Source organism: Aeromonas cavernicola (assembly GCF_002795305.1).
GTDB classification, from domain to species: domain Bacteria; phylum Pseudomonadota; class Gammaproteobacteria; order Enterobacterales; family Aeromonadaceae; genus Aeromonas; species Aeromonas cavernicola.
Genome location: NZ_PGGC01000005.1, coordinates 112,770 through 166,779 on the forward strand (window position 1 = coordinate 112,770; position 54,010 = coordinate 166,779).

49 protein-coding genes and 4 pseudogenes (1 of these 53 running past the window's edge) are annotated in these 54,010 nt (G+C 57.2%); 28 read left to right on the plus strand and 25 right to left on the minus strand.

The features are described 5' to 3' along the window. The 7 genes and pseudogenes from CUC53_RS01145 to CUC53_RS01175 all read left to right on the plus strand — a co-directional run. On the plus strand, positions 1-147 hold the end of the coding sequence (locus CUC53_RS01145; RefSeq protein WP_100292457.1) for a heme lyase CcmF/NrfE family subunit. It extends 1,809 nt beyond the left edge of the window; 147 of the gene's 1,956 nt are visible here — the last part of the coding sequence; the start codon falls outside the window, past its left edge; the stop codon is at positions 145-147. Further along, positions 144-674, plus strand: coding sequence for a DsbE family thiol:disulfide interchange protein (locus tag CUC53_RS01150; RefSeq protein WP_100292458.1), 531 nt, complete (start codon positions 144-146; stop codon positions 672-674). The genes CUC53_RS01145 and CUC53_RS01150 overlap by 4 nt, the downstream gene beginning before the upstream one ends. 24 nt (positions 675-698) lie before the next feature. Beyond that, positions 699-1,166 carry a cytochrome c-type biogenesis protein gene (locus CUC53_RS01155; protein ID WP_420808035.1) on the plus strand — a complete coding sequence of 156 codons (468 nt, stop codon included), beginning with the start codon at positions 699-701 and terminating at the stop codon, positions 1,164-1,166. Beyond that, positions 1,163-2,032, plus strand: a pseudogene (ccmI, locus tag CUC53_RS01160) (c-type cytochrome biogenesis protein CcmI); the annotation flags it as partial. The gene CUC53_RS01155 and the pseudogene ccmI, both read left to right, overlap by 4 nt. Before the next feature lie 63 nt (positions 2,033-2,095). Beyond that, positions 2,096-2,437, plus strand: a pseudogene (locus CUC53_RS19530) (c-type cytochrome biogenesis protein CcmI/CycH); the annotation flags it as partial. A gap of 81 nt (positions 2,438-2,518) precedes the next feature. After that, positions 2,519-3,325: an MlaA family lipoprotein gene (locus tag CUC53_RS01165; protein WP_167386647.1), complete on the plus strand. Its 807-nt coding sequence runs from the start codon at positions 2,519-2,521 to the stop codon at positions 3,323-3,325. A 427-nt stretch (positions 3,326-3,752) separates the two neighbouring features. Then, entirely contained in the window at positions 3,753-4,457 is a 705-nt protein-coding gene (locus CUC53_RS01175; RefSeq protein WP_100292461.1) for a MaoC family dehydratase, read from the plus strand. Between the two features lie 71 nt (positions 4,458-4,528). Here the strand turns inward: CUC53_RS01175 and CUC53_RS01180 are convergent, their stop codons facing one another. Both CUC53_RS01180 and CUC53_RS01185 read right to left on the minus strand, forming a co-directional pair. Further along, on the minus strand, positions 4,529-5,524 hold the full coding sequence (locus tag CUC53_RS01180; RefSeq protein ID WP_100292462.1) for a DUF481 domain-containing protein: 996 nt from the start codon (positions 5,522-5,524) through the stop codon (positions 4,529-4,531). Between the two features lie 218 nt (positions 5,525-5,742). Then, positions 5,743-6,738: a DUF481 domain-containing protein gene (locus tag CUC53_RS01185; protein ID WP_236757836.1), complete on the minus strand. Its 996-nt coding sequence runs from the start codon at positions 6,736-6,738 to the stop codon at positions 5,743-5,745. Between the two features lie 243 nt (positions 6,739-6,981). On the opposite strand from CUC53_RS01185, the gene CUC53_RS01190 reads away from it, so the two are divergent. From CUC53_RS01190 to CUC53_RS01265, 15 genes are all read left to right on the plus strand, one after another. Beyond that, on the plus strand, positions 6,982-7,764 hold the full coding sequence (locus tag CUC53_RS01190) for an IclR family transcriptional regulator (protein ID WP_236757837.1): 783 nt from the start codon (positions 6,982-6,984) through the stop codon (positions 7,762-7,764). 464 nt (positions 7,765-8,228) lie between these two features. Next, a complete protein-coding gene (locus CUC53_RS01200; RefSeq protein ID WP_100292465.1) occupies positions 8,229-8,537 on the plus strand; it encodes a non-heme iron oxygenase ferredoxin subunit in 309 nt (102 codons plus the stop codon). A gap of 14 nt (positions 8,538-8,551) precedes the next feature. After that, the gene (locus CUC53_RS01205) at positions 8,552-8,851 is read left to right on the plus strand and encodes a recombinase-like helix-turn-helix domain-containing protein (RefSeq protein ID WP_100292466.1); all 300 of its coding nucleotides are present in this window, start codon (positions 8,552-8,554) and stop codon (positions 8,849-8,851) included. A 30-nt stretch (positions 8,852-8,881) separates the two neighbouring features. Next, the gene (locus CUC53_RS01210) at positions 8,882-9,916 is read left to right on the plus strand and encodes an aromatic ring-hydroxylating dioxygenase subunit alpha (RefSeq protein WP_100292467.1); all 1,035 of its coding nucleotides are present in this window, start codon (positions 8,882-8,884) and stop codon (positions 9,914-9,916) included. After that, on the plus strand, positions 9,909-10,667 hold the full coding sequence (locus CUC53_RS01215; RefSeq protein WP_100292468.1) for an SDR family oxidoreductase: 759 nt from the start codon (positions 9,909-9,911) through the stop codon (positions 10,665-10,667). Before CUC53_RS01210 ends, CUC53_RS01215 begins: the two co-directional genes overlap by 8 nt. Before the next feature lie 74 nt (positions 10,668-10,741). Then, positions 10,742-11,674: a VOC family protein gene (locus CUC53_RS01220; protein WP_100292469.1), complete on the plus strand. Its 933-nt coding sequence runs from the start codon at positions 10,742-10,744 to the stop codon at positions 11,672-11,674. Between the two features lie 3 nt (positions 11,675-11,677). Then, positions 11,678-12,898: an NAD(P)/FAD-dependent oxidoreductase gene (locus CUC53_RS01225; RefSeq protein WP_100292470.1), complete on the plus strand. Its 1,221-nt coding sequence runs from the start codon at positions 11,678-11,680 to the stop codon at positions 12,896-12,898. 23 nt (positions 12,899-12,921) lie between these two features. Continuing rightward, a complete protein-coding gene (locus CUC53_RS01230) occupies positions 12,922-14,178 on the plus strand; it encodes an MFS transporter (protein WP_100292471.1) in 1,257 nt (418 codons plus the stop codon). 111 nt (positions 14,179-14,289) lie between these two features. Next, positions 14,290-14,811, plus strand: coding sequence for a cupin domain-containing protein (locus CUC53_RS01235; RefSeq protein WP_100292472.1), 522 nt, complete (start codon positions 14,290-14,292; stop codon positions 14,809-14,811). Positions 14,812-14,813: 2 nt separating this feature from the next. Then, positions 14,814-15,674, plus strand: coding sequence for an alpha/beta fold hydrolase (locus CUC53_RS01240; RefSeq protein ID WP_100292473.1), 861 nt, complete (start codon positions 14,814-14,816; stop codon positions 15,672-15,674). A gap of 52 nt (positions 15,675-15,726) precedes the next feature. Beyond that, positions 15,727-16,521, plus strand: a complete 795-nt coding sequence (locus CUC53_RS01245) for an SDR family oxidoreductase (protein ID WP_100292474.1) — start codon at positions 15,727-15,729, stop codon at positions 16,519-16,521. Positions 16,522-16,529: 8 nt separating this feature from the next. Next, positions 16,530-17,321 (plus strand): aspartate dehydrogenase, encoded by a 792-nt coding sequence (locus CUC53_RS01250; RefSeq protein ID WP_100292475.1) that lies wholly within the window; start codon positions 16,530-16,532, stop codon positions 17,319-17,321. 11 nt (positions 17,322-17,332) lie between these two features. Further along, positions 17,333-18,799, plus strand: coding sequence for an aldehyde dehydrogenase (locus CUC53_RS01255; RefSeq protein WP_100292476.1), 1,467 nt, complete (start codon positions 17,333-17,335; stop codon positions 18,797-18,799). A gap of 42 nt (positions 18,800-18,841) precedes the next feature. Beyond that, positions 18,842-20,482, plus strand: a complete 1,641-nt coding sequence (locus CUC53_RS01260; protein WP_100292477.1) for a thiamine pyrophosphate-binding protein — start codon at positions 18,842-18,844, stop codon at positions 20,480-20,482. A gap of 228 nt (positions 20,483-20,710) precedes the next feature. Continuing rightward, on the plus strand, positions 20,711-21,622 hold the full coding sequence (locus CUC53_RS01265) for a LysR substrate-binding domain-containing protein (RefSeq protein ID WP_100292478.1): 912 nt from the start codon (positions 20,711-20,713) through the stop codon (positions 21,620-21,622). 79 nt (positions 21,623-21,701) lie between these two features. On the opposite strand, the gene CUC53_RS01270 is transcribed toward CUC53_RS01265, so the two are convergent. The 6 genes from CUC53_RS01270 to CUC53_RS01295 form a co-directional block, all read right to left on the minus strand. After that, positions 21,702-22,943, minus strand: a complete 1,242-nt coding sequence (locus CUC53_RS01270; protein ID WP_100292479.1) for a cytosine permease — start codon at positions 22,941-22,943, stop codon at positions 21,702-21,704. Between the two features lie 15 nt (positions 22,944-22,958). Beyond that, complete coding sequence (locus CUC53_RS01275) at positions 22,959-23,354, minus strand: allophanate hydrolase-related protein (protein WP_100292480.1); 396 nt, start codon at positions 23,352-23,354, stop codon at positions 22,959-22,961. Between the two features lie 71 nt (positions 23,355-23,425). Continuing rightward, a complete protein-coding gene (locus CUC53_RS01280; protein ID WP_100292481.1) occupies positions 23,426-24,382 on the minus strand; it encodes a carbamate kinase in 957 nt (318 codons plus the stop codon). 4 nt (positions 24,383-24,386) lie between these two features. Next, positions 24,387-25,799 carry a YlbE family protein gene (locus tag CUC53_RS01285; protein WP_100292482.1) on the minus strand — a complete coding sequence of 471 codons (1,413 nt, stop codon included), beginning with the start codon at positions 25,797-25,799 and terminating at the stop codon, positions 24,387-24,389. Between the two features lie 8 nt (positions 25,800-25,807). Then, positions 25,808-27,355 (minus strand): acyl-CoA synthetase FdrA, encoded by a 1,548-nt coding sequence (gene fdrA, locus CUC53_RS01290; RefSeq protein WP_100292483.1) that lies wholly within the window; start codon positions 27,353-27,355, stop codon positions 25,808-25,810. 99 nt (positions 27,356-27,454) lie between these two features. Next, complete coding sequence (locus CUC53_RS01295; protein ID WP_100292484.1) at positions 27,455-28,120, minus strand: cysteine hydrolase family protein; 666 nt, start codon at positions 28,118-28,120, stop codon at positions 27,455-27,457. Between the two features lie 1,079 nt (positions 28,121-29,199). On the opposite strand from CUC53_RS01295, the gene CUC53_RS01300 reads away from it, so the two are divergent. Continuing rightward, complete coding sequence (locus tag CUC53_RS01300) at positions 29,200-30,018, plus strand: hypothetical protein (RefSeq protein ID WP_100292485.1); 819 nt, start codon at positions 29,200-29,202, stop codon at positions 30,016-30,018. A 250-nt stretch (positions 30,019-30,268) separates the two neighbouring features. On the opposite strand, the gene CUC53_RS01305 is transcribed toward CUC53_RS01300, so the two are convergent. The 10 genes from CUC53_RS01305 to CUC53_RS01350 all read right to left on the minus strand — a co-directional run bounded on the left by CUC53_RS01305 (position 30,269) and on the right by CUC53_RS01350 (position 40,921). Then, a complete protein-coding gene (locus CUC53_RS01305) occupies positions 30,269-31,138 on the minus strand; it encodes a sulfite exporter TauE/SafE family protein (RefSeq protein WP_100292486.1) in 870 nt (289 codons plus the stop codon). 13 nt (positions 31,139-31,151) lie between these two features. Further along, positions 31,152-31,919 (minus strand): SDR family NAD(P)-dependent oxidoreductase, encoded by a 768-nt coding sequence (locus CUC53_RS01310; RefSeq protein WP_100292487.1) that lies wholly within the window; start codon positions 31,917-31,919, stop codon positions 31,152-31,154. A gap of 27 nt (positions 31,920-31,946) precedes the next feature. After that, positions 31,947-32,636, minus strand: coding sequence for a porin OmpL (ompL, locus tag CUC53_RS01315; protein WP_100292488.1), 690 nt, complete (start codon positions 32,634-32,636; stop codon positions 31,947-31,949). A gap of 108 nt (positions 32,637-32,744) precedes the next feature. Then, on the minus strand, positions 32,745-33,611 hold the full coding sequence (locus tag CUC53_RS01320) for an NAD(P)-dependent oxidoreductase (RefSeq protein WP_100292489.1): 867 nt from the start codon (positions 33,609-33,611) through the stop codon (positions 32,745-32,747). Next, positions 33,608-34,495 carry an SMP-30/gluconolactonase/LRE family protein gene (locus tag CUC53_RS01325; protein ID WP_100292490.1) on the minus strand — a complete coding sequence of 296 codons (888 nt, stop codon included), beginning with the start codon at positions 34,493-34,495 and terminating at the stop codon, positions 33,608-33,610. The genes CUC53_RS01320 and CUC53_RS01325 overlap by 4 nt, the downstream gene beginning before the upstream one ends. Continuing rightward, entirely contained in the window at positions 34,488-35,384 is an 897-nt protein-coding gene (locus CUC53_RS01330; RefSeq protein ID WP_100292491.1) for an aldose 1-epimerase, read from the minus strand. Before CUC53_RS01330 ends, CUC53_RS01325 begins: the two co-directional genes overlap by 8 nt. Then, positions 35,384-36,172, minus strand: a complete 789-nt coding sequence (locus CUC53_RS01335; RefSeq protein WP_100292492.1) for an HpcH/HpaI aldolase family protein — start codon at positions 36,170-36,172, stop codon at positions 35,384-35,386. The genes CUC53_RS01330 and CUC53_RS01335 overlap by 1 nt, the downstream gene beginning before the upstream one ends. Before the next feature lie 11 nt (positions 36,173-36,183). After that, a complete protein-coding gene (araD, locus tag CUC53_RS01340; RefSeq protein WP_100292493.1) occupies positions 36,184-37,938 on the minus strand; it encodes an L-arabinonate dehydratase in 1,755 nt (584 codons plus the stop codon). 141 nt (positions 37,939-38,079) lie between these two features. Beyond that, positions 38,080-39,468: a glycoside-pentoside-hexuronide (GPH):cation symporter gene (locus tag CUC53_RS01345; protein ID WP_100292494.1), complete on the minus strand. Its 1,389-nt coding sequence runs from the start codon at positions 39,466-39,468 to the stop codon at positions 38,080-38,082. A gap of 67 nt (positions 39,469-39,535) precedes the next feature. After that, positions 39,536-40,921: a glycoside-pentoside-hexuronide (GPH):cation symporter gene (locus CUC53_RS01350; RefSeq protein WP_236757838.1), complete on the minus strand. Its 1,386-nt coding sequence runs from the start codon at positions 40,919-40,921 to the stop codon at positions 39,536-39,538. 300 nt (positions 40,922-41,221) lie between these two features. On the opposite strand from CUC53_RS01350, the gene CUC53_RS01355 reads away from it, so the two are divergent. Next, complete coding sequence (locus tag CUC53_RS01355; RefSeq protein ID WP_100292496.1) at positions 41,222-43,243, plus strand: alpha-glucosidase; 2,022 nt, start codon at positions 41,222-41,224, stop codon at positions 43,241-43,243. Positions 43,244-43,358: 115 nt separating this feature from the next. Further along, positions 43,359-43,784, plus strand: a complete 426-nt coding sequence (locus tag CUC53_RS01360; RefSeq protein ID WP_100292497.1) for a GNAT family N-acetyltransferase — start codon at positions 43,359-43,361, stop codon at positions 43,782-43,784. A 278-nt stretch (positions 43,785-44,062) separates the two neighbouring features. Here CUC53_RS01360 and CUC53_RS01365 read toward each other — a convergent pair whose 3' ends face one another. Further along, positions 44,063-45,094, minus strand: coding sequence for a LacI family DNA-binding transcriptional regulator (locus CUC53_RS01365; RefSeq protein WP_100292498.1), 1,032 nt, complete (start codon positions 45,092-45,094; stop codon positions 44,063-44,065). Positions 45,095-45,376: 282 nt separating this feature from the next. Here CUC53_RS01365 and CUC53_RS01370 point away from each other — a divergent pair, with 282 nt between their 5' ends. Further along, positions 45,377-45,844 (plus strand): GNAT family N-acetyltransferase, encoded by a 468-nt coding sequence (locus CUC53_RS01370; RefSeq protein WP_100292499.1) that lies wholly within the window; start codon positions 45,377-45,379, stop codon positions 45,842-45,844. A gap of 33 nt (positions 45,845-45,877) precedes the next feature. Here the strand turns inward: CUC53_RS01370 and CUC53_RS01375 are convergent, their stop codons facing one another. The 5 genes from CUC53_RS01375 to CUC53_RS01395 all read right to left on the minus strand — a co-directional run bounded on the left by CUC53_RS01375 (position 45,878) and on the right by CUC53_RS01395 (position 50,671). Continuing rightward, positions 45,878-47,668, minus strand: a complete 1,791-nt coding sequence (locus CUC53_RS01375) for a bifunctional molybdopterin-guanine dinucleotide biosynthesis adaptor protein MobB/molybdopterin molybdotransferase MoeA (protein ID WP_236757839.1) — start codon at positions 47,666-47,668, stop codon at positions 45,878-45,880. Further along, on the minus strand, positions 47,668-48,303 hold the full coding sequence (gene mobA / locus CUC53_RS01380; RefSeq protein WP_100292500.1) for a molybdenum cofactor guanylyltransferase MobA: 636 nt from the start codon (positions 48,301-48,303) through the stop codon (positions 47,668-47,670). Before mobA ends, CUC53_RS01375 begins: the two co-directional genes overlap by 1 nt. Continuing rightward, on the minus strand, positions 48,275-48,973 hold the full coding sequence (locus CUC53_RS01385) for an energy-coupling factor ABC transporter ATP-binding protein (RefSeq protein ID WP_100292501.1): 699 nt from the start codon (positions 48,971-48,973) through the stop codon (positions 48,275-48,277). The genes mobA and CUC53_RS01385 overlap by 29 nt, the downstream gene beginning before the upstream one ends. 37 nt (positions 48,974-49,010) lie before the next feature. After that, positions 49,011-49,712: an ABC transporter permease gene (locus tag CUC53_RS01390; protein WP_100292502.1), complete on the minus strand. Its 702-nt coding sequence runs from the start codon at positions 49,710-49,712 to the stop codon at positions 49,011-49,013. A gap of 80 nt (positions 49,713-49,792) precedes the next feature. Beyond that, on the minus strand, positions 49,793-50,671 hold the full coding sequence (locus CUC53_RS01395; RefSeq protein ID WP_100292503.1) for an ABC transporter substrate-binding protein: 879 nt from the start codon (positions 50,669-50,671) through the stop codon (positions 49,793-49,795). 295 nt (positions 50,672-50,966) lie between these two features. Here CUC53_RS01395 and CUC53_RS01400 point away from each other — a divergent pair, with 295 nt between their 5' ends. Beyond that, entirely contained in the window at positions 50,967-52,322 is a 1,356-nt protein-coding gene (locus tag CUC53_RS01400) for a sigma-54-dependent transcriptional regulator (protein WP_100292504.1), read from the plus strand. Between the two features lie 84 nt (positions 52,323-52,406). After that, a pseudogene (locus CUC53_RS01405) lies at positions 52,407-53,744 on the plus strand (cache domain-containing protein); the annotation flags it as partial. Between the two features lie 3 nt (positions 53,745-53,747). Here the strand turns inward: CUC53_RS01405 and CUC53_RS19535 are convergent. Beyond that, a pseudogene (locus tag CUC53_RS19535) lies at positions 53,748-53,939 on the minus strand (histidine kinase); the annotation flags it as partial. Positions 53,940-54,010 lie beyond the last annotated feature (71 nt).

Sequence of the window (54,010 nt, forward strand, 5' to 3'; positions counted from 1 at the left end):
AACGGTGCTTGGGCGGTGCGTATTTACTACAAGCCTTTCGTCCGTTGGATCTGGTTTGGTGGTGTTTTTATGGCGATAGGTGGCGTGCTTGCCATGCTCGATAAACGCTATCGTTTTGGCCGCCGTGATGAGGAGGTCACAGCATGACGCGCAAGACTTGGCTATTCCTGATCCCTTTTGTGGTCTTTTTATTGGGTGCGGTATTTCTGTTTCGCGGGCTCTACTCCGATCCGACCAAGCTGGAATCTGTCATGGTAGGTAAAGAAGTGCCGGTGTTCGCCCTGCAAGATATCTATGACATGGGCAAGCAGCACGATCGCAGTATGCTCACCGGTCGTCCCATGCTGCTCAACGTCTGGGCAACGTGGTGCCCCACCTGCTATAGCGAGCATACCTATCTCAAGCAGTTAGCGGGGCAGGGGATCTATATCGTCGGCATGAATTACAAGGATGAGCGGGATAAAGCCATAAAATGGCTGGCCGATTTGGGCAACCCCTATCAAGTCAATCTTTATGATCCTGACGGCATGTTAGGGCTCGATCTCGGGGTATATGGCGCACCAGAGACCTTTTTTATCGACAGTAAAGGGATCATTCGCTATCGCCATGTGGGGGATGTCAATCCCGACGTCTGGGCTTCGACCCTCAAACCTATCTTCGACGCTATGCAGTAAGGGGGAGTGATGATGAGAGTCGTGATGACCGTCCTGATATTGATGCTGGCCGCGATGGTGCAAGGGCCCGCCATGGCGGCTATCGATGTGTATAACTTCGACAGCGACAATCAGGAGCAGATGTTTCGTGAACTGACCCGCGAGCTACGCTGCCCTAAATGCCAGAACCAAGATATTGCCGATTCCAATGCGGGGCTTGCCAAGGATCTGCGTGACAAGACCTATCAGATGGTGCGTGAAGGCAAGGATAAAGAGGAGATCGTCGACTACATGGTGGCCCGTTACGGTAACTTTATCCTCTATAACCCACCGCTGATGGCCTCGACCCTGATCCTTTGGTTAGGACCTCTGCTGGTGATTGTCATCGGCGGTGTCGTGGTGGTAATGCGAAGCCGCCGCTCCCCAGTGGCTGTGAGACAAAACATTGACTCCCTAAGTGCAGAGGAGCAGCAGCGCTTGGCTGCGCTGCTCAAAGAGGAAGAGAAACAATGACCGCCTTTTGGATGGTGATCGCGGCCCTGTTGGTGCTGGTGAGTTTGGCGTTGGTACTACCGCTGTGGCGTGGCCAAGGTAAACAGAATATCAGCCGGTCGGCGCTGAACAAGCAGCTCTACCGTCAGCGGGTGTTGGAGATTGGTGAAGAGCGTGAGCAAGGGATCTTAGCCGAAGAGCAAGAGTCGTTGGTGGAGCTTCAACGTAGCCTGCTAGATGATATTCCCGATGTGGAGCAGACTGCTCGCAGTGGTAAAAGTTTGATCTGGATCCCCGGTGTGCTGGTGTTGCTGGTGGTCAGTCTGGGCCTTTATTACAAACTCGGTGCATGGCAGGAAGTCAGCCGCTGGCAAGAGGCCAATAGCCGTTTGAGTGAACTCAGTAATCGCATTTTGGTTGAGCGGGATGCCAAGGTGAGCGAGCAGGATTTACTGGATTTTACGCTGGCGTTACGGACCCGATTAAAAGACGAGCCAGACGACTATCGTGGTTGGTTACTGTTAGGGCGGCTCACTCTCGATGGTAATGATCCTGAGATGGCGAGTGAAGCGTTGGAGCGAGCCTACGGCTTGGCACCACAAAAGTCTTTAGTAGCCGTCCCTTACGCTCAAGCGCTAATGATGACAGGTGAAGAGGCGCAGGCCAACGCGCTATTACAGGCCACCTTGGCCGACGAGCCTGACAATATTGAAGCGCACTCTGTGTACGCCTTTATGGCCTTGCAACAAGAGGATTTTCAAACCGCACTTGCACGCTGGCAGGCTATGTTGCCGCTGCTGGAGAAAGGGACGCCCCGTTATGTGATGGTTGAGCGCTCCATGGAGTACGCCCGTGCTCAGCTCAAACAGCGTGGGATCGCCATGACCGCAAGTAATGGGAATGGGACGACTGTGGGTACAGAGCGGGCCTCATCCCGCTCAGCCACGACCGGCGCATACCCAATTCAGGTCAGCCTAGCTGCTGGGATTGCGTTGCCGCCGGATGCTCATTTATTCGTGTTTGCGGTGGTGCCTAATGGGCCGCCGATGCCGATTGCGGTAAAACGTATCGCTGGGCCGACATTCCCCATGACGCTCACCCTAGGCGATGAAGATGCCATGATGGAAGGGAGTCAATTGTCTGCATATCCCGAGTTGCAATTTAAGGCGCGTCTCTCCCGTGGTGGCAATGTCATGGATAAAACGGGGGCGTTTGAAGGCATCTCAGTGACAATTAAGACGATAGAGCCCCCCTCTGTGCCGATTGACATCCGCATCGATCAGCCCCTCTAATACCCTGTCAGTGCGGCTACCATGATGGTGGCCGCACAACCTATACTTCTGATTGTTCACAATTTAAAGCTAGGACTTTCTATGTATCTGCGTTCTGGGGCCCTGTTGACAGCCCTTATGTTAGCGGGATGTGCCGGTGGGCCACCCAAAACCGGGCCCGCGGGTCTGGACATCACGCCCAGCGTTGAACAACCCAAAGCGACGAGCACGGCAGCGGACCCTCGCGATCCGTTCCAAGGTGCTAACCGAGCCATGTGGGCGGTTAACTACGATGTGTTAGAGCCCTATGTCGCCCGCCCTGTGGTGCACGGTTATGCTCGTTATATTCCGCAGGGAATGAAGGATGGCATTGAGAATCTGGTTGAGAACTTCAACGAGCCTAGCAGCATGGTCAATCATCTATTGGTGGGTGATTTAAAAGGGGCAGGCACCAATTTGGGCCGCTTTACCCTCAACAGCACCCTGGGTTTATTGGGCATATTTGATGTGGCCAAACATGCTGGCCTTGAGCGCAGTCAGTTGGAGATGGATACCGTGCTTGGCAAGGCGGACATCGGTGAGGGTGCCTATTTGATGGTGCCTGTCTATGGCCCGACGACCACCCGAGAGCTGGTGGGTGATACGGTTGATACCCTCTATTTTCCCTATGCCTTGCTGACCCTGCCATTTCGAGTGGCACATTGGGCACTTGACGGTGTCAACAGCCGCGCCAAGCTGATTGATCAAGAGCGCATTATCGACAATGCGCTGGATCCTTATGCCCTGACTAAAGATTTTTATCTGCAGTTTAATCAAGGCAAGGTGACAGGGCGTAAGCCGGAGCTCAAGGCTGAGCAACCTCAGCCTGACGATGGTGAGCTTGATCAATATATGGATGAGATAGACTAGTAAGCCACTCTTCCCCCAGCGGGTAGGCTATTTATCCCAGATAAATTAGCCTACCACCTCAGGTTCGCCCTTCTCGACCTCATGGCGATTCGCGTTGTCCGCCAGCTTGGTGAATGACGACTTACCATGTCATTACCCTCAGTGACCGGGTGGTAACGAAATCAAGGTATACCCACTTAAACAACGAGTTAATGCTAGTCCTCGCTCTTCTCATCCCCGCTTTCACGCATTGTTACACCGCGATTTTGGGGAGCGCTTTTCCCGTTATAACGGCCTGCATGAGTGTTAAACAAGGCGTCGGTTATTGGTCAGTTTTGTTGCAAGAACAGTTGTACGCCGAGATTTTTTTGCATTTTCATCTGAAACTTTAATAAAATGGTACTGGTTAGACCTCTTTACAACCATTTAATAGCATGGAGATCGGTAAATGAAAGTTGTCGATTTTCTGAAGCGCAAGCGCGAAATCTTGGCGCAGCATCCGTTCGAACTTAAGGATTGGCTGTCACCAGCGATCCGTGATTACTGGCGGGAGTTTCAGCAAAAGGCACATTTGCCCCCCCTGTTTGGACGTGTACTCGATCTATCCTCTGAGCAGCAGAGCGCGCATGAAGTGGCGGCTCAGCAAATGGTGAATGGGCAACCTAATCTCGCGCACTCACTCAGTGGCGAAGCGGCACGATTGTTCACGGAGCTGCAATCTCGGTTAGGTGAAGAGATCCACGTTGGCGAGTGGTTGCATATTAGCCAGCCATTGATAGACCAATTCGCGGCAGTGACTGGCGATCAGCAGTGGATTCATACTGATCCAGATAGGGCAGCGAATGAATCCCCATTTAAGGCCACGATAGCCCATGGTTTTTTAACCTTGGCCTTGCTGCCACAGTTAACCGGCTCGGTCGAGGGGGCAGCCGCCGAGTTTCCAACCGCGCGCATGGTCGTGAATTTTGGCTTGGATAAGGTGCGTTTTCCTTATCCGATAAAGGTAGATAGCCATATTCGGGCAAGAACAAAACTGGTGCGAGTGACCCCGATCAAAGAGGGCTTGGAGCTCCTCAAAGAGATCAAAGTCGAGATTGAAGGGGTGCGTCGCCCAGGCTGTGTGATTGAGTCGGTGACTCGCATTTACTTCTAATTCATCTGCTCCTGGCATGAAACAGGCTCACTTCGTGTGAGCCTGTTTCATGATGAGGTATTGATGAGGGGTTAGAAGCTGGCACCCACACTGAGGTAATGGCGCCACTCTTTGTCAGCAAGGGGGATGTGGGTTCCTGCTATGTCTAACCAAATATCTTCCCACTCCAACTCACTAGACCAAGAAAGGCGCAGGTGATCGTTAAAGTAGTAGCGTATTCCTACACTGCCTATCAGAGCCTGCTGGCGAGTCACATAAGGGGATGGTTGGGCGATAAAGCGGGAGTAGTCTCCTTTACTAAAGAGCTCAATTTTCTCCTGCCATAGTGAGAAAGGCTGGCGATAGTCCAAGCCTAGATTGAACAGGGGATAGTCAATGATCCGCTCCTTGAACAGGCCCGCAGCAATACTCTCCCAATAGCCATCTCTGAAGTAGGCGCGCTCTAAACCAGCTTGGGCGATCACTTCTAATCGATGTTGTCGATCACTCCAAAAGCGATAGCCGAGGCCCGAGGTATAACTCAGATCCAAGTATTCTGGCTCAAGCATGTCATAGCCGAGATCAAGTCCCGAGCGAAGAAACCAATGATCATCGAAGAAGAAGTCCAGTGTAGGCACGAGCCGATATTGATGGCTGTTGGTCAGGTTGTTGGCAGTTTCATAGATATATTCACCGCTCAGGCTATAACGCCAGTTGAGATTGGCAATTTCAGTCGTTGCTTTTAAGTTGACGTTATTGGTCTTTTTTTCGTTATGTTTGAGCTTACTATTCAAATCAGTACTGCCGGTCCAGAGCCACCCTTTATCATCATCGGTGCTAAGCGCCAGCAGCCGAATCCCACCTTTGCTGGTGGGGATGGGCTTGTCTTGTCCCGCTAGACGCCAGCGTTTAACGGCTTTGCGCTGCACGGTAACGGGGTTGCCATAAGGCAGGATAATCCTAAGAGTGGTGTCAGTGACCTCCTCGATTGTGCCACTTAACCTATCGCCATTGTGCATCCAGAGAATATCGGCCAATACGGCTGGGCTGAATGCCATGACGAGTAATATCCAGAGGAGGTATTTCATTGCATATCCTTGCAACAGCATCATTGCCAAGTGGCATATCATAACTCACTGGTGGGCTTAGCAATAATGTCCTTTCTGCTGCTAAACCCAGTGGCATTGCGAGTGGGTGATGAGATAGCGCAGAGTCCCCAGCAGAGTGAACCGTGACAGGGGCGAGCAGTGGTGTAAGGAAGGGTGGGGAGGAGGCGTGGTAAAGGGCAGCCCCCACTGAGAGAGCGTTAGAAGCTAGCACCTAAGCTGAGGTAATGGCGCCACTCCCGATTATCGATGGAAATATCCGAGTCATTAATATTGAGGTGCATATCTTCCCAGTCTAAATCGCTCGATAACGAGAGTCGGACATGATGATTAAAGTAGTAGCGAAGCCCAATACTCCCTTTCATTAAGCGTTCTCGTGTTAGGTAGGAAGAGGGCTGGGCGATAAAGCGCTTGTACCCCCCTTTGCTAAATATCTCGATGTTTTCCTGCCACACTCTCAGCGGTTGGCGATAGTCCCAACCCACATTGAGCAAGGGGTAATTGATGATTCGCTCATCAAAAATCTTGATATTCGTGGTATCCCAGTAGCCCTCTTCGAAATAAGAACGGGCTAAGCCGGCTTGGATCATTAATTCCAAACGATGACGTTTGTCATTCCAAAAGCGGTAGCCAGGGCCGATGGCATAGTCTAAGTCCATGTATCTTGAAGCCAGCATTTTGTAATTCACATCAATCCCCGAGCGAAGAAACCAATGTTGATCGAAGAAAAAGTCCAGCATTGGTTTTAACTGATACTCATGGCTGTTGGTGAGGTTGTTGGCGGTTTCATAGATGTACTCACCATCTAGGCTGTAACGCCACTCGAGGCTAGAAACCTCAACGTTACCCTTGATGTTGACGTTATTGGTCTTGGTTTGGGTGTGTTTTAGTTTGACATTGAGATCGCTACTTCCTGTCCAGATCCAGGCATGCAGATCATCGGGTGCGAATGTCAGGAATTTCATCCCCGTCTTGACGGTGGGTTTGGGTTTATCTTCATTGGTCAGCCGCCACCGCTTAAGCGCAGAGCGCTTAACCGTAATTGTACTGCCATAAGGCAGGGTAATCCGAACCTGTGAATCACTGACGTTTTCTATGGTGCCAGTGAGTCGATCGCCATTGTGCATCCACAGCACATCGGCGGTGACGATCGGACTCATTACCAGCAGATACCCTAGCCATAGGTACTGTTTCATCGCACATCCTTGCAGAACATAGCAGCCATTTAACCACTGACTCTTTCCATATTAGCTCTGTCTAGGACGTGAGCTGGGGCGCCATCATGAAACAGATCCACCTCATCGTAGCCTCACTGTGGGGGGAGATTGAGCTTGGCGGGCACAATGATGGCGCGCCATTGATTGACGATCCGGCGTGGTCATGGTCAAATTTTCCCTTCATTAACAATGTGTCGGACACGACAGGGGGAAGATATGGAGATGGACGAGAGGTACATAGTCCCCGGCTTAGTGAGAGGGTTGAAGGCCTTGCAAGCCTTCAGTGACGAGCGCCGGGAGTTAAGTGTTTCTGAACTTGCCGACGCCATCGAGGTCAATCGCTCCAGTGCTTTTCGTATTATTTACACCCTAGAAAGCTGTGGTTTTTTGTATAAAGCCGAAGGCGCGCGCCGCTATCGCCTGAACTCGAAAGTGCTGGACTTAGGGTTTACCTATTTATCTGGGTTGGATTTACTGGAACCATCGCGGCCCATTATCCAGCGCTTGCGTGACGAGGTCACCATTGCTTGCCATCTGGTGATCCGCCAAGGGACAGAGATCGTCTTTGTCGACCGTTATCAGGCAACCGGTCCTTTCACCAGCACGGTAGGGGTCGGTACTCGATGGCCTGCTCATGCCACCGTGACCGGGCAGCTGCTGTTATCTGACTTATCTGATGAGGCTATTGTTGAGCTATACCGCGATTATCAGTGGGCAACCTACACCGAGGGAACCCCGCACAGTACCGCGTCATTACTGGCTTGTATTGCAGAGGTGCGCGGGCGACCAGCGCTGATCAGTTGGGGCTATTTTAATCCGGTTATGGCTGCCTGTTCGGCCCCGATCTACCGATTAAGTGACAACAGCATGATTGCGTCGATTTCGGTAAGTTGTCCCTTAAGTAGTTTCCCCCGTGCTGAGTTTGAAGGACGGATCCAAGATAAAGTCATTCAGGCGGGCCACGATTTATCGCGAACGCTCAGTTTGAATAACGCCTATCCCTGATCAACCGTGAATCCAGTGTTATGCCATGCGTCATTGCATGGCCTCCTGCTTATCTTCCCCTCTTAATTGCCCTTGGTCATAGCAAGATGTTGGTGGCCGATTGTTATCGCCCCTCGCCTTGCCATCTTGCTCACCGGTTACAAAATCGCTGCTCACGGGCCTCGGGGCTGGTGTCCGCGTCCATTCATTCACCATCGCGAAGCGGTGGCTTTGTGCTCCCCTAATAACCCCATTCATCATTATTTTCCTTTTAATTCAAATGCATACTTTTCTTTTTGTGGTTACCAAGGTGACGGGGTGTCCTGCCTCTGCATTCATGCAGAAGGTGGGCTGATGGCCTTGTTAGGGCTGGCGGGCATTACAAATTTAACAAAAACAAAACATCTCATTGACACCACTTAAACCTAACGTTTATTTTGTTCGCATATGAAATGATGTTTTAAATGCGAACTTTGGAGCGTGGTATGAGTTGGGTGTCAGTTTGTAAAGTGAATGCCATCTCGGATGAGAGCCCAGTGGCAATCAAGGTGGGAGAGAAAGAGATCGGGATCTTTATGGTTGAGGGGCAACTCCATGCCATTGAGGATATTTGCCCCCACGCTTATGCCCTGCTCACGGAAGGATTCATCGAAGGACGCACGATCGAGTGCCCGCTGCATGAGGCCATCTTCGATATTCCCACCGGCAAACTGCAAAGCGGCCCAGGTTGCCGCGATCTGACCACCTATGAGGTACGCATCGAAGGTGATGACGTACTGCTGCACCTAGCTTGACGAGGAAGCACTTCATGGAACATTTCAATCCCAAACTGGCCGCTTGGTTGAGTAAGGCGCCCAGTACCGAGGCGGGGCTCAACAATATTCAGATCCCCGGCAAGAGCACCAATCTGGTGTGGCAGAACCGTTACCGCGAGCCGACCCGCTATGAGTTGGAACTGGTCAGCCAACTGGAGAGGGCGTTTGCCGAGGGCATCACCGAATTAGCGTCCCTTGTCGCTGCGCTTAATCAATGGGGATTGCGCAACGAAGCCGGTGAAGCGTGGAGCTGCGCCAGTTTTCAAGATGAGATGGCCCGCCTCGGTTACTGAGTCGGCAGCACAGAGATCGAGGAGAGCGTCATGAAGCAACAGAGTGCAGTAGAGCAGCATCTAAATCGGGGCCTGAAGGATCTGTGGTATCCGGTGGTGGCCAGTTGGGAGGTGGGCACCAGCCCAGTGGGCATCACCCGGCTGGGGGAAAATATCGTGTTATGGCGCGATACAAACGGCCAGGTCAACGCGCTGGAAGACCGCTGCCCGCATCGGGGGGCTCGCCTCTCCTTGGGGTGGAATTTAGGAGATCGGGTGGCCTGCTGGTATCACGGGGTCGAGGTCAATGGCGCGGGGGTGGTGACCGATGTGCCGGCGGTCGATGCCTGCCCCATGACCGGCAGCAAGTGTCTGCGCTCGTATCCTGTGGTTGAAAAACAGGGAGCCATCTTCCTGTGGTTTGGGCTGGATGCCAACAGCGAGCCGGCTGAGCTGATGTTGCCTGAGCAGCTAGAAAGTGAGGAGTGGAGCAGCTTCTTGTGTCAGGCCGATTGGGCGGTCAACTACCGCTATGCGGTGGATAACGTGATGGACCCGATGCACGGCAGCTATCTGCACGGCACCTCCCACTCGATGGCGGAGGGGGACAAGAGCGCCGACATGCGGGCTCGTAACACGGAGCAGGGCTTTATTTTCGAAAAGACCGGACAAAGTGGCGTCAACTTCGACTGGGTGGAGTTTGGCAGCAGTGGCGCCTTCTGGCTGCGCTTGTCGATCCCCTATCGGCAGCAGTTTGGCCCAGGTGGTGAGTTTTGGATCGTTGGCTTCGCCACCCCCATTGATGAGCACCATACCCGAGTATTTTTCTGGCGGGCCCGCAAGGTCAGCGGTTGGCAGCGCGATGTGTGGCGCTTTCTTTATCGCAATCATCTGGAAAAGCTGCATTGGGATGTGCTGGAGCAAGACCGGATTGTGCTGGAGCAGATGGCGCCCAATGCCCGTGACCATGAGTTTTTGTATCAGCACGACGTGGGTCTGTCTCGGCTGCGCCGACTGATGAAGAAGATGGCTGAACAGCAGTTAGCGCAGCTGCAGGTCAAAGAAGAGGCCCTGAGTGATGCATAAGTTGCTAGCGGGCAAGCGCCTGTTGATCACTGGGGCTGCCAGAGGGCTCGGGCTGGCATTTGCTGACGCCGCATGCGCGGCGGGGGCCAAGGTGGTGATGGCGGATATTCTGGTCGAGCAGGTACTAGCCGAAGCTGCATCGTTAGCCGCGCAGGGTCAGATGGCCCATGGGGTGGCGCTCGATTTAGCCGACCCTGACTCGATAACCCACTGCGCAAATGAGGCGGCCCGCCTGTTGGGTGGGCTGGATGGCTTGGTCAACTGCGGCGCGATTGCCACCGGTATTGGTGGGGTCGATATGCTGGAGTTGGATATGGCGGTGTGGGATCGGGTGATGCAGGTCAATGTGCGCGGCAGTTGGCTGATGACGCGGGCGGTGGTGCCTCATCTTAAAGCGGCGGGGGCGGGCAAGGTGGTGAATATCGCCTCCGACACCGCGCTGTGGGGGGCCCCCCGCTTAATGGCCTATGTCGCCAGTAAAGGGGCTTTGCTTGCCATGACCCGGTCCATGGCCCGTGAACTGGGTGAATACAACATCTGTGTCAACGCCGTGAGCCCTGGCCTGACCTTGGTGGAGGCGACTGCCTATGTGCCTGCGGCCCGCCATCAACACTATATCGACGGGCGCGCCATTAATCGGCCGCAACTACCGGAGGATGTGAACGGCACTGTGCTCTATCTGCTGTCGGATCTTGCCTCCTTTGTCACGGGTCAGAATCTGCCGGTGAATGGCGGGTTTGTCTGCAACTGACCCGCCCGATCCTGGGCAGTCGCTTATCCACCCGCCGACTAAACGGTCGAGCCTAATTACAAGAGAATATGAACATGAAGATAACAGGAATTGAGGCCCTGAAATTCGGGGTGGTTGAGCGAGCCAAGGCCACCGCGTTTTTGGCCGACTTTGGGCTCAGTCGGGCTGCTAGTGATATCGCTGGGGCGGATCTGTTTCTCACCTTGAATCACAGTCGTGTCTATCTGTTTGATGTCGATGATCCACGCTTGCCGGCGCCCTTTGAACCGGGCTCGACTTTGCGTGAAGTGGTGTGGGGGGTGGCCAGTGCCGCCTGTTTAAGCCAACTGGCAGAGCGTCTGGCGGACGATCCTTCACTGAGCCGCGAGGCCGATTGCCTCCGTTGCCAAGACCCTAACGGCATGACGCTGCGCTTTCAACTGGGGGGGCTGCGCTCGGTTGAGCTAGCGGTGGCGCCGATTAACCAGCACGGTGATATTCGTCGGGTCAATGAGGCGAGTCCCGTCTATGAGCGGGGGGAACCGATCGGGATTGGGCATGTGGTGTTTTTCACCCCAGATTTAGCGACCACCGAGGCCTTTTATCGGGATCGACTCGGCTTTCATCTCTCCGACAGCTATCAGGGCAAGGGCGCCTTCATGCGCTGCGCCGGCCAAGGGCACCACCATGATCTGTTCTTGTTGCATGTGCCGGGTAAATCCGCAGGGCTCAATCATGTGGCCTTTACGGTGCGTGACATTCATGAAGTGATTGGCGCAGGGATGGCGATGAATCGTCATGGCTGGTCCACCTTTATTGGCCCGGGCCGTCACCCCATTTCGTCGGCGTACTTCTGGTATGTCAACAGCCCACTGGGCGGGGCATTCGAGTACTACACCAATGACGATTACCTGACCGAGGCGTGGCAGCCTCGCACCATGGAGCACAGCTTGGCACTCTTTACGGAGTGGGCTGTCGAGGGGGGGCTCGATGGCCACACTCGGCGGCAGATCAAGCAGGAGGCCTGAGCCATGCATCCAGACATTCGCCGTATCGTGATCATTGGTGCCGGACAAGCAAGCGCTTGGGCAGCTCATACGCTGCGCCAACAAGGGTATATGGGGCGCCTGTCGGTGATCTCTGCCGAAGCGCAGGTGTTTTATGAGCGGCCGCCGCTCTCCAAACAGGTGCTGGCAGGCACCATGGCGCCGGCAGCGCTGCAGCTCTTTTCAGAGGAGGCGATCGCCGAGTTAGCTATTGATTGGCACAAGCCGGTGTTGGCCACCGCCATCGACCCGCAGCAACGGCAAGTGCACTTGGCCAACGGGGTGTGTCTGGCCTACGACAAATTGCTGATCGCCACCGGCAGTCGGGCCCGTGTGCCGGTCTCTGATTGGTTGGGGTTGGCGCAGGTAGTGACGCTGCGCACCCTTGACGATGCCGCTCGGTTGCGTGAGCGGCTGCTGCCTGGCCAGCGTTTGGCCATTTTGGGCGGCGGCTGGATTGGCCTTGAGGTGGCGGCGACGGCGCGATCACTGGGGGTAGCTGTCAGTTTGTTTGAACAGGGGAATCGCTTGTGCGCGCGCAGCGTGCGCCCTGAGCTCTCGGCGTTTCTGCTGCAACTGCATCAAGAGCAGGGAGTTGACGTGCAGCTGGCGTGTGGCGCCATCGACTTGGTGGCCACGGATTCTGGCGTAGTACAGCTGTGGCGAGCCGACCAGTGCATCGGCGAAGTGGACACCGTGGTGGTCGGGGCGGGGGCCGAGATTGCCTGCGAACTTGGCCGAGATGCTGGCTTGGCGGTTAATCACGGGCTGCTAGTCGATGAGTTTGGCCGCACCTCACACCCCGATATTTATGCCGCAGGGGATGTGGCCGTTCACCCTGAACTCGGCGTGTGTGTGCAGTCATGGGCGAATGCCCAGCATCAGGCCATCAGTGCGGCCAAGTCGATGTTGGGTGAACCTTGCGAGTATCGGGACCCGCTCTGGATCTGGTCGGATCAATACCAGTGCAATATTCAGATGTTAGGCACGCCAGCCAATCAGGCCAGTCGCTTGGTGGAACGCATTGTTAGCGAGCAGCAGCGGGCTTTTATCTACCTGGATGAAGAGAACCGGTTGACGTCCATGGTGACGATCAACGATGCCAAGCTGATGAAGCTTGGCAAGCGCTGGCTCAAGAGCGGCACTGTGTTGCCTGCGGCGCAATTGGCCGATCCTGCCGCCAACATGATGGCATTGAAACCCTAACAGGACGATAAGGTTAAACACCTATGGAAAGCATAAAAGAAACCCTGGTGATGGCGGAGCAGCCGGCCACTGCCAGCCTGCTCAAGCAGTGGTCGATCTCCGTCGTGCTGATGGTTTGTGTGGTGCTGGCCTTCTTTGACAAGATCAGCATTGCGGTGCTGTTCTCTGACCCCACCTTTCAAGATGCGATGGGTATCGGGGCTGACAAAACCCGGCTGGGCTGGCTGATGAGCAGCTTCTTGCTGGCTTATGGCCTCTCGTCGGTCTGCTTAAGTTTCATTGGCGACATCATCAACCCGCGCACCTGTTTACTGGTGAGTGTGGCGGCGTGGGGGATGCTGATGGCCATGATGGGGATGGCGACCAGCTATGAGCAGTTGCTGGTACTGCGGGTGCTACTGGGCATTGCCGAAGGGCCACTTTTTGCACTGGCGTACAGCATCGTCAAGCAGTGTTACAGCTCAGGCCAACAGGCACGGGCCAGCACCATGTTTCTGCTGGGCACCCCGATTGGCGCAGCGCTTGGGTTTCCGATCACCGCATTTATTCTCAAGGCCCATGGCTGGCAGATGACCTTTTTCGTCATGGCGGCGTTGACGCTCATCACCTTGATGGTGATCCACTGGGGCCTGAAAGGGGTGTCACTGCGCAGCGGGACCGCCCAAGGGGCGCCAAAGAAGCGGGTGACTTGGCTGCAACACTTTCGCAATAGCCAGCGGCTGCTCACATCCCCCTCTTTTTGGGCGCTTTGCCTGTTTAACACCGCCTTGCTGACCTATCTCTGGGGCCTCAACGGTTGGTTACCGAGCTATTTGATTGAGGCCAAAGGGGTCAATCTTGCCTCTTTTGGTGCCATGTCATCCCTGCCATTTATCGCCATGCTGTTCGGGGAGGTGGCGGGAGCGTTTCTCTCGGACAAAACCGGCAAGCGGGCGGCGCAGGTATTTGGTGGGCTGTTCGTCGCGGGGGGGGCGCTCTATCTGGTCTTGCAGATCCACGATCCGGTGTTCGCCATCTTAGCCCTGTCGGTCAGCGCCATGAGCTGGGGGTTTGGGGTCTCGGCAGTCTTTGCCTTATTGGCCAGCATCACCCCAGCTGAGGTGAGCGCGACCGCGGGTGGCATTTTCAATGGCTTTGGTAACTTCGCGGGGGCGGCTGCTCCGGTGCTGATGGGGTACATCGTGGCCCAAAGCGGCGACTTCAATCTGGGCCTGATGTTCTTAGTGTGGGTCGCGCTGATCGGCTCTTTGCTATTGCTAGCGCTCGTCAAAAAATATTGATCTGAACCCTGACCATTTTGCTTATTCCGCGCGGCGCGGAAGGGCTGGCTATTAGCCGAATTTGAGTCACAACCACTGAAGTGACAACCACTGAAGAGAAGAGGAAAACTGATGAACGCGACACTTGCGACCTGGGTAAAACCGACCGACAAGAGCCTGGGGGAGTGGCTAGATAGCCGCATCGCCCGTTTTAGTACCCGTCGTTATGACTTCGATGCCCTGAAATTCCAAGCGGACTATGACCCCAAATACCGCCGAGCGCAGATGCGTTACATGGGCACCGGTGCCACTGGCGTGCAGAGCGACAGCAACACCGTGCCAGCGGAGCATTTTACCTTCTCGACCATGGTGCTGCCTGCCCAGTGTGAAGGACCGCTCCATGTGCACGACGATGTGGAGGAGGTGTTCTTTATGTTGCGTGGCTCGATCACCCTGTTTGTCGAGCACGACGGCGAAACCTTCGAAACCCAGCTCAATGAGCGGGATTTGATCTCGATCCCTCCCGGTATTTATCGCGGCCTGCTGAATCATGGCGAAGAGGATGCCCTGATGTGCGTGATGCTCGGCACTGGCAAACCGACCACCCCGACTTACCCAGACAGCCACCCTCTGTCCAAGATCAAGCGAGCTTGAGCATGAGTGATTTGGTCAGTCGACTCGCCCGTTTTCCACTGCAACACCTGACGTTGGGTGGCCGTCAGCTCGCCTATCGCCGAGCCGGGGAGGGGCCCGTGTTGCTGTTGCTACACGGGATAAGTTCGGGCTCGGGCTCTTGGCTCAATCAGCTAGAGCAACTGGCGGCGCACTTCACCCTAGTGGCGTGGGACATGCCCGGCTATGGCCAGAGCGACCCACTGCCCACGGCCACCCCGACGGCGCAGAGCTATGCCGAGGTGCTGCATCAGCTGATCACTGCCCTTGAGCTAGCGCCGCCACTGCTGGTGGGCCATTCACTGGGGGCCATGGTGGCCAGTGCTTATGGTCGCTTGCATCCGGCGCAAATCCGCGGCCTGGTGCTGGCTAATCCGGCGCAAGGCTATGGCCGAGCAGAGCCAGCAACTCGGGAGCAGGTTTATCGCCAGCGGCCGCAGATGCTGCGCGCTTTGGGCGCGGCGGGGCTGGCGGCAACCCGTGGCCCAGTGCTGCTCGCTCCCCACGCGACCCCCGCGCAGCTGGCGTTGGTGGCCAATAGCATGATGGGGCTGACTCAGCGTGGCTTCGAGGCGGCCTCTTATCTGCTGGCTAATGACGAGATCCGTGACTATCTGGCCGGTTACCGTGCGCCGATCGGGGTGATCGATGGCGAGCAGGATGTCATCACGCCAGCCGAGGGGATCCGGGCGTTAGCGGCAGCCCATGGCAACCACTACTGCCACTCGTTACCCGCCGCCGGTCATGCCAGTTACATCGATCAGCCGGCGGCGTTTAACCGAGCCGTCATCCAGCTGGCTGCTCAGTTAAGCGAGCACCGCGGGCCTCACGCCAGCGTGAGCTAAGCACGCCGTTTAGCAACGCATCACCCAGTTAACGAGAAAGTGGAGTGCAATTGTGAGTTTTAACTTGGAAGGCAAGGTGGCGGTGGTCACCGGGGGCTCATCAGGGATCGGGCTTGAAACGGTGCGGTTATTGCTGGCCGAGGGGGTCAAGGTCGCGTGGTGTGGGCGTGACCCTGAGCGGCTAGCGGCATCACAGGCCCTGATGCTGAACCAGTTTCCCGCCGAGCGCTGCATGGCTTATCAATGCGATGTGCTTGATAACGCGGCGGTGGTGGCGTTTGCCACGGCCGTTGAAGCCCGTTTTGGTGGCACCGATCTGTTGATCAACAACGCCGGTCAAGGGCGGGTCGCCCACTTTGCCCAGACCGAGGATGAGCAGTGGCTGGCGGAAACCCGACTGAAAACCTTCAGCGTCATCTATCCCATCAAGGCCTTTATGGACCAGTTGACCCGTTCAGCGTGCCCCTCCATCACCAATGTCAATTCGTTGCTGGCACTGCAGCCTGAGCCACACATGATTGCGACCTCGGCCGCCCGCGCGGCGCTGCTCAACCTGACCCACTCGCTGGCCCATGAGTTTGCTGCCAAGGGGATTCGGGTCAACTCCATCTTGCTCGGCATGGTGGAGTCAGCCCAGTGGCGGCGGCGTTTTGCTGAGCGCAGCGATCAGCAACAGAGCTGGGAGGAGTGGACGGCCGAGATCGCCTTGCGCAGGGGCATTCCCATGGGGCGGTTGGGCAAGCCCGAAGAGCCCGCCCGCGCCTTGGTCTTTCTGGCCTCGCCACTGGCAGGCTATACCACCGGAGCGGCACTCGATGTCTCGGGTGGCTTTAACAAGCACCTGTAGGAGGAGCAATGAAACAACTGATGATGATCGGCTTTGGTGCCATGGCACGGGAAGTGTTAGCGCTGTTGCCTGCCGATGTGACCCTGCGCTGGTTGCTGGTGCCCGCCGCTAAGGTGGCGCAGGTACAAGCCGAGCTGGGGCCAACGGTGACGGTGCTCAGCCAGATTGATGGCTGTGATGCCTGCCCAGATTTGGTGGTGGAGTGCGCCGGGCAAGCCGCGGTACGGGAACATGGCGCGGCGGTGTTGGCCCGAGGCTGGTCTTTGGGCCTGATTTCGGTGGGGGCCTTGGCCGATGAGGCACTTAACCAGCAGCTGCGGGCAGCCGCCCATCAGGGCGGCGGTAACCTCTTGGTGCTGGCGGGAGCCATTGCCGGCATTGATGGTTTAGCCGCTGCCCGCGAAGGGGGGTTGGAGTCGGTCACCTATCAGGGGCGTAAAAGCCCCCAGAGCTGGCGCGGCAGTTATGCCGAGAGCCTGATCGATCTCAATCACATTGCCGAGCCGACCACCTTTTTTAGCGGCTCGGCGCGGGAGGCTGCCACCTTGTTCCCAGCCAATGCCAATGTAGCGGCCACCATTGCGCTAGCCGGATTGGGAATGGATCGCACTCGGGTTGAGCTGATTGTCGACCCGACCATCGGGCGCAATCAGCATCAGATCAAGGCATCGGGTCGCTTTGGTGAGCTCGACATCGCCATGAGCGGTCTGCCGCTGGTGGCTAATCCGAAAACCTCCACCTTGGCCGCCTTGAGCGTGGTGCGGGCTTGTCGCCAATGCAGCGACAGCATGGTCATTTAAGGAGCCACAGCATGATCAAACCTATCTATATCGCCGGTGAATGGCGGCAGGGACGTGGCCCCGTGAGCACCAGCTATTTCCCAGCCGATGGCAGCATCAATGAGCAGGTCAGTACCGCCAGCTTGGATGATGTGGAGGAAGCCGTCGTAGGGGCCGAACGAGCGTGGCGTGATCCCGCTTGGCGCCACAGCTTGCCCCATCAGCGCGCCGCCCTGCTCTATCGGGTGGCTGAACTGATCGAGCAGCGCAGTGAAACGTTGGCGTTGTTGCAGACCCGAGACAATGGCAAGCCGCTGGCGGAGACCCGCGCTCTGGTGGCTAGCGCTGCGGGGACGGCCCGCTATGTTGCGGCGGTGTGTGAAACCTTGGATGAGCAGTTGCCGACCCAGCGATCCACCGAGTTTATGACCCTCAGCGTGCATGAGCCGATAGGGGTCGTGGCGGCGATCACCCCATGGAACTCACCGATCGCGAGCGAAATGCAGAAGATTGCCCCCGCATTGGCGGCAGGTAATGCGGTGGTGCTCAAGCCGGCGGAGGCGACCCCGCTGGCCGCGCTGGCGCTGGCAGACATATTTGCAGAGGCGGGCCTGCCCAAGGGCTTGCTCAGCGTATTGCCCGGCCGTGGCTCCGTGGTGGGGGAGGCGCTGGCCCGCCATCCGTTGGTGAAAAAAATCTCGTTCACCGGCGGCACTAATACCGGGCGGCGGTTGGCCCACATTGCGGCCGACAAGTTGATCCCCACCTCGCTGGAGCTGGGCGGGAAATCCCCCACCATCGTGCTGGCGGATGCGGATCTGGAGTTGGCGGCCAAGGGGGTGGTGTATGGCATTTTCAGCTCTGCTGGCCAGGCTTGCATCGCAGGGGCGCGGCTGTTTGTCCATCAATCCGTGTATCAGGCTTTTGTTGAGCGAGTATTGGCGCTAACCCAAGGGCTGCGGATCGGTCACCCAGAGCAGCCAGGGGTACACATCGGCCCCTTGATCAATGAATCCCATCTGCAGTCGGTCGATGCCTATGTCGCCCTAGCGAAAGCGGAAGGGGGCGAGGTGTTATGCGGTGGGGCCCGCCTGAGCGAGGGGGCATACGCCAATGGCAGTTTTTACCCTCCCACTATCATCAGCGGCCTCGCCCCCCACGCGCGGGTTTGTCAGGAGGAGATCTTCGGCCCGGTGCTGGTGGTGCTGCCTTTTGCTGACGACGAGCAGTTGGTACAGCAGGCCAACGACAGCCTATTTGGCCTCGCGGCGGGGATCTGGAGTGAGGATTTTCGCCGTGCTTGGGCACTGGCGCGGCGGCTTGAGGTCGGCACAGTCTGGATCAACACCTATAAAAAATTCTCGGTCTCGGCCCCGTTTGGCGGCGTTAAAGAGAGTGGTTTGGGGCGGGAAAAAGGGCGCCAAGGGGTGCTCGCTTACATGCAGCAAAAGAGCATCTATCTGGGGCTGAGCGATCAACCTAATCCCTGGTGCAACTAATCGGGTCAATGGGCCCACGACAGAACAGAGCAAGGAACGGTTATGAGCAAGCAAGTGAATGTCGGCGAAGCCATCGCCAGAGTATTAGAAGCACATGGGGTGGCGAGCGTGTATGGGGTCATCTCCATTCATAATCTGCCCATCGCCGATGCCATCGGGCGGCGCGAGCAGATCCGGTTTGTGGCCGCGCGCGGCGAAGCTGGCGCGGTCAGCATGGCCGATGCCCATGGCCGCTTTACTGGATTGGGGGTGGCGATCACTAGCACTGGCGCTGGGGCGGGTAATGGGGTCGGAGGGCTGCTAGAGGCGCTCAATGCGGGCAGCCCGCTGCTGCACCTCACCGGTCAAGTTGAGCGGGAATATTTAGAGCGGGATGCCAGCTTTATCCATGAAACGCGGGATCAGCTGACCTTTCTCAAAGCCAGCAGCAAGGCGGCATTTCGGATCAACAGCCCAGAGCAGGCGGTCGGGGTGCTGCGCGATGCCATTCGGGTGGCTACCACCGTCCCAATGGGGCCGGTCAGTGTCGAGATCCCCATTGATGTGCAAGCCGCCCAGATCGCCCTGCCTAGCGAGCTTGGCCCTGTTCAGCCGCTGCAACTACCGGCCCCTGCTGAGCACGCGCTGGCCCCACTGATCGCCGCCTTGCAAGCGGCCAAGCAGCCGCTGCTGTGGGTCGGGGGTGGTGCCCTCCATTGTCAGGAGGAGGTGGCCGCCTTGGCCGATCTGGGGGTGGCGGTGATCTCCTCAACCCATGGCCGCGGCATCTTGTCGGATAAGCATCCAAGGAGCCTCGGCGCGTTGCATAACGCGGCGGCGGTCGAAGCCTTGATGGGGCAATGTGATCTGGCCATCGTGGTGGGGTCACGGCTGCGCAGCAATGAAACTCGCACTTACAGTCTGGCGTTGCCACGGCCGCTCTATCAGGTCGATGCCTATCCGGGAGCGGCGTCGCGCAACTACTCGGTTGATCATTTCGTGTGTGGTGACGCCAAGCAGGTATTAGTGGCGCTGCGCGATAGCTTGCAGGGAGAGAGCAAGGTCAATCGCAGGTTCGATCAGGCGATCAGTGAGGCCAAGCAGAGCGCCATCGCGGCGCTCACTGAGCAACTGGGCCCTTATGCCACCCTCTGCGGTCAGCTGCGCAACGCATTGCCTGAGGATGGCATTTTAGTGCGAGACATCACCATGTCTGGCAGCACCTGGGGCAGCCGCTTATTCCCGATCTGGGCAGCCAACAGCAACATTCACTCCTTGGCGGGGGCGATTGGCATGGGGTTGGCGATGGCGATCGGCACGGCGATCGCCAATCCCACCCGCAAGGTGGTGGGCTTGGTGGGGGATGGCGGCCTGATGCTGGGGGTCGGCGAGTTGGCCACCATGGTGCAAGAGCAAACCAACCTAGTGTTGCTGGTGATGAATGACGGGGGCTATGGGGTGATGCGCGGTATTCAGAACCAATATTTTGGCGGACGCCAGTATTTTAATCAGCTGCACACCCCAGACTTTAAGGCGTTAGGGGAGTCGATGGGCTTGGCCAGTTGGCAGGTGTCGGACTTGGCTGGTTTTGAACAGGCCATTACCCATGCGTGTCATCAGCCGGGGCCCGCACTGATTGAGGTCAAAATGGAGGGCATTGGCCCGCTCCACTTTGCCGGTCCACCACAGAAAAAACTCTACTGAGCTCGCAGCTGCCTAGGTCGCCATGCGGGTTAAGCGAGGAGGGATGGGCTGGTGGCCGTGTGTGCCGTCGGCGGGCCATAAAATAGCGTCATAAGAGGCTTTATGCGCGGCAATGGCGCGGTTCGACTACGGTTTTGCCCCCCTTTTTCGGTGGCCGAATGATGTTAGTCAAACTCCTTGGCGGGGGGTAGTGCTATAGTGCGCCCCCTGAAAAGGAGTTGTTCCCCCATGGTTATCACTGCCGACGCCATCAAGGTTGTGCTCGTTACTGCTCGTTGTGGTAGTTTTGCCGCCGCCTCTCAAGAGCTGCACAAGGTGCCCAGTGCCATTAGTTACACGGTGCACAAGTTAGAGGACTCCCTCGGGGTGAGCCTGTTTGAGCGGCAGGGTAAACAGCTGGTATTGACCGAGGCAGGCTACCACTTCATTAAGCGGGGTGAGTTGATTTTAGGGGAGCTGAACAGCCTGCAAGATTCAACCCGCCTCATCGCCATGGGGGTGGAGCCCAATATTCGCCTCTCGTTTAATAACATCATCTCGCTAGCACCGCTTACCCCTTTACTGCGTAAGTGCGAGCAGCTCTTTCCCCAAACCGAAATTCAGTTAGCCATTGATGTACACGATGGGGTATGGGATGCCCTGCTTAGCAAGCGGGCCGACATCGTGGTGGGGGCCCCCAATCAGGTGGTGTCTCACGGTGAGATCGGCGCCGAGCCGATGGGCACGGTGGAGTGGGTGTTTGCCGTCAGCCCCGCGCATCCGGTGGCCTCGCTGCCCCAACCACTGACCGAGCGCAATCTACGGCGTTATTCGGCGATCTGTATCCGTGATACCTCGGTGCGTTTGCAGCCCAAGGTGGCGTGGCTGCTACGGGGTCAACAGGCATTACTGGTGCCCGATTTCCACACTAAAATCCGGTTGCAGGCCGAGGGCGTTGGCATTGGCTTTTTACCCCGTCACTTTTGTCAGCCGCTGATCGACGATGGCCGTTTACAGGGCATGACGGTCGAGGCGCCCAAGCAGTCAACGCCGCTGTTTTTGGCGTGGCATCGCCAGAGTGCGCGCCCCTGTTTTAACTGGTGGTTGCAGCAACTGCGTGATCCGGCCTTGCAGTCTAGTCTGTTGGGGCCGTTGACCTAATCGGCGTGCGCGGTACACTGTCATAAAAAAGGCCGCATTTGCGGCCTTTTTAGCGTTAGGTTGCTTTGAGTTGGTTCGCTTAGTGGCCACTCTCAGCTGCTGCAGCCGGACGGCGGCTGACTAGCAGATAGCCGAGGCTTGCGACCAACATGGAGTCGAGCGAGGGGATCATGGTCAGGGTGATGATGCCGTTAACGGTCAGGAACCCGACCAAGGAGCCAACAATCCACACCAAGAAGGTCAACCATTTGATCTGCGGCTCTTGGGTGAGCAGGCTCTCGTCATACCCTTGGCCGCGATAGCGCAAGAAGTCTGCAACATAGATACCAGCAACCGGCGGAGTGGCGATCCCCAAAAACAGCAGGAAGGGAATAAACCAGCTCATGATGTCCATGCTACCCACCACGGTGGCCAGCACCCCCAGCGCCACCGTGATCTGCCACTTAGGGAAGCGCTCTAGCAGAGTAGAGACCACCAAGGTGCCTTGGAACATGTTGCCTGCGTTGCCCGTCACACAGGCAAATACCAGCAGCAGCGCCGCCGGAATAGCAGCACCCAGTGGTGCCATGGCACCTAGCAAGGAGCCTTGGCCGGTGATGTTGCTTGGGGTGGCGCCCGTCCAGAACAGTAAGGGGTAGGCGACCAAGAAGGTGAGCAGAGCGGCGATCAAGGCGTGCTTGCGGTTATGCACAAAACTGCCGAAATCGGGCAGGGTGGCCACCAGCACAATGATGGTGCCGACCACACTGGAGACCGCAACGCCAGTTTCCATGTTCGCTACCGCAGAGGTCACGGCTGCCGCTGGGGCACCCAGTGCCACGCTAAGGATGTAACAGAGCACCAGCGCGATGATGGGCACGGCCAACTGCGCCACCTTACCCAGCATGGCGAAGCCAAATGCGGTTGAGATGGTGAAAATAACGCAGCCGATGGCAACCAACACCGGTACCGGCATGGAGAGCCCTTGCTGGCTCAGCAGATCGTGCACCGTGTTACCAAACATATTGGCGGTGACCGAGATCCAGCCAAACAGGCTGATGGCCATCAGGATGTTGATGGCAATTGCCCCTTGGTTCCCGAAAGAGAACTTGACGATGCCATAGGTGGGCAGCCGCGCTTTTTCTCCGACACTGATGGTGATAGCAGAGAGGATGGCCAGGATCAGCCCGCCCAGCGCTACCACCTTGATCAGCTGATCTTCTAGCAACTGGTTGCCCAAACTAGAAGAGGAGAGCAGCACTGGGGTCATGGCGATCCCCAGTAAGATCATGGTGATGTGTAGGCCGGATGCGGTGCCCGGCGTCGGTTCAGCTTTACGCATGACGCACTCCTTCCCTTATTTGGTGTGGTGATGGCCAGTGTAATTGCGCCAGCCGCCGGTCTCGGTAATTTCCCGCTGCCCTTCAACCAGCCAAGGCTCAGCCAAGACCCCCAGCACCTCCTGACCATCTTGCAAGGTCACCTTGCCGATAGAGAGGCCCGCCGGCTCTTTTTGTAAAATGCTGCCAAGACCTGCTGGCGGTACGGCCCACAGCTCCAGCGCGATAGCCGCACCAGCATTGGGATAGCGCACCATACCTGGGTGGCGATCGTTAATGCTCCAGCAGCGGTAATCTGGGGTAGTGGCTGACTCGGCGACAAACTCAGCGCCTACCGCCAGCATGTTCGGATTGAGTTCAAGGCCGCGCATCAAGGTACCGTTGACGGCAAGCAGAACTTTGGTATCAGACATACGTACTCCTAGTGATTGAGAATGGTCATAACGGCAATGTGGTAAGGGGGCGCAGTGCCCCCCGGTTCGATTCAACGGCCCAAGAAACGAGTGCCGGCTTGGCCACTCACTGCTTTGCCCATGGATTCTGGATTGGTAATTAACCCGACCCCATCTGGGCAGCCAGCCAGATAGCTGAGCATGGCTTCGACTTTAGGACCCATACTACCGGCCCCAAAGTGGCCATCAGCTTGGAGCTGGGTGGCTTCTGCCAGACTCAAGGTATCGAGCCAGCGCTGCTGCGGGGTGCCAAAGTGGATGGCGACCCGCTCTACCCCTGTTGGGATGAGCAGCATGTCAGCTTGTAACTGGGTAGCCAGCAGGGCGGAGGCGCGGTCTTTGTCGATCACCGCTTGGGCCGCTTGCAGCGTGCCATCGGCCTCGCGCACCACGGGAATACCGCCGCCGCCACAGGCGATGACTAAGACCTCTTGATCCAGCAATGCCTTGATGGTCGGGGTCTCGACAATGCCAAGGGGCGCCGGAGAGGCCACCACACGGCGCCAGCCACGGCCCGCATCTTCGGCAATTTGCCACCCTTGCTGGGCGGCCAAGCGCTCAGCCAGAGCCTGATCCATGTGGGCGCCAATGGGCTTATCTGGGTGACTGAATGCCGGATCGTGGCGGTCGATCAAGGTTTGGGTGACCATGGCCACAACCTTGGTATCTTGCAGGCCGCGGCGGTGCAGCTCATTACCCAAGGCGTTTTGGAACATAAAGCCGATTGCCCCCTGAGTGTCGCCCACCGCATATTCGAGCGGCACGGTGGGAACCTCGCCGCTTGCCAGCTCACTGCGACGCAGGATGAAACCCACTTGTGGCCCGTTACCGTGGGTCAGGACGACCCGCCAGCCTGCGGCAATTAACTCGGCGACGTGCCGCGCGGTTTCTGCTACGGCATCGTATTGCTGATCAAGGCCAACTTGATCGTTGGCGCGGATCAGGGCGTTACCGCCAACGGCGACGACGGCCAATTTTTTCTGTTGCATGGTGTTATTCCTTTAATCCGTTAGCGATGACGCCAAGGGCCTCGACAAAACAGGCGAGGGGGGCGGTGGTGATGCCTGCGCCGATCTGACCTACGCCAGCTTGCTTGTGTGCAATCCCGGTATTGATCACCGGCAAAATGTTGCGATCGACTACCTTGCGCGCATCGATACAGGTTGCGGAACCGGCAAAGTTGAGGGCTGGCAAGGTAAAGGCCGGATGTTGGGCCAAGGTGATCTGCTGCATGGCCATGCTGTGGCCAATGGCATCGGCTGGGGTGCCGCCAACAAACTTGACGATGGCCGGTGACGCAGCCATGGCAAATCCCCCGATCCCTGCCGTTTCGGTGATGGCGGAGTCGCCTAAGTCGGCGGCAGCATCATCGACCCCGTAGCCCGGGAAGAACAAGCCATTGACCGGATTGGCCGGCGCTTGGAACCACTGATCACCTGCCCCAGAGAGGCGAATACCAAAATTGACGCCATTACGGGCCATCACCGTCACCATGGTGCTGTGGGGCACGCCGTGGGCGGCATCCAGCATCACCTTACAGGCAGCCATGGATAGGTTGAGGAAGAAGTGATCGTTGGCCGCAATAAAGGCCAATACTTCGCACCCTTTGGGCTGGCTGGCGAGCGCCACGGCGACCCGCTTGAAGAACAGACCGCTGGCCGCCGCATTGCGGTTGTGGCACTCATCGCCCATATGTAGTGCTTGTGCAATCAAGGGTTTGAGTTCAATTTCACCGGTTTGACGCAGGGCTTCAGCCAAGGTGGGGGCCAGCACATCGCCCATCCAGCGGAGCCGAGCCAGCACGTCATCACTGTTGGCGCCAAAACGCAGTACCTTGCCAAGTCCTTCGTTGAAGTTACAGAAGGCGCGATTACCGTGTGCTCGGTTTTCCACTACCCATACTGGCATTGAAGGGCTGATGATGCCTGCCATTGGGCCCACCGCTTGATAGTGGTGGCATGGCTCTAAAGCGACATCGCCGCGGGCGGCCATGGCCATGGCGCTGGCCACGTCAGCGGCCCATCCTTCAAACACGATGGCACCGGCAATTGCCCCTTGTACGGGGCCACACATGTCGGCCCATTTGATGGGGGGGCCGGCGTGCAAAATACGGCGCTGGCCAGATAATGCGGGGATCTCTTGATGGGCGACGCTCACGCCGACCAACACCGGTTGAGCAGCGAGGTAGCGCTCTAGTGCCACTTCGTTAGCGGCCCGGATCTGCTCATGTTCCAGCAAGGTTGCTAGGGTCCAGTTGGCGTGCTCGTCCCCCTCGGCGACGGGCTGCCACTGGAGATGAAGCACCTCACCCCCTGCGGTGGCTAAGTTGTCGGAGAAGCTTTGCAGCCCCAGCCCCAATACATTGAGGGGTTGCTGGAACAGGTTGTTTGTCGATTGGCTGTTCATCTTGATTCTCACTTCAGTTGCAGGGCCAAACGGGCGGCAAGTTGTGCCGCTTGAACGTTGCTGGAGGCGACCATGACCCCAGCTTGACGCAGGGCGGCGATCTGCTGCTCACGGGATTGCGGGTCCAGCTCGGTGCCACAGACATGGCCGATAAAGAGCAGCTGACGGCCCGCGAGATCGGCTTGCTGACGCGCTTTTGCCAAGATCTGCAGTAGTTCAGCGGTGGGATCGAGACTTGCGCCATAGCCGATGACCACATCAAACAACAAGATGGCTGTCGCGGGATCGGCGGCTTCTTGCAGCAAACGGGCATTGCGCAAGCTCGGATCGATCATCGGGTGCGGCCGACCTTGAGTGAACTCATCATCCCCCATATCGACCAAGCTATGGCCATGACCACGGGCTGACTCTTTGAGGGCACTGGCCCCTTTAACGGGAGCGTTCGATTCGCAGGTTAGGCCCTCAGCCAGCAGGGCTAGCTGTGCTTCATAGCAGAAGGTGCCCCCTGCGAAGATGCCGCGAATATCCCGTTGCCCTGCGGCCATCTTAGCCAACTGAGCCGTGGTGCTTGCCAAATTGGCATCATCGACCGTCACCGCTGCAGGCAGTGACTCACCGCGCAGGGCCGCTACGGCCACATCCGCAGCATGTTGCAGGCTAGAGGCAGGCAATACGCCGTGCTTGGCTAAGGTGCTTGGGTCTGCTCCCAAGAAGTGGACCACCACCGGTTTGCCACAAGTGCGTGCCAGTTTCAGCACTTGCTCACTGACGATGTCGGCAGGCGGCTTAGAGATAAGTACGATAAGGCGAGTGGCGGGATCTGCCGCCAACATGCGGATGCCCTGGAGCATCGTTTGGCCGCCAATTTCTGCGTGCAGGTCGCGACCACCAGTGCCAAGGGCTTGGGATACCCCTTCCCCCAGATGATGAATGCGGCAGCTCACCTCCTGTAGACCCGTGCCGGAGGCGGCAATCAGGCCAATGGCGCCTTGGCGTACTACGTTGGCAAAGCCAAGTGGCATGCCATTGACGATGGCAGTACCACAATCAGGGCCCATCACCAGTAGATCTCGTTGACCGGCAAATTGCTTGATTGCGTGTTCTTGTTCTTCCGATACGTTGTCGGAGAAGAGCATGACGTTCATGCCCAGTTGAAGCGCTTTGAGAGCCTCGGCTGCTGCGTAGCGACCGGGTACGGAGATCAGCGCCAAATTTGCGTCACCCGCACGCTCTTTGCCCATGGCGAGGCTGGTGGCGGGGCGCTTACCAACGATCCCTTGCTCTTGATCGACCGGCGCGGGGCGCAGCAACTCATCAGCCACGGTGAGGGCGAGCGTGCCGACGTCCTCATCAGCCAGTAGGGCAATCAGCAGATCGCTTGGTTTGGCGGTGGCGGTGATCGCCATGCCTGCGTCGCGCATCCGCTCTAAATTAGCCTCAGTTGCCATTGCCACTGAGGCTTGAATGATCCCCTCCAGTCCATTCAATCGTGCAGATATCTGCATCAGGGAGACGGAGTCCTTGTAGAGGTTTGGATAAATCTTGTAGTGCAACATGCCAGTGCTTCCGTGGTGGAGGGTGTCAGAGGGCCTGTTGATCTCTGGGCCCGCTGTTAATAAAAGGAAGGGGCGCAGCGTGGCGACCCCACCTAGCGATTAGCCTTTTAGGGCTGCAACCAAGGTATCGGCATCGCTGACCCAGCCAACGATGGCGCCTTGCGCTTGGATCATCTCCAAAGTGACGCGGTGGAACTCAGGGAAGTAAGAGGCGCAGCAGTCAGCGGGGATCAGCAGTTCATAGCCACGGTCGTTTGCTTCGCGAGCCGTGCTCTGAACGCACACCTCGGTGGTTACCCCGCAAATAACCAAGGAGCGAATACCACGGGCTTGCAGGATCAGATGTAGGTCAGTGGCATAGAAGGCCCCTTTACCTGGCTTGTCGATCACCGGCTCACCGGCGATGGGGTAGAGCTCTGGGATCAGGTCGTGACCGGCTTCGCCTTGCACCAGAATACGGCCCATCGCCCCTTGCTCGCCGATGAAACGCTTACCACCCCGCTCCAACTTAGCAGGCAAGCAATCGGTCAGATCAGGACGATGGCCTTCGCGGGTATGGATGACCAACATGCCGGTCGCACGCGCCGCTTCAAGTACCTTGCGGCAAGGCTCGATAGCACGACGAACGAGGGAGACATCGTTACCCAACGCATGGCCAAAACCATTGGGTTCAACGAAATCGCGCTGCATGTCGATCATGATGATGGCCGTCGTAGCGGGGTCGAAGGTGAAGTCGAAAGGCCGTGCGTTGATGCTCTTTTTCATGATGTGCTCCTACTGGATTGGATGGGGTATAACAGCAGTCTATGGATGGCACCGCAGGGGTGCGCAGAAAGAAATTGTGCTCCAGCATCAAAACATTTGAGGGATGCTGGCAGATGAACATGACGCTATGGCTGTAAACCTCGTCACGACTGGGGTTGTTGGGTCTGTGCTCAGTATGATAATGGGGCTGGGTCAGTGCCGGCAGATCCCGAAACTGTGATCTCCCTCGCCTATCTCTGCATCAGAAGTATCGCCGCTACGGTAGGTTTCGCCACTCGCGCCCAGAAAAAGGCTCGCGGTGCGCCACGGATGATAGGTTGGCTGCGCCGAGCATCCGCGCCTTTGTTATTTGCTCATTTAGCCCGAGGCCGTGCTCGGCCGGCTTAAGGTCGTAGTTGCCGTTGTGCCAATCATGCCGACCGAAATTAACACTCATCAAAGAATTTGGTTTGTTATTAGGTAGAGTTATTAATATTTAATTTTGATAATGCCGATTTAATGTGGTGGTTATTCTTATTATCTTATTTGTATTTAATGGATATTGAAGAGGTTTCTTTAATTGTCTTTTTTGTCATTATTGGCGACCAAGCTTAACATTATTTCCGCTTAATCTAAGAGGTTGTGAGCAGTTATTTTCGCGAAAATGTATCCAGTGCCATAAAAGGAGGGGCTAGGAGTGCTTTTCTGGTGGATTAATAGCGATTAAATGGTAGTATCGCCAGTGAAGCGACCTATGACTTAAATATCGCCTCGTCTATTGCCCCTCTCCTCGGGGCTTTTTTATTGATTTAGTACACCATTAACTCTAAATTAATTTTAATAAATAATATTTTCTCAATGTTGTTTGAATTTGTTTTTATATTTTTAATAAACATTTGGTGGTAGCTGTTGTTTTTTATTGATGGTTAATGCTGTTTTCACTTCTTTTAATAAAAATTAAAACATTCTACCGTTCTTAAATTTGCTAAAGTGATTTTTCCAAATTATTTTGGAGGTAATAAGTGTAATTACCCTAATAAGGGAATTGTTATGTTAATCCTAGCAGATTCATTTTACATCATGGAGAAGATAAATTGAAAATGACATCAATAGCTGCCAGCACGATATTGGCTGTGTTCTCTTCTGGGTTGGCGTATGCCGCTCCTGCTTATGAGAATGTACAAGTTAGTTCTACCATCCGTAATCACTCAGCTGGCGGCATTAACTATGCCCCATCCTTGGTCGAGTGTAATGGCACCGTGATTGCACCTGATCGGGTGGTACTGCTTGCAAGCTGCTTGGCGCGTGCTGGGGCGGATCGGGAAAAAACCTGGATCACCCTGCCCAATGGCCAGCGATTCTATGCGCCGATCACCCTGCCAGCCGATCACCTCTTCTATAACAGCCCCTCATATAATCCCTATCAGGTATTTGATGATGTGACGGTGACGGTGAATCCAGAGTATCAAGCTGCCGCAAAGAGTGATGAAAATAACATCGCAGTGATTAAGCTGCCTGCTGGTTCGGTCACTCCCCAATATCCGGTATATGATGCACAACGTGTGGCAGAGCAAGCTCTCCAGCCAGCGGATCGCGTTTCGTTAGCTTACAAGCAGTATTATGACTCGAGAGCGCTCTCATTTGAGCGATACGTTATTACTAACAGCACCGAAACCAGTATCCGCTTTGCCAAATTCTGTACTGCTGCTGATCTAGGCATTGTTGAAGCACCGGAAGATTATTGCGAAGGGCCACGCTATGTGCGTAGCAATACCGAATCTTATGGTATTTATACCGGCAATAATGCAACCAATCGTCTATTAGTGGGATTGCGCAGCAACACTGGCAATAATGCAGAAGCTAGTGCGGTATTATTAGCGCCGTATGCCGAGTGGCTTGAAGAGCAGCTGGCTCCTTGATATTCCATTAAATGAGTAAATAGTGGGTATTGAGAAAATGACTGAGTGGCTACCACTCAGTCATTTTTATATGTGGTGGTAGAACATGTGCTTTATGACTGCTTTTGTTATTGATTGATGATCGAGTGAATTAATGCCGACGTGAATAGCGAGGCAACGACTTGCCACTCTATCGCTAGGGTCATGTTGAACACCTGCCACTGGTCGGTGACTCAGCGTTAACCATAACGATGGGCTGCCCCGTTATATATCAAGCTTGCTGCGCCCTCATGGCGGCAATTTTTTTACCCCAACAAAGTTGCGCAATCCCTAGCAAACCAAATGCGGGTAGCAACACATACCAAGCCGGTACTTTGAGAGCGCCGACGATCAGCATGCTGCCAGAGCCAATCAATAAGATGAACACCAGGACCCGAAAGATGGGGACGGGGATGCGCTTATGGACATATTGACCCACTAGCGAACCCAAGATCATCGTTGGAATGCAGCAGATCACCAACTTGATGGTGGAGGCCGTCATGATCCCCCCAGTGACCAAGCCACCGATGATGGCGATGTTACTGGCGGTAAAGAAGGCATTGAGGGTGCCGCGAAAGGCCGCCGGTGCCAGATTGCGCAACATGCCATAAATCACCACGGGCGGCCCATTGGTCGAAAATGCAGCGCCCAATGCCCCTGCGGTTGCGCCCAGCGGTGCGGCGATCCACCCCTTGTTATAGATAGGCAAGCGAGGCACAAAGAGGCTGTAGAACGAGTAGAGGATCAGGAACCCGCCTAAGCCCGCCTTCATGATGCCATCGGGCAAGGATGAGAGGGCATAGAGCCCGACGGGAATGCCAAGCAGGGAAAAGCCAATCAACACGGCCGCTGACTTCCAATCCGTCTCTTTGCGCGACAGCCAAGTGGCATAGAGTGCGGTGGCAGTGCCCACGACCACCGACATCGGAGCGGCCATTTTGACGGGGATCAGCATGGTGACCAGCGGCATGGTGGTTAAGCCACCGCCAAATCCAGCGCAAATCCCAACAAAGGTATACAAGAACATCAGTGCGATCACGGTCAGCACGGTGCCTGTGTCGAGCAAGGCACCGTCCGGCGTGAAGAAGGTAAACCATTCCATCACGCGATTCCTGTTAGTTGAGGGTCAGCCCTGCATCGACGATAAAGTCCTGACCGGTACAGCCACAAGACTCTTCAGAGCCAAGAAACAGTGCCATCCGGGCGCAGTGTGAGCCATCAAGGCGGAATTTCAGCGCCTGCAACTCGACGAACTGGTTGACCGCTGCGGGATCGAGCTTGGCCCACATCGCATCTTGCTTCGGCGTACGAATAGCACCGGGTACCAAACTATTTACGCGAATGCCTCGGGCCCCTAACTCTTGTGCCAGCGTGCGGGTAAACCCGTGGATTGCCGCTTTTGACAAGGAGTAGCAGACCCGACCAGGGCGACCGCGCATCCAGTTGATGGAGCCCATATTGATGATGCTGCCGCTGCCTTTACGTTCCATCCCTGGCAACACGGCTTGAATCGCAAACAACTGGTGACGCAGGTTTATGTTGATGCGGTTGTCAAAATACTCTTCGGTCAGATCCTCAATCTTATGGTGATCGTCACTACCGGCGTTGTTGACCAGAATATCGACGCTGCCTAGCTGCTGCTCGATGGTCGCAAAACATGTTTTGAGCAGATCCAGATTGGTGACATCGCAAAACAGGAACAGGCAGTTCAGCTCGCGGGCCAGTGCTTCACCGGCGGTTTTATCAAAGTCGAGCAAGGCGACCTTGGCCCCTTGGCTGACAAAGGCGCGCACCAGCTCTTCACCGATACCACTGGCACCGCCAGTGATAACGGCCACCTTGTCGGCGATGGAGTGATAACGCACATGGTTGGAATAGTTCATAGGTGCTCCTAAATGATTAACAATAAATCAGAAGAAATATTTAAAACCGACCCGAATACGATAAGCCTGGGCATCAAGCTTGACGTTTTTGTCGTACCACTGTAATTCCAGATAGGGCATCCACTGCTCATTGATGCGATAGCGGGTATGGCTAGTTAATTCCCAGTGGTGATCTTTGCCATTAGCACTATTAAAATCATTAACCCGAGTGTAATAGTGTGGCTCAAAAATATGGGTCAGTTTTGGCGTAATCTTATTAATGATATACATGGTGTACTCATTGGTATCATCATGATCATATTCATCATTCAATGCTTTGGTCAGATAGTTGTTATGGTTGTAGCGATAACGGGCGATGGTAATAAAGGTGTCGGTAAAGCTGTATTTTGTATCAAAGTATGCCGCGCCACCGGAGCCTACGGATTTGGAGTTCACCAAGCCACCCACGCTGAAAGAGAGCTTAGGGGTCAGGCTAAACAGCGGATACCAGCCCTCAATCTCGTTATAGCTGTGCTTGAGCTTATCGAGCTTTTCGGTGTTATAGGCATTACTTGCCATGATCCCTGCACCGGATTCCCAGTTATATCCCAAGCGCAGTAATAACTCATGCTGGTCGGTAGCAAAGTTAAATGCTTCACGGGTTTCTAAATAGCCGCCAGCATAAGCCGCATTACAGCAGAGAAGAGAAATTAGGCCTATTTTTTTTGAAAAATGCATAGTGATTGACTCGCCAACTGTGATGATGGTGTGATTGTTTTAATTAATTTAAAATGATGTCATGGGGCCGGTTATTTACCCCATGACAAGAATTCAGTAAGCAGTGAATTACTGAATATTGCTCTTCACCACTTTATAGGTGGCGCAGAAATCTTCACGGCCCAAGCCGGTATTTAAGCCTTGCTGGTAAATGTTATTCACCAACTCGACACCGGGCAGGGTCAGGTTCTGTTCGGCCATGATGGTTTTCATGATGCCGACATCTTTGGCCATGTTCTCCAGCGAGAAGACGGTGTTGTAGTTCTCGGCGATCAGAGCGCCGATTTTGCTGGTCAGATAGAAGTTGCTGCCGCCACCGTAAGAGACGGCGGTGTTGAAGCTCTCTTTATCGATGCCGAAATGGTCGGCGGTGGCCAGCATCTCGTTGACACTGTTTTGGACTTGGGCGACCAGCACGTTGTGCAGCACCTTCATCACCAAACCACTGCCGTTATTGCCTAAATGGATCTGGTTGCTGCCCATCATCGCTAGCACCGACTTGACCTGCTCATAAGCGGCTTTATCGCCGCCGATGTAGATCCCAAGCTCAGCTGCGACGGCAGCAGGCACGGATTTCACCACCGGGGCGTCGAGCATCACGGCGCCGGTTTCGGCCACCTGACGAGACAACTCAACCGACACGGCCGGATCGATGGTCGACATATCAATGGTGATTTTGCCCGCAGCCAGGTGTGGCAGCAGTTCGGCATAGACCGCCTTGACGTGCTCGGAGCGGGGTACCATGGAGATGATCACGTCCGCTTGCTCTGCCAGCTTGGCAATGGAAGGGGCCGCAACCGCGCCCGCTTCAACCACCCGAGCAACCGCCTCTTGGTTGATGTCGAACACCACAACCTTGCCATCAAATTTCTTGACGATGTTTTTGGACATCGCCTCGCCCATCAGGCCAAGACCAATAAAGCCGATCGTTTTCATCCGTTATTTTCCTTAAAAGTGGGTTTAGCAAGACCAGCGACGTCAACACGCATGCTGAACAGGGCGCCAGAGAGCGGACGCTCGGCCAGTTCGGCCGCGTCCATGTTTTCACGGGTGGTAGTGATGAAGAGGGTTTTCATGTCTTCGCCACCAAAACAGACCATGGTGGGGCAACGCACTGGCAAGGGGTATTCGGCCAGCAGCTCCCCGTCGGCAGAGAAGCGGGCGATGCGATGGCCATCAAACAGCGCACTCCAGTAGCAGCCTTCCACATCGACCGCTGCGCCATCTGGGCGTCCCTTGCCTGCACCGGCTTCAAATTCGCGCAACAGCTGGCGCAAGCCCAGTGCACCATCGGCGGCCAGCGGTGTGCGGTAGAGGCGGCGGTTGGGGGTATCAGTGGTGTACATCCAGCACATATCTGGGCTAAAGGCCAAGCCGTTGGCACCCAGAATGTCGCATTGGATCACCGACATCCGCAGGTCTGCATCGACTCGGCACAGCAGCGCGCCGTTGTAGTCGCGAGGGCTCCAATAGGTGCCTGCGTAGAAGCGGCCAGCCTGATCAGTGCCGCCATCGTTAAAACGGGCCAGCGTTGGGTTGTTGGGGTTATCGGCGACCTTGCGCTCGATCTGACCGTGCTGATCGCACAGATAGATCCCCGTACGCATCGCTGCAATAAAGCCACCCTGTTCACGCAGGGCAAAACAGCCCACCTCTTCAGCAAACGGGATGGTGCTCAGGGCGCCGCTCTCGGGGTGATAGCGGTGCAGGCAACGCTCAAGAATATCGGTCCAGTAGAGCGCCTGTTCGGATGCACTCCAGGTGGGGCATTCGGGCAGGTGGCCACGGTAGTCTGCCAGTAGCAGAGCAGGATTAGGCATAGTGAGAAACCTCAAGCAGCATGGTGATCTGCAACTGCCCATGAGCGGGCACCGTGGCCATGGCGAGCGCAGGGTCACCGAAGCCACCGTTGTTAATGGCATCGTTGATATGAGAAACCGGCTCAATGGCGACGAAGTCGCGATCGGCGGGCGGCATAAACAGGATGGCGTGCGGCGCATCAGGGGAGCTGACCGTCACCATCAGCTTTTCATCGGGCCAGCGTACCCGTGCGCAGCCACTCCAGTGATGGAAGCAGTTATCGACCGTGGCCGGCTCAGGTTTGCGCCAGCTGCGATAGTCCCATTGGGCGGGTACGGGTGCGAGCCCAGTGGGCAGGGCATTGTGACCATTGAGCACTACCCCGCCCGCCGCAAACTGGATCTCGGCTTGCGCCGCGCGTGGGAAATAGGGGTGAAAGCCCAGTCCCGCTGGCACCGCCTGATCGGCCAGATTGTGGTAGGTGAGGGTGATGCACAGCGCATTCTCTTGCAGAGTAAAGCGCTGGGTTGCCCGATAAGGCCAAGGCCATTGCGCGGCGGACTCCCCTTGGGCGTCATGGGCAAGGACGAGCATGACACTGCGCTCATCTTCTGACTCCTCCACCTGCCATGGCTGCTGCCAGCCATTGCCGTGGATAGAGTGGGGATGATCGCCAAAGTTACGCTGCAGGGCATAGTCACAGCTGGCAAAGTGAAACTGTCCCTCTGCGATGCGGTTGGAGTAAGGCACCAGGGCAAAACTGCCGCCCTGGTTGACTGCGGCAAAGGGGCTATCAGGCAAGGAGCGCAAGATAGCCTTGCCATGCCAAGTCAGTCGGCTGATCACCCCACCCAGCTCAGGAATGAGCTCGAGGCTAAGTGGCCCAACGTCGCGGCGGACAGTCTGCATCAGTACACCTCACCACCAGAGACGCTCAGCTGCTCACCGCGAATAGCAGCCAGCTGTTCGCGGGCACGAGCCAGCAGATAGCTCATGTCAGAGCCGAGCGCGACAAAGCTAAAGCCCATCTCTTGGTATTTATTGACCAGTTCCGGGTTACCACCGACGATGCCGCAAGGCAGGCCTAGACGCTGGCACTTCTCCAACCCTTCACGGATCTTGGCTTGCACCTCGGGATGCGAGGGATTACCGATATGGCCCATGGCCGCGCTCATGTCGCCGGGGCCAATGAAGAAACCGGTCACCCCTTCAATCGCCATCTCTTCCATGGCATCAATGGCTTCGGGGGTTTCAATTTGCAGGATCAAGCAGAGCTCTTCGCGGGCTTTACGCACAAAGTCGGTGTCGGCACCGTAGCGGGACGCGCGATGCACCGCGGCAAAGCCACGCTTGCCAAGGGGCGGATAATAAGCGGCTTCAACCGCTTTGCGGGCTTCCTCGGCGCTGTTGACAAACGGCACCATCAACGAGGTGGCGCCGCCATCGAGGGCGCGCTTGATCAGCACCGTATCGTTCCATGCCAAGCGGTAGAGCGGGGTGGTGGCAGGATTGCTGGCTCGGATGGCGCGATCGATACGGATCGCGTCCAGCGTATCAACCGGCACATGCTCTTGATCCAGCACCAAAAAGTCAAAACCAATGGTCGCCATGGCTTCTGCCACGGTGTCGCTGCCGGTCATCATCCACGTGCCCAGTGGACGTGGGCCTTGGGTAATCGCGAGTTTGAATGGGTTCATCATATGCTCCTTTAGAAAATCGGCGGCTCAGGCACTTTGCTGCCAGCCTGGAGGAAATCGAAGTCACAGCCTTGATCGGCTTGGGTGACATGCTGTTGGTAGAGGGCGGCATAAGAGCGCTCATAGACCTTGTGCACCGGCTTAAGGGTGCGGCGGCGTTCGGCCAGCTCTTCGTCACTGACCAGCATGTTTAAGCTGCCCTTAGCGATGTCGAGCTCAATGATGTCGCCAGTGCGCACCAGTGCCAGCGGCCCGCCGATGGCCGATTCTGGCGCCACATGAAGGATGCAGGTGCCGTAGTGGGTGCCTGACATCCGGGCATCGGTGATCCGCACCATGTCGGTCACACCCTCTTGTAGTAACTTTTTCGGGATCGGCAAATTGCCCCATTCTGGCATCCCCGGTGCCCCAACTGGCCCAGCATTACGCAGGATCACCACCGAATCTTTGGTGATATCGAGCGCCGGATCATCAATCCGATCAGAGAGCTCTTGATGGCTATCAAAGACAATGGCGGCCCCTTTGTGATGGCGCAGCTCTGGTTTGGCAGCAGACGATTTCATCACCGCCCCATTAGGGCAGAGGTTGCCGCGCAGCACTGCCAGCGCACAGCCCTGGGAGAGCGGCACCACTGGGTTGTCGAGCGAGCGGATCACGTTGTCGTCATAGCAGTTGGCATTGGCAATCCAGGCAGCGACTGGCCGGTTGGTGACACCAATAGCGTCAAGGTTGAGGAACTGCTGTACCTTCTTGAGCTGGGCCATCAGGCCACCGGCGAAGAAGAACTCCTCCATCAGCTGATCGCCAGAGGGGAACAGGTTAGCCAGTACTGGGACTTCGCGGGCCACCGCTTCCATGTCTTCCAAGGTGAGGGTGATGCCAGCGCGGTTGGCCATGGCGATCAGGTGGATGGCCGCGTTGGTCGAACCGCCTAATGCCATATAGGCCACCACACCGTTAATGAAGTTGGCGCGGGTCAACCAGCGAGAGGGTTTGTGGTCGTGCCACACCATGTCGACGATGGTCTGACCGCACTGCGCCGCCATCTGTACGTGGCGGGAATCGGCCGCCGGAATCGAGCTGGCGCCGGGCAGCATAAAACCGATGGCATCAGCAATCGAGGTCATGGTGGACGCGGTGCCCATGGTGTTACAGGTGCCGATGGAGCGGGTCATGGCCCCTTCCAGCTCAACCCAATCGTGCTGAGTGATGGCACCCAGACGCAGCTGATCCCAGAACTTCTTGGTGTGGGTGCCGGCACCAGTGACGTGGCCACGCCACTTGCCGCTCGACATCGGGCCTGCTGGGCAGAAAATCACCGGTAAATCCATCGAAATGGCGCCCATCAGCAGCGCGGGGGTGGATTTGTCACAGCCCCCGAGCAGCACCGCCCCATCGATGGGGTGCTGGCGCAGCAGTTCTTCGGCTTCCATCGCCAAGAAGTTGCGATAGAGCATGGTGGTCGGCTTGACCAGCACTTCCCCGACCGACAGCGCGGGCAGCTCCACGGGGTAGCCCCCCGCCGCCCACACCGCGCGCTTGACTGCCTCGGCTCGCTCGCGCAGGTGGCTGTGACAGGGGCTCATCTCACTCCAGGTGTTGATGATGCCGATCACCGGTTTGCCCATGAACTCTTCACGATTCAAGCCGCTTTGCTGACTGCGCTGGCGGTGAGCGAAGGCACGGATGGTGTCGGGGGCATACCAGCGCTGGCTACGCAGCGCCGAGATGTCGAGTTTATGCAAATCGTTGGCATTGAATGACATAAGATACCGCTCTCTCTGTCTGGTTCATGAATGGTTAATTCAACAAAAACAAGCTATTGAAACTATTTTGTGGGGTGTCACGCCTGATCTAAGTGCCTCCTCCATGGGTGAGGCGCAGGTCAATGGGTGAGTCGCCCCTCTTCAACTGGTGACGTCGGCTGTCTTGCTGTGACGCTCTGCCAATCCCTGCACAATTTGCTGATAACGGGATTCGGTCAGGGAGTAGCAAAACAGCATCAAGATGGCGGCGCAGACCAAGGCACAGACCGGATAGATGAACATCAGGTTGGCGATGCTGGACTTGGTGGTGGCGCTTTGCTCGGCATTGGGCACATAGCCAGACCACGCCAACACCAGCCCTGGGATAAGCCCGGCCAAGGCGGCGGAGCATTTGCGGCAGAAGGTCAGGCTGCAATAGACCAGCCCCTCGGTGCGCACCCCGCTTTTCCACTCGCCATACTCGACGGTGTCGGAGACAAAGGCCCAGTTCAGGCTATTCACGAAGGCCGAGCCCCACAGTGCTAGCGAGGTAAACAGGATGTAGTCGATGGCGCTGTCGCCGTAGAGGTAGTTGAGCAGATCGCCACAGATCCACACTGCAATCCCCGCCAGATAGACCGGCACCTTGCCAAAGCGGCGCACCGCGAAGGGCACCAGCAGCACCCCCAAATAGATGCAGCCCATGCTGATAAAGCTCATGTAGGCGATCATTGAGACATCGCCAATCACATATTGGGCGTAGAACACCTGCACGATGAGCTTGGTGTTAAAGGCGGCCAAGGTCAGCAGATTGGCCAGTGCCAATACCCCTAATGGACGGTTGACCAGCACCGCGCGAGCATTATCGCGAAAGGTAGCCAGATTAGGGGGGGTGGCTGCGGGTGGCAGCACATGGCGCTCACGCATCTGGCTGTAGCAAAACAGCACCGCCAGCGCGCCAAGGCCGGAGTAGAGCATCACGGTGAAGGTGTAACCTGCTTGCGGGGTATCAAACAGCAGCACCAGCGGCATAAAGCCGACCGAGCAGAGCAGCAGGCCTGTGTTAGCGCCCCCTTGGCGCCATGCGGCCAATTCGGCGCGATCTTGCAGTTGTTTGGTCAGGGCCGGCACCATGGCGCCATAAGAGGCGTTGCCAAAGCTATAGAAGGCACCAAACAGCATAAAGAGCACGGTAAACAGCACGGTTTTGAGGTTAACCGGCAGATCAAAACTCATAAACAGCGCGGTGTTGATCAGCGCCAGCGGCACAATAGTCCAGAGCAAAAAGGGCCGAAACTTGCCTCTGGGTCCCAAGTTGGTGCGGCTATCGAGCACGCTACCGGTGATGAGATCGGTACAGGCGGTAAAAAATTTAGAGATCAAAAAGACACCGCCCGCCCATGCAGCTGGGATATTGGCGACATCAGTCAAGAAGATCAGCAGGTAGAGGGTGGTGCAGTTAAGTAAGAAGTTATAACCCAGGTCACCAACACCATAGGCCATCTTCTCTTGCCATCTCAGACGGTCATTTTCAAATTTGTTATCAGCCATGGGTGCGAATCCTTGAATACAGAGCAACAGAGAGCCGAGGCGCTCTGTTGCTCTTGTTTGTCACGAGTTAGTTTTGCGTGGCCGCGCGACGGGCGGTGAGGGCAGCGATGATCTCTTTGTAGCGCGCTTCATTCAGGCTATAGAACAGCGCCATGACCAGTGCGGTAACCACCGCCAGCGTCGCTGGGTAGATGAAGATGAGGCCAGTGATCCCGGCTTTGGCGCCATCGGTCTGCTCCACGTTGGGCATGTAACCGACCATCGCCAAGGCAAAGCCAGGAACAAAACCGGCGATAGCTTGCGAGCACTTACGGAAGAAGGTCATGCCGCAGTACACCAACCCTTCGGTCCGGGTGCCGGTTTTCCACTCACCATATTCCACGGTATCGGAAACAAACGCCCAGTTGAGGCTGTTCACAAACGAGGTACCAAAGAAGGCCAGCGAGGTGAATACCACATAGCTGGTTACGGTACCGCCAAACAGGTAGTTAGCCACATCCCCTGCGATCCACAGGCACAGCCCTGCCAGATAGACCGGCTTTTTACCAAAGCGGCGTACCAGCGCAGGCACTGACAGCACCCCCAGATAGATACAGCCCATGCTGACGAAGCTCATGTAAGCGATCATGGAGACGTCGCCAATCACGTACTGGGCGTAGAACACCTGCACCGACAGCTTGACGTTAAACGCAGACAGAGTCAGCAGGTTGGCAATAGCGAGCACCAGCAGCTGGTTGTTCTTCAAGACGGCTTTGAGCCCCTCCTTGACCGTTGGCTTCTCCACCACTTGCTCAGGGTCATCACCGATCACGGTGTGGTGCTCTTTGACGTTGAAGTAGCAGAAAAACGCCGCTGCCAAGCCAATGGAGGTGTAGACCAACGCGGCGACCAGATAACCGGTTTCTTGCGAATCAAACAGCAAGGCAATCGGCATGAAACCGACGGTGGCCAGCAGCAGGCCCGTGTTGGCACCCCCTTGGCGCCAGGCGGCCAGCTCGGCACGATCCTGAATGTTCTTGGTCATGGATGGCACCATGGCCCCATAGCTGGCATTACCCAGACTAAAGAACAGGCCAAAGCCCATGAAACAAAGAATAAACAGCACGGTCTTGGTGGTGTTGTCCAAATCAAAGTTACAGAACAACAGCATGTTAAAGATGAACAGCGGCACGATAGTCCACAGGATCATCGGGCGGAACTTACCCCGCGGGCCAAATTTCTTGCGAGTATCGAGGAAGATACCTGTGCCTAAATCGGTAAAGCCGGTAAACACTTTTGCGACTAAAAAGATCACTCCCGCCCACGCGGCATTAATGCCGGCGACGTCAGTGAGAAATTTCAGCAAATAAAGCGTGGTGATGTTTAAAACAAAGTTGTAACCAAAATCGCCGACGCCATAGGCAAATTTCTCCCTAAACGGCAGTCTGCTTTCGTTGTGTGACTGATCAACCATTTTATTCTCCATTGTGTGCAATCCTCCCAGCGGGAGCATAATCGTAGCGCTGCGACATGTTATGCAAGTGTGATGATGAGAAAGTGCGATCTGGATCTAATGTTTCAGGTCGAGTGGGTCTCCATGAGAGCCTACTTGGTTATTAATCAAGGCCTGAGCTAGATTGATGATAGAGTGATTATGGAGTGATGATTGGTGATCCAGATCTAGCTTTGAGTATCTTGGGATTGAATGCTTTTCGTAGCGCTATTATTGTTCGCCCAGTTCAAGGGGTTTCCCCCATTTTACAGGAGCTTGGTTATGCAACTTGATTTCTCATCACAGGTGCTCAATATTCGCCACAAGCAGCAGTTGCTGTTTTCCCATCAAGCAGATGCACCCGCCTTCTTTTTAGGCAAGGGCACCGAAAAGATGGAAATTTATCGCGGTAATTTCGATATAGAAGATTACATTGAGTCGCGCATTGCCCTGACTCACATTGCCCAGCTTGATAATCACCTGTTCAGCTTCGCCCCCAATGCGGCGAGCCCAGCGCTGCTGGAAGTGCAAGTGATCGTGGATGGCGATGATGTCACCCTGCAACCACGGGTGCTTGATGAGAGCTACAACCGCTTCTGGGTGCGCCTGCCTGCTGAGCGCAAAGAGCACGTGTGGGGCTGCGGCGAGCAGATGTCCTACTTCGATCTGCGCGGTCGTCACTTCCCGCTGTGGACCTCCGAACCCGGTGTTGGCCGTCATCCCCACAGCGAAATCAAGTGGAAAGCCGATGTGATGGGCAAAGCCGGTGGCGATTACTACCACACCAACTACCCCCAGCCGACCTTTGTCTCTTCCCGTAAATACAGCTGCCACGTCGAGACCACCGCCTACGCCGATTTTGATTTCCGCAACGAGGCGTTCCACGAGTTGCAGGTATGGGCTATTCCGCAGGCGGTGCAATTGCGCACAGCCGACAGCTACTTAGGCATCATTGAGAAGCTGTCCGCCCAGTTTGGCCGTCAGCCCAAGCTGCCTGAGTGGGTCTATAACGGCGCCATCCTCGGCCTCAAAGGCGGCGAAGTGAATACCTTCAGCCGGCTGGAAAATGCCCTCGATCACGGCATCAAGGTATCGGGTCTGTGGAGTGAAGACTGGTGTGGCCTGCGGGTGACCTCGTTTGGCAAACGCCTGTTCTGGGACTGGGATTGGCAGCACCATCAGGATCGCTACCCCAACCTGCCCGCCAAGATCAAAGCGCTCAATGACAAGGGCATCGAGTTCATGGCCTACGTCAACCCTTACCTGTGTGAGGATGGCAAGCTCTACCCAGTGGCCAAAGAGCTCGGCTACATGGCGCTGGATAAAGATGGCCAGGTCGCGTTGGTTGACTTTGGTGAGTTCTACTGCGGCTGTATCGACTTTACCAACCCCGATGCCATGGCGTGGTTCCGTGACACCGTGCTGCGCAAAAACATGCTGGACATGGGGATCAAGGGCTGGATGGCCGACTTTGGCGAATACCTGCCAACCGACAACATCTACCTGCACAACGGCGTCGATGCCAAGCTGATGCACAACGCCTGGCCGACCCTGTGGGCCCAGTGCAACGCCGAAGCGGTAGCGATGAATGGCCAAACGGGTGATGCCCTGTTCTTTATGCGTGCCGGTTACACCGGGGTGCAGAAGCACTGCCCGCTGCTGTGGGCCGGTGACCAGTGTGTCGACTTCAGCCGTCACGACGGTCTGGTCACGGTGATCTCTGGGGCGCTCTCCTCTGGCATGTTGGGTAACGCCTACCACCACTCAGACATCGGTGGTTACACCTCACTGTTTGGCAATCGCCGTACCAAGGAGCTGTTTGACCGCTGGGTTGAAATGGCCGCCTTTACCCCGGTGATGCGTACCCACGAAGGTAACCGCCCTGACGAGAACTTCCAGTTCGACCAAGATGGTGGCACCCTAGCCCACTTTGCGCGGATGACCCGTGTTTACTGCCACCTGAACCCTTACTTGCGCAGCCTAGTGGATGAAGCGGCAGAGAAAGGGTATCCGGTACAGCGCGCCCTGATGCTGCACTTTGAACACGATCCCGAGACCTACGCGATGCAGGATCAGTACCTCTATGGTTCTGAGCTGCTGGTAGCGCCGGTGCACAAAGGGGATGTGAGCGAGTGGACCACCTACCTGCCTGCAGGTGAGAAGTGGACCCATGTTTGGAGCGGTCAGACCTTTACCGGTGGTCAGCGGGTTACTCTGCCTGCGCCGATTGGCCAGCCGCCGGTGTTCTACCGTGCCAACAGTCAGTGGGCCTCGCTGTTTGCCGAGCTTAAAGATCTGGCGTAAAAAGACCTTGCGTAAAATGAGCGGTCATTTAAACCATTCATAACGTAAAGCGTGAATAACCGATGGCCGTGACCCTGTTCACGGCCATTATTTTTAGCGTTAGGAGCAGATAATCATGACCAGTACCCTGCACATTGTGCAAAACCCCAGTCAAGACGATATCGCGTTTTTACGAGACAGCCTGATTGACACCAACCGCGAGTTTGTCGGTGCCCAGCTGCGCCGCCCCCTTGCGGTTTTTCAGCAGGATCAGCAGCACAATCGGATCGGCGGGTGCAGTGGCCACACTTATGGCAACTGGCTCTATATCGAATATTTGTGGGTGGCCAGCAGCCAGCGGGGCAGTGGCGTAGGCGGGCAGTTATTGGCGGCGATGGAGCAAGCGGCCCTTGAGCGGGGCTGTCGCTTCGCGCTGCTCGATACCTTCAGCTTTCAGGCTCAGCCATTTTATGAAAAGAAAGGGTATCAGACCGTGATGACCCTGACTGAATTCCCCATTCATCACCAGCGTCACTACCTCACCAAACAGTTGGCGCCCTAATTCACCGCCGTCGTTGCCCGAGGGGTTGCCATCGCCTCGGGCGCAGCAACCCGCCTTGCTGGCGGCATTCTCGCCACGACTGGGCGCCTAGTGATCGCCCGCGCAGGCCCCCCTTGACCACCATGGTGACAGATGGCGGTCAAGGGGCTGTTGGTGGGCCAGTGCCTGCGTGGCGCGCTATTTGGCCATGGTCACCAGCCCTCATGTGTGGTGAGGGGTGGGACAGTAGGAAGCCATGGAGCGGTTTACGTTGTGTTAGCAGGGCCCCTTATCGTGGGTTACAGCACAAAGCGGGTGCTCTGCCTTGGGATAAGATCAAAACCGACATCAATAATGTCGCCTTTGTAGTCGGGGTCGCGGGCCATCTGCAACATCATGGCGGCGGTGTGGTTGGCGACGGCGTGAATATTGATATTGATGCTCGATAAGGTGACCGGTGCCAGATAGCCACTGCTGGGAAAATCCCCAAAACCGATGATAGCGAGCTGCTCGGGCACCTTGATGCGGCGCTCGACCGTCTCCATCAGCAGGGCGGTCGCAATCATATCGTTAGAGGCGAAAATACCGTCGAGCTGGCGCTCTTTGAGCAGGGTTTTGATCAAGATCTCGCGGGCCGCAGGGTAGACGTTTTCGCTATAGGGGATCTCCACTAGCAGCGGTGCAATCCCGGCTTGCTCCAAGGCTTGGCAAAAGCCGTTGTAACGGCTTTGGGCCCGCACGTCATCGGCAAACCGGGTGGTGAAATAGGCGATGCGCTGGCAGCCCGAGCGCAGCAGATAGGTCGCTGCATCATAACCGACCCGAATATGGTCGATGCCCACTTGGGCGGCAAAGGGGCTGGGTTCACCAATCTGCCACGCCTGGATCACCGGCGCGCCACAGTGCTCCAACATGCGGATCGTCGCATCACTGTGCTTGGCTCCCGTCAGGGCAATGGCCGCTGGCGACCATTGCAAAATGGCGCGGACTTGCTGCTCCTCTTTTTCCATGGAGTGATCGTGGGAGGCGATATAAAGCTGAAAGCCTGCATCACTGACAATATGTTCAATCTGTTGGACAAAATTGCTGAAGGTAATATTGGAAATAGAGGGCACAATAATGGCCATGGAGGAGCTGCGCCCAGCCGTAAACTGGCTGGCAATTTTATTGTGCACATACCCGAGCTCATCAATCGCCAGCTGAATTTTGCGCCCGGTTTTGTCACTGACCTTGTCTGGATGGCGAACATACAGTGACACGGTGGAGGGCGAGACCTTGGCCAGTGCCGCCACATCGTCCAATTTGATGGTCTGTTTACTTCTTGAAGACACGTTGTTTGGTTCCTGCGTATTTGACTGCGTAGCGGGGGGATCCGCCCTGAATGACGCAATATGGTCGAGCGTGCTAAGCCATGGCAGCACCTAATGGACTTAAGCCCGAGTTTATAAAACGTAAGGGGTAAAAAACAGGTTTATCTTGTGCCACCCTGTTGGCCAAACCGTGGCGGTGGTGTGGGTTGCTCGGTCGCCAAGGGGGCCTGTGATGGTCAATATGGCGGATGGTCACCGGCTCATCAGCGCGGTTTATCACCACTGGTCAAAGGAGAGCAGAGCATGATTCGTCAAGCGAGGGAAGAGGATATAGCGGCATTGGTGCAGTTGCGCATGGCGTTGTTTTGCGAGGTGGGGGAGCTCAGTGACCCGCTGGCCGACCGCGCGTTATGGCAGGCAACGGCGGATTACTTTAGCGCCGCGCAGCGGGATGGCAGGGCGCAATCTTGGCTGGCGCAAGTGGATAATACCCTGGTGGGATGCGCTACCTTAGCGCTGTTTGTGCGGCCCCCCTATCCTGGCAATTTAGCGGGCAAAGAGGGCTATCTGCTCAACATGTACACCTTGCCAGCTTATCGTAAACGGGGCATCGCCACCGCTCTGCTGGCGAACATGGCGAGCTATGCCAGGGCGCAGCAGCTGGGCAAGGTGTGGCTACACGCCAGCGCTGAAGGGCGGCCGCTGTATGAGCGGATGGGCTTTGTGGCTCATCCGGCCTATCTGGAGTGGTGTGTGCCCCCCTCACGTTAAGGCGCAATGGGGGGCGAGCTGCCGCGCTATCGCTTAGGCGAGTCGTCCTTGCAGCGGATAGATCCAGACCCGTTCGCCCACGGCGATGTTGGGCTGGGCGGGCACAATTTCGATCAGACAGTTGGCCGCGGCCATCGAGCTTAAGATACCAGATCCTTGTGCCCCTGTGGTGCGCACCCGCAGCTGACCGTTGCGGTCTTGCTGGAAGATGCCGCGCAAAAACTCGGTGCGGCCCGGTCGGCTTTTCATTTTCTCCTCGGCCAGCGCGCTCAGGCGCAGCGGTTGCCACCGCTTGCCTTGCAGGTGGGCGATAGCGGGCTCGACAAATTGCAGGAAGCAGATCATCGCCGCCACCGGATTGCCCGGCAGGCCGAAGAAGGGGATATTTCCCAACTTACCAAAGGCAAGCGGGCGGCCCGGCCGCATCTGAATGCGCCAAAAGTCGATCTGGCCAAGCTCAGCCAGCACTTGCTTGATAAAGTCGGCATTACCCACTGATACCCCGCCTGAGCTCAGCACCAGATCGGCGTTGGCGGCGGCCTGCTCCAGCTGCTGGCGCAGGATGGTTTGGTCATCGGGAATGATGCCAAGGTCCATCACCTCGCAACCGGCGGCGCGGATAAGGGCCATCAGGGTGAAGCGGTTGCTGTCAAAGATATGACCGGGGGCGAGCGCTTCACCCGGAGCCTGCACCTCGTCACCGGTACTGAACAGCGCCACTTTCAGCGGGGTGCGCACAGTGAGACTGGCTTGACCGAGCGAGGCGGCCAACCCCAGCTGAGGGGCACCAAGGCGGGTGCCAGCTGAGATGGCGACAGCGCCTTTGGCCAGATCTTCACCGGCGAGGCGCACATTCTGCCCTGCGCGAATGGGGGCGGTGACCGTGACCCACTCACCTTCAATAAGCGTCTCTTCCCGCATCACCACGGTATCGACCCCGGGCGGCAGCGGGGCGCCGGTCATGATCTGCACCGCTTGCCCCGTCAACACCGGTTCATGGCGCTGCTGGCCCGCCAGCACCTCTCCCACCAGTTGCCAGCGACCGGCGGCGAGATCGTCGCTGCGAAGGCCAATGCCATCCATCGCCGAGTTGGCGTGGGGCGGCACATTGATCGGGCTGACCAGATCGGCCGCCAGCACGGCGCCGTGGCAGTGGGCTAGCGCTGTGTCGCAGCGGGTTGCGCTGGGGCTAAGGCCTGCCAGAATGGCGCTGCGGGCCGCCTCGACCGAGAGAAAGCCCTTGCCTGCTTCCGGCTCCTTGCGCTGACTGCCAGCAAGCCATTGGCAGACGAAGTCGGCGATGGCGGCAAGGTCATTGATGTCGAGCTGGGGCAGGGTAGTCTGATGTGGCTGGTCGCTAACCAGCGCGATGATGTCGCCATCTTCGGGATAGAGCAGCGGTTTGCCGATTTCGGCGCGGTGCAGCTCGATTTTTGGGAAGTGTTCATGTTTAAACCCCTCCACCAGCAGCAGATCGAGCTCTGTCTGATCGAAGCTGGCCAGCAGCTGGCGAAAGTCGGCGTCGGCCGGCTCGGTTGCGCCATCGGGTGTTTGAGGCGGGGCAGTTTCCGTCATGCGGGCATGGCGACGGCGAGAGGCCACGATCATCTGGCGGGCCCCCGCTTTGCGCAGCCGATAGCTGTCTTTGCCCGGCTGATCGATATCAAAGTCGTGGTGGGCGTGCTTGAGCACCCCGATGCGCAGGCCGCGATCCACCAGCAGAGGGATCAACTGCTCCAGCAAGGTGGTCTTGCCGGTGCCGCTCCACGCGGCAAAGCCGAGCAGAGGCAAGGTGGGGGCCGAGGTCGTCATCGTCTGGGTCATTACGTGGCTCCTTGTCCGGTCGCAGCGTCATGCAGGCGCGCCGCAAAGGCGGCCAGCTCGTCTGGGCTATTGAGATTGATAAAGGCATCTGGCTGATCGGCAAAGCTCACCACCGCCATCTGGTGGCGGGCAAACCAGACATCTATTTTGCGCTCCCCCTCGGCCAGTGCGGCGCACAAAGAGGGCAGCAGGGAGCGGTGCAGCAGGGCCACCACCGGTTGCAGCCAGTCGCCATCGTGGGCCACCACCAGCTCGGTCTCGCGGGTCAGGGCGGCGCGAAAGCGGCGCATCAGATCCAGCGGCAGGGCAGGGCCATCACAGGGGACAAACAGCACCCAGTCATGCTTGGCAGCAGCCAGGCCAGCCTGCATCCCCGCCAGCGGCCCCAGATAGTGAGGGTTGTCGTCGCTGATAACGGGGGCCAGTTGCTGATAGCGGGGGTGGCTGCGGTTGGCATTGATCAGCACCTCATCCACTTGGGGCCGCACTCTGGCCAGCACGTGGTCGATCAACGGGCGGCCCGCCAATTCAACCCAGCCCTTGTCTACGCCGCCCATGCGGGTGGCGCGCCCGCCAGCCAAGATCACCGCCGATACGGCAAAGGGCTCAGAGGGGGATTCGCTTCTTAAGGTCATGATGCTCGATGATTTTTAAAGGGGTGGTCTGTTGCAGCTGGCCACGGGCCAAGGTCCATTGCCGCTCGCATACGTCGGTCAAGCCGTTCTGTTGATGGCTGATCACCACCAGACCGCAGCCATGTTCCCGCAGATCTTGCGCCAATGCGGCCATCAGGGCAACCGAATGTGGGTCCAGATTGGCGGTGGGCTCGTCCATCAGTAAAAAGGCCGGTTGCAGCGCCCACGCGCGGGCCATGGCTAGGCGCTGGCGCTCACCGCCCGATAGCACCGTCACGTGCTCGCGGGCTAACCCCTCCAGCTCGACGCGGCGCAGTGCCTCGAACACCCGCGCCTCTTTTTGGGCGGTCTCTTTGCCCAGTGCCCATGCCACATTGGCATGAACGCTGCGATCAAACAGATAGGGGGTTTGGTGCAGATAGGTCACGCGGCCCGGCCCCAGCGGCCGTTGAAATAGCCGATTGAGCCACTGCTGCCAACGTCCCGGCAGGTTGGTGTGGCCACGGGTCGGGGTGATAAGGCCCGCCAAAATCTTGAGCAGGGTGGTTTTGCCCACCCCGTTGGCACCGTGCAGCCAGATAGCATCCCCCGGCGCGATGGTGAGCCGCTCAATCTCGAACAGCTGGCGCTCGCCAAAGCGCATGGTGAGTTGATGGGCGGTCAGGGCCATGGGGTACTCCTGTGACGGGGAATGGGCGCCGCCATGGTCAGTGCTTCAAGTGGCTGTGACCACGACAGGCGGTCAGCAGCAGGTTGAGCAGCAGGGCGAGGGTGAGCAGCACGATGCCAAGGGCCACCCCCTGAGTGAAGGCGCCTTTTTGGGTCTCCAGCGCGATGGCGGTGGGGATATTACGGGTGAAGTGGAGGATATTACCGCCCACCATCATGGAGCAGCCCACCTCGGTAACGATGCGGCTAAATGCCCCGATCACCGCAGCTAGCAGGCCGAAGCGGCACTCGTGCATTAGGCCAAGCAGTGCCTTGGGCCAAGAGACCCCCAAGGTGAGGGCGGTCTCCCAGGCGCGCCGGTCACTGTGCACGAACGCCGCGTGGGCCATGGTGGCGATCACCGGAAACGCGATCAGCATCTGTCCCACCACCATCGCCTGCTGGGTAAACAGCAGCTTCCAGTCGCCAAACGGGCCAGAGCGCGACAGCAACATGTAGAGCAGCAGGCCAATCACCACGGTTGGCACCGATTGCAGGGTACTGAGGCAGGAGAGCCACAGCCAGCGACCGGGCAGCGGCAGATAAGCCAAGGCAAAGCCAAGCAACAGTGCCGGCACCAATACCAGCAGCAGGGCAATGCCGGAGACCGAAAAAGAGACCCCCACCACCTGCCACAGCGCACCGTCACCGCTCAACAGCAGGGCGAGGGCGGCCAAGGTCGTATCGAGCAGGGTCGGCATCAGGCCGCCTCGTTCAGGGTAGGAATGAGCAGCATCTTGGCTATCTGGTTGGGTCGTATCGGCACGATGGATGGGGTTCTCTACTGGGATTTAGCGGTCGGCAGGGGCTTGGCATCGGCCACAAACAGCGCTTGGCCAGCCACCTTGAACGCGCCGATCAACTGCTGACCATGGGCGGAGACTAACCAGTTTTTCAAGGCGCGAGCGCCGTCGCTGTTGAGATCGGGGTAGCGCTTAGGATTGACCAAGATCACCTGATAGGGGTTGAACAGGCGCTTATCGCCCTCCAGCAGCACAGCAAGATTCAGCTTGCTCTGATAGGCGAGCCAGGTGCCGCGGTCGGTCAGGGTGTAGCCACCGAGCTCCGAGGCCATGGTCAGGGTCGGCCCCATCCCTTGGCCGATGGACTTGTAGCCAGCAAACTCAGGGGTGACGTTGGCCGCTTGCCACAAGGTCTGCTCCTTGAGGTGAGTGCCGGACTCGTCGCCCCGGGAGATAAAGGTTTGCCCCTGCTCTTTGATCGCTTGTAGCCCCTTGGCCGCATCCTTGAGCTGACCGATCCCGGCGGGGTCTTGGCGTGGCCCTACGATCACAAAATCGTTGTGCATCAGGGCGGCGGGCTCGATGCCAAAGCCGGCGTCGACAAACTTTTTCTCGGCAGTTGGGGCGTGGGTCATCACCAAGTCGGCGTCGCCATTTTCGCCCATCTTCAGGCTCTGGCCAGTACCGGCCGCCATCACCAGCACCGGATAACCGGTCTCTTGGGTGAATTTGGGCAGCAGCCAGCCGAGTAAACCGGACTGCTCGGTGCTGGTGGTGGTAGCAAGGCGGATCGGCGGTTTTGGGCTCGCGGCATGGCTGATGCTGCTCACTAGCGTCAGGCCGAATAATGCCAAGGCCAGCCACAACGGGCGTAGGACGGGTTGGGCGAAGCGTTGGCGTAGCGGTGTCGTGATCATGGTGTGGCTGGCTCCGGCTAGTGGCAGAAGGTAACAAGTAAGCAAGCGAAGTAAGCAAGCGAAGTAAGCAAGCAAAGTGCCAGCTTGAAGCAAACAAGGTGCCAGTTTGCTCATTACCCTGTTATTGGCGTTTTTTGATGTAAAAACAGCCAGTTAATTTAGTTATTTGGGTGATCGCACCGTCATTTTCAAGGTTAGTGGTGGCGAAGTGGGGTAACTCGGGACAAAATGTCTCACTGCATGTGAGTTAACGGGGGCGGTCTTCGCACCCTCTCGAATCAGAGGTATTGTTTTCATGACCGTCCCCGCCAGTCGTTGGTCTGCCCTCTCGTTATTGATCGTCGACGATGAACCCGGCATGCGCAGCTTTTTAGCCAAGGCGCTCAGCACTCGCTTTGCCCAAATTGAAACCGCCGCCAGTGTTGAGGAAGCCGAAGCCCTGCGCAGCCGCCTGCATGTTGATCTCATCATCGCCGATATCCGCCTGCCGGGGCGCTCTGGCATTGAGTGGCATGAAGCCACCGATCCTAACACCCGCCGCAGTGATCTCATCTTTATGACTGGTTTTGGCGACATGGAGACCGCCCTTAAAGCGCTGCGCCTTGGCGCCAGCGATTTTATCCTCAAGCCGTTCAATCTGGATCAGATGGTACAAGCGGTGGACCGGGTGATTGAGCGTCGCCAGATGGAGCGAGAAAACCTGCTGCTGCGCCGAGAGGTGAGCAAGCTGTTTCCGCCGACCCTGATTGGCGACAGTAGCAAAACCTGTGAACTGAAGACCCTGATCGCAAGGGTCGCCCCCTCCAACGCTGCTGTATTGGTGGAGGGAGAATCCGGCACCGGCAAGGAGCTGGTGGCCCGCGCCCTGCACCAACTCTCTGGCCGGATGGGGGCCTTTGTCCCGCTCAACTGTGCGTCGATTGCCCCCGAGCTGCTGGAAAGCGAGCTGTTTGGCCACGTGCAGGGCGCCTTTACTGGCGCACGTAAGGGGCGCGATGGGTTGTTTCGCGTCGCCCATCAAGGCACTCTGTTTCTCGATGAGATTGGTGAAATGCCCCTTGCCATGCAATCGTCCCTGCTGCGGGTGTTGGAGCAAAAAGCCATTCGTCCGGTCGGCGCTGAGCGGGAGCTCGCGGTGGATGTGCGGATCGTCGCCGCCACCAACCGCAACCTCAAGGCCGAAGTGGCGGCAGGACGTTTTCGCGAAGATCTCTTCTATCGCCTTAACGTGGTGGCGGTGGCGGTGGCGCCGCTGCGCGAGCGAGTTGACGACATTCCAGCGCTGGTGCACCACTTTACCCGCCAGCTCACTGCCGAGATTGGGATGGGGGCCCTGCACTGGACCCACGAGGATGTGGCCGCCATGCAGGCGTATCCTTGGCCCGGTAACGTCCGTGAGCTGCGCAACTTAATTGAGCGCTGTTTGTTGCTGGGCAAACCCCCTGCCGAGTATTGGCAGAGCAGCAAACCGGCCGAGCAGGGGACAAGGGAAGAGGGCTATCCGCTGGCATGGCCGCTGGCAGAGGTGGAAAAAGCGCACATTCTGCAGGTGGTAGCCAGCCATGACGGCAACAAATCCGCGGCGGCGCGGGTGCTGGGGCTGGCCCGCAAAACCTTGGAGCGCAAGTTTAAGGAGTGGGCCATTGAGTGACGTTATCACCCTATTGGGACGTGAGCGGTATGCCGCGTGGTTAGGCGATCTGTGGGACGGTGTAATCAACCGTTGGGGGTGGCCATGCTAAGTCGGCTAGCCCAGCTTCCCCACAGGCTCAAAACCAAGGTGCGCTGGCGCCTGCTGCTGCTCACCTCGGTGCCCATCATGCTGACCTTGGTCGGGATGATCGGGCTTACCCTCTACTGGAACCTCACCTACAGTTGGCAAAATTTGCTGACCAGTGTGCGCGGTGATCTGGGGGTGGCGCACCATGCGGTGAGTGTGCAGCAACAGCGTCAAGCGGAGCATTTGGAGCACCTGCGCGATGCCTGGACCTTTCAGCAGCGGCTGCGTGAAACGCCAACGCAGCTCGCTGAGTGGATCGCTCCACAGGCTGAGCACTATGGTCTCGACTTTTTACGGTTACGCCGTGGGGCGGCGCTCAATGAACTGACAGCTACGGCGCGCACGGCCCTCGCGGCGGGGCGTAGCATCAGTCATTTTGTGGTCTGGTCACGACCACAATTGTTGGCGGTTTCTGCTGCCTTGGCCGATCGCGCCGTGCTGGCCTTGGCCGATGCGATGCCGCCACAGAGACAGCAAGCGATCCAGCCTGCCCGCGATGAGGTGGCGGGGGATACGTTGGCAGGCAAAGAGACCCGCGCGCTGATCAGCCTGTCGCTGACCCCGGTGTTTGACCGCGATGGCGCGCTGTGGGGGGTGCTGGAAGGGGGGGAGCTTATCAACGGCAGTACCCGGCTGGTGGATGAGATCAAAGGTCAGGTGTTTGCCAAAAACACCCTGCCAGAGGGCAGCCTTGGCACCGTTACCCTGTTTCTTGATGATCTGCGGGTCAGCACCAATGTGCCGATCAGCAGCAGCGAGCAACAAGGGCGGGCGTTGGGCACTCGGGTTTCAGGCCCCGTTCGTCAGCAGGTATTGGCGCAGGGAGAGCGATGGATCGATCGCGCTTTTGTCCACGATGCGTGGTATGTCTCCGGTTATGAGCCCCTGCTGGGGGCGGCTGGCGAGCGGCTGGGGATGCTCTACGTCGGTTTTCTTGAGTGGCCCTACATTCGCACCTATCTCACCAATTTATTGGAGCTGGGCTCCGGCGTGGTGCTGTTGCTGCTGCTCTCGGGGTTGTTGGTCTATCGCGGCGCGCGGGATCTGTTCACCCCCATCGAGCGCATGCACAAGGTGGTGCGCCATGTGCAATATGGCAAATCCGCTAGGGTCGGGCAGCTGGGCCTTGATCCCGACCACGAGCTGGCCCAGCTGGGCCGCCAGTTTGACGCCCTGCTGGATCGGCAGGCGGCGCATCAGCAACAGATGGCGCGCAGTGCCGATGAATTGGAGCAGAAGGTGGCCGAGCGCACCCAGAGTCAGCTTCATCAGCTCGACGTTACCGAGGATCACCGCCAACGGGTTGTTGATCTCATGGGCCACCCCGGCCGACAGCTCACCAAGGGCCGCCAGCTTTTCACTGATCAGCAGCTGCTGGCGGGCCTCAGTCAGCATCTGAATGTGCTCTTCCAGCTCGGCGGTCTTCTGCTTGAGGCGCTGGGTGCGCTCGGCCACCTTCTGCTCCAATTCATCGGCACTGCGCGCCATCTGTTGCTGATGCACCGCCTGCCGATCCACCAGGGCGTCAAACTCGCGGCCCAGCTCGGCCCGCTCGTGGT

Coding starts and splice junctions, on each gene's coding strand:
- CUC53_RS01255 (WP_100292476.1), top strand. CDS start 17,333: ATGATCAAACCTATCTATATCGCCGGTGAATGGCGGCAGGGACGTGGC.
- CUC53_RS01190 (WP_236757837.1), top strand. CDS start 6,982: ATGGACGAGAGGTACATAGTCCCCGGCTTAGTGAGAGGGTTGAAGGCC.
- CUC53_RS01295 (WP_100292484.1), bottom strand. CDS start 28,120: ATGAAAAAGAGCATCAACGCACGGCCTTTCGACTTCACCTTCGACCCC.
- CUC53_RS01180 (WP_100292462.1), bottom strand. CDS start 5,524: ATGAAATACCTCCTCTGGATATTACTCGTCATGGCATTCAGCCCAGCC.
- araD (WP_100292493.1), bottom strand. CDS start 37,938: ATGTCATTCAATGCCAACGATTTGCATAAACTCGACATCTCGGCGCTG.
- CUC53_RS01200 (WP_100292465.1), top strand. CDS start 8,229: ATGAGTTGGGTGTCAGTTTGTAAAGTGAATGCCATCTCGGATGAGAGC.
- CUC53_RS01175 (WP_100292461.1), top strand. CDS start 3,753: ATGAAAGTTGTCGATTTTCTGAAGCGCAAGCGCGAAATCTTGGCGCAG.
- CUC53_RS01210 (WP_100292467.1), top strand. CDS start 8,882: ATGAAGCAACAGAGTGCAGTAGAGCAGCATCTAAATCGGGGCCTGAAG.
- mobA (WP_100292500.1), bottom strand. CDS start 48,303: ATGACCTTAAGAAGCGAATCCCCCTCTGAGCCCTTTGCCGTATCGGCG.
- CUC53_RS01185 (WP_236757836.1), bottom strand. CDS start 6,738: ATGAAACAGTACCTATGGCTAGGGTATCTGCTGGTAATGAGTCCGATC.
- CUC53_RS01205 (WP_100292466.1), top strand. CDS start 8,552: ATGGAACATTTCAATCCCAAACTGGCCGCTTGGTTGAGTAAGGCGCCC.
- CUC53_RS01165 (WP_167386647.1), top strand. CDS start 2,519: ATGTATCTGCGTTCTGGGGCCCTGTTGACAGCCCTTATGTTAGCGGGA.
- CUC53_RS01300 (WP_100292485.1), top strand. CDS start 29,200: ATGACATCAATAGCTGCCAGCACGATATTGGCTGTGTTCTCTTCTGGG.
- CUC53_RS01385 (WP_100292501.1), bottom strand. CDS start 48,973: ATGGCCCTGACCGCCCATCAACTCACCATGCGCTTTGGCGAGCGCCAG.
- CUC53_RS01320 (WP_100292489.1), bottom strand. CDS start 33,611: ATGAAAACGATCGGCTTTATTGGTCTTGGCCTGATGGGCGAGGCGATG.
- CUC53_RS01330 (WP_100292491.1), bottom strand. CDS start 35,384: ATGCAGACTGTCCGCCGCGACGTTGGGCCACTTAGCCTCGAGCTCATT.
- CUC53_RS01215 (WP_100292468.1), top strand. CDS start 9,909: ATGCATAAGTTGCTAGCGGGCAAGCGCCTGTTGATCACTGGGGCTGCC.
- CUC53_RS01270 (WP_100292479.1), bottom strand. CDS start 22,943: ATGCGTAAAGCTGAACCGACGCCGGGCACCGCATCCGGCCTACACATC.
- CUC53_RS01370 (WP_100292499.1), top strand. CDS start 45,377: ATGATTCGTCAAGCGAGGGAAGAGGATATAGCGGCATTGGTGCAGTTG.
- CUC53_RS01265 (WP_100292478.1), top strand. CDS start 20,711: ATGGTTATCACTGCCGACGCCATCAAGGTTGTGCTCGTTACTGCTCGT.
- CUC53_RS01310 (WP_100292487.1), bottom strand. CDS start 31,919: ATGAACTATTCCAACCATGTGCGTTATCACTCCATCGCCGACAAGGTG.
- CUC53_RS01280 (WP_100292481.1), bottom strand. CDS start 24,382: ATGCAACAGAAAAAATTGGCCGTCGTCGCCGTTGGCGGTAACGCCCTG.
- CUC53_RS01235 (WP_100292472.1), top strand. CDS start 14,290: ATGAACGCGACACTTGCGACCTGGGTAAAACCGACCGACAAGAGCCTG.
- CUC53_RS01395 (WP_100292503.1), bottom strand. CDS start 50,671: ATGATCACGACACCGCTACGCCAACGCTTCGCCCAACCCGTCCTACGC.
- fdrA (WP_100292483.1), bottom strand. CDS start 27,355: ATGTTGCACTACAAGATTTATCCAAACCTCTACAAGGACTCCGTCTCC.
- CUC53_RS01375 (WP_236757839.1), bottom strand. CDS start 47,668: ATGACCCAGACGATGACGACCTCGGCCCCCACCTTGCCTCTGCTCGGC.
- CUC53_RS01355 (WP_100292496.1), top strand. CDS start 41,222: ATGCAACTTGATTTCTCATCACAGGTGCTCAATATTCGCCACAAGCAG.
- CUC53_RS01155 (WP_420808035.1), top strand. CDS start 699: ATGACCGTCCTGATATTGATGCTGGCCGCGATGGTGCAAGGGCCCGCC.
- CUC53_RS01275 (WP_100292480.1), bottom strand. CDS start 23,354: ATGTCTGATACCAAAGTTCTGCTTGCCGTCAACGGTACCTTGATGCGC.
- CUC53_RS01225 (WP_100292470.1), top strand. CDS start 11,678: ATGCATCCAGACATTCGCCGTATCGTGATCATTGGTGCCGGACAAGCA.
- CUC53_RS01305 (WP_100292486.1), bottom strand. CDS start 31,138: ATGGAATGGTTTACCTTCTTCACGCCGGACGGTGCCTTGCTCGACACA.
- CUC53_RS01220 (WP_100292469.1), top strand. CDS start 10,742: ATGAAGATAACAGGAATTGAGGCCCTGAAATTCGGGGTGGTTGAGCGA.
- CUC53_RS01150 (WP_100292458.1), top strand. CDS start 144: ATGACGCGCAAGACTTGGCTATTCCTGATCCCTTTTGTGGTCTTTTTA.
- CUC53_RS01390 (WP_100292502.1), bottom strand. CDS start 49,712: ATGCCGACCCTGCTCGATACGACCTTGGCCGCCCTCGCCCTGCTGTTG.
- ompL (WP_100292488.1), bottom strand. CDS start 32,636: ATGCATTTTTCAAAAAAAATAGGCCTAATTTCTCTTCTCTGCTGTAAT.
- CUC53_RS01240 (WP_100292473.1), top strand. CDS start 14,814: ATGAGTGATTTGGTCAGTCGACTCGCCCGTTTTCCACTGCAACACCTG.
- CUC53_RS01230 (WP_100292471.1), top strand. CDS start 12,922: ATGGAAAGCATAAAAGAAACCCTGGTGATGGCGGAGCAGCCGGCCACT.
- CUC53_RS01325 (WP_100292490.1), bottom strand. CDS start 34,495: ATGCCTAATCCTGCTCTGCTACTGGCAGACTACCGTGGCCACCTGCCC.
- CUC53_RS01360 (WP_100292497.1), top strand. CDS start 43,359: ATGACCAGTACCCTGCACATTGTGCAAAACCCCAGTCAAGACGATATC.
- CUC53_RS01350 (WP_236757838.1), bottom strand. CDS start 40,921: ATGGTTGATCAGTCACACAACGAAAGCAGACTGCCGTTTAGGGAGAAA.
- CUC53_RS01250 (WP_100292475.1), top strand. CDS start 16,530: ATGAAACAACTGATGATGATCGGCTTTGGTGCCATGGCACGGGAAGTG.
- CUC53_RS01260 (WP_100292477.1), top strand. CDS start 18,842: ATGAGCAAGCAAGTGAATGTCGGCGAAGCCATCGCCAGAGTATTAGAA.
- CUC53_RS01285 (WP_100292482.1), bottom strand. CDS start 25,799: ATGAACAGCCAATCGACAAACAACCTGTTCCAGCAACCCCTCAATGTA.
- CUC53_RS01345 (WP_100292494.1), bottom strand. CDS start 39,468: ATGGCTGATAACAAATTTGAAAATGACCGTCTGAGATGGCAAGAGAAG.
- CUC53_RS01400 (WP_100292504.1), top strand. CDS start 50,967: ATGACCGTCCCCGCCAGTCGTTGGTCTGCCCTCTCGTTATTGATCGTC.
- CUC53_RS01335 (WP_100292492.1), bottom strand. CDS start 36,172: ATGAACCCATTCAAACTCGCGATTACCCAAGGCCCACGTCCACTGGGC.